This is a genomic window from Pseudomonas sp. B6002, from assembly GCF_013385985.1.
GTDB lineage: Bacteria > Pseudomonadota > Gammaproteobacteria > Pseudomonadales > Pseudomonadaceae > Aquipseudomonas.
Map to the genome: position 1 here is coordinate 32,548 of NZ_JACAOY010000018.1, position 46,055 is coordinate 78,602.

General features: G+C 60.5%; 37 protein-coding genes and 1 pseudogene. 14 read left to right on the plus strand and 24 right to left on the minus strand.

All coding sequences use genetic code 11. The annotated features are described in order from the left end of the window. Positions 1-167: 167 nt before the first annotated feature. The 3 genes from HX792_RS22430 to HX792_RS22440 form a co-directional block, all read right to left on the minus strand. Positions 168-521 carry an MmcQ/YjbR family DNA-binding protein gene (locus HX792_RS22430; RefSeq protein ID WP_176998143.1) on the minus strand — a complete coding sequence of 118 codons (354 nt, stop codon included), beginning with the start codon at positions 519-521 and terminating at the stop codon, positions 168-170. After that, entirely contained in the window at positions 518-1,426 is a 909-nt protein-coding gene (locus HX792_RS22435) for a LysR substrate-binding domain-containing protein (RefSeq protein WP_176998144.1), read from the minus strand. The genes HX792_RS22430 and HX792_RS22435 overlap by 4 nt, the downstream gene beginning before the upstream one ends. Positions 1,427-1,489: 63 nt before the next feature. Next, positions 1,490-2,863: an NAD-dependent succinate-semialdehyde dehydrogenase gene (locus tag HX792_RS22440; protein ID WP_176998145.1), complete on the minus strand. Its 1,374-nt coding sequence runs from the start codon at positions 2,861-2,863 to the stop codon at positions 1,490-1,492. A gap of 187 nt (positions 2,864-3,050) precedes the next feature. Between HX792_RS22440 and HX792_RS22445 the strand changes: the two genes are divergently transcribed. Continuing rightward, positions 3,051-3,947: an AraC family transcriptional regulator gene (locus tag HX792_RS22445; RefSeq protein WP_176998177.1), complete on the plus strand. Its 897-nt coding sequence runs from the start codon at positions 3,051-3,053 to the stop codon at positions 3,945-3,947. On the opposite strand, the gene HX792_RS22450 is transcribed toward HX792_RS22445, so the two are convergent. Beyond that, positions 3,913-5,103 carry an MFS transporter gene (locus HX792_RS22450; protein ID WP_176998146.1) on the minus strand — a complete coding sequence of 397 codons (1,191 nt, stop codon included), beginning with the start codon at positions 5,101-5,103 and terminating at the stop codon, positions 3,913-3,915. The two genes, HX792_RS22445 and HX792_RS22450, sit on opposite strands and share 35 nt — an antisense overlap. 232 nt (positions 5,104-5,335) lie before the next feature. Here HX792_RS22450 and HX792_RS22455 point away from each other — a divergent pair, with 232 nt between their 5' ends. Next, positions 5,336-5,947: an FMN-dependent NADH-azoreductase gene (locus HX792_RS22455; RefSeq protein WP_176998147.1), complete on the plus strand. Its 612-nt coding sequence runs from the start codon at positions 5,336-5,338 to the stop codon at positions 5,945-5,947. 229 nt (positions 5,948-6,176) lie between these two features. After that, positions 6,177-7,214: a dienelactone hydrolase gene (locus HX792_RS22460; RefSeq protein WP_176998148.1), complete on the plus strand. Its 1,038-nt coding sequence runs from the start codon at positions 6,177-6,179 to the stop codon at positions 7,212-7,214. Here HX792_RS22460 and HX792_RS22465 read toward each other — a convergent pair. Continuing rightward, on the minus strand, positions 7,208-8,383 hold the full coding sequence (locus HX792_RS22465) for an MFS transporter (RefSeq protein WP_176998149.1): 1,176 nt from the start codon (positions 8,381-8,383) through the stop codon (positions 7,208-7,210). The two genes, HX792_RS22460 and HX792_RS22465, sit on opposite strands and share 7 nt — an antisense overlap. 104 nt (positions 8,384-8,487) lie before the next feature. Continuing rightward, positions 8,488-11,829, minus strand: coding sequence for an AAA family ATPase (locus HX792_RS22470; RefSeq protein ID WP_176998150.1), 3,342 nt, complete (start codon positions 11,827-11,829; stop codon positions 8,488-8,490). Between the two features lie 302 nt (positions 11,830-12,131). Here HX792_RS22470 and HX792_RS22475 point away from each other — a divergent pair, with 302 nt between their 5' ends. Beyond that, on the plus strand, positions 12,132-12,983 hold the full coding sequence (locus HX792_RS22475; protein ID WP_176998151.1) for a hypothetical protein: 852 nt from the start codon (positions 12,132-12,134) through the stop codon (positions 12,981-12,983). Positions 12,984-13,071: 88 nt separating this feature from the next. Here HX792_RS22475 and HX792_RS22480 read toward each other — a convergent pair whose 3' ends face one another. Together HX792_RS22480 and HX792_RS22485 are read right to left on the minus strand one after the other, a co-directional pair. After that, the gene (locus tag HX792_RS22480) at positions 13,072-14,658 is read right to left on the minus strand and encodes an ABC-F family ATPase (RefSeq protein WP_026083083.1); all 1,587 of its coding nucleotides are present in this window, start codon (positions 14,656-14,658) and stop codon (positions 13,072-13,074) included. 142 nt (positions 14,659-14,800) lie between these two features. After that, positions 14,801-16,039, minus strand: coding sequence for an MFS transporter (locus HX792_RS22485; protein ID WP_176998178.1), 1,239 nt, complete (start codon positions 16,037-16,039; stop codon positions 14,801-14,803). Between the two features lie 154 nt (positions 16,040-16,193). On the opposite strand from HX792_RS22485, the gene HX792_RS22490 reads away from it, so the two are divergent. Continuing rightward, positions 16,194-17,006: a bifunctional 2-polyprenyl-6-hydroxyphenol methylase/3-demethylubiquinol 3-O-methyltransferase UbiG gene (locus tag HX792_RS22490; RefSeq protein ID WP_176998152.1), complete on the plus strand. Its 813-nt coding sequence runs from the start codon at positions 16,194-16,196 to the stop codon at positions 17,004-17,006. Positions 17,007-17,082: 76 nt separating this feature from the next. Here the strand turns inward: HX792_RS22490 and HX792_RS22495 are convergent, their stop codons facing one another. Then, on the minus strand, positions 17,083-17,529 hold the full coding sequence (locus HX792_RS22495) for a TIGR03067 domain-containing protein (RefSeq protein WP_176998153.1): 447 nt from the start codon (positions 17,527-17,529) through the stop codon (positions 17,083-17,085). Between the two features lie 289 nt (positions 17,530-17,818). Between HX792_RS22495 and lpxO the strand changes: the two genes are divergently transcribed. Then, positions 17,819-18,718 (plus strand): lipid A hydroxylase LpxO, encoded by a 900-nt coding sequence (gene lpxO, locus HX792_RS22500; protein ID WP_176998154.1) that lies wholly within the window; start codon positions 17,819-17,821, stop codon positions 18,716-18,718. Between the two features lie 18 nt (positions 18,719-18,736). Here the strand turns inward: lpxO and ligD are convergent, their stop codons facing one another. Next, positions 18,737-21,208 carry a DNA ligase D gene (ligD, locus tag HX792_RS22505; protein WP_176998155.1) on the minus strand — a complete coding sequence of 824 codons (2,472 nt, stop codon included), beginning with the start codon at positions 21,206-21,208 and terminating at the stop codon, positions 18,737-18,739. A gap of 15 nt (positions 21,209-21,223) precedes the next feature. Next, positions 21,224-22,057, minus strand: a complete 834-nt coding sequence (locus HX792_RS22510; RefSeq protein WP_176998156.1) for a Ku protein — start codon at positions 22,055-22,057, stop codon at positions 21,224-21,226. Positions 22,058-22,241: 184 nt separating this feature from the next. Between HX792_RS22510 and HX792_RS22515 the strand changes: the two genes are divergently transcribed. Together HX792_RS22515 and HX792_RS22520 are read left to right on the plus strand one after the other, a co-directional pair. Beyond that, positions 22,242-22,559 carry a hypothetical protein gene (locus HX792_RS22515; RefSeq protein WP_176998157.1) on the plus strand — a complete coding sequence of 106 codons (318 nt, stop codon included), beginning with the start codon at positions 22,242-22,244 and terminating at the stop codon, positions 22,557-22,559. Between the two features lie 22 nt (positions 22,560-22,581). Further along, positions 22,582-23,739: a PQQ-dependent sugar dehydrogenase gene (locus HX792_RS22520; protein ID WP_176998158.1), complete on the plus strand. Its 1,158-nt coding sequence runs from the start codon at positions 22,582-22,584 to the stop codon at positions 23,737-23,739. Positions 23,740-23,769: 30 nt separating this feature from the next. Here the strand turns inward: HX792_RS22520 and HX792_RS22525 are convergent, their stop codons facing one another. Continuing rightward, positions 23,770-24,249 (minus strand): nuclear transport factor 2 family protein, encoded by a 480-nt coding sequence (locus HX792_RS22525; RefSeq protein ID WP_176998159.1) that lies wholly within the window; start codon positions 24,247-24,249, stop codon positions 23,770-23,772. A 54-nt stretch (positions 24,250-24,303) separates the two neighbouring features. After that, entirely contained in the window at positions 24,304-24,867 is a 564-nt protein-coding gene (locus HX792_RS22530; protein ID WP_176998160.1) for a TetR/AcrR family transcriptional regulator, read from the minus strand. A gap of 125 nt (positions 24,868-24,992) precedes the next feature. Between HX792_RS22530 and pssA the strand changes: the two genes are divergently transcribed. Then, a complete protein-coding gene (gene pssA, locus HX792_RS22535; protein WP_176998161.1) occupies positions 24,993-26,336 on the plus strand; it encodes a CDP-diacylglycerol--serine O-phosphatidyltransferase in 1,344 nt (447 codons plus the stop codon). Between the two features lie 62 nt (positions 26,337-26,398). Here the strand turns inward: pssA and efeO (HX792_RS22540) are convergent, their stop codons facing one another. From efeO (HX792_RS22540) to efeU, 4 genes are read right to left on the minus strand one after another with little or no spacing between them, the layout of a single operon-like run. Continuing rightward, positions 26,399-27,217 carry an iron uptake system protein EfeO gene (gene efeO / locus HX792_RS22540; RefSeq protein WP_176998162.1) on the minus strand — a complete coding sequence of 273 codons (819 nt, stop codon included), beginning with the start codon at positions 27,215-27,217 and terminating at the stop codon, positions 26,399-26,401. A gap of 26 nt (positions 27,218-27,243) precedes the next feature. Further along, complete coding sequence (efeB, locus tag HX792_RS22545) at positions 27,244-28,548, minus strand: iron uptake transporter deferrochelatase/peroxidase subunit (RefSeq protein ID WP_176998163.1); 1,305 nt, start codon at positions 28,546-28,548, stop codon at positions 27,244-27,246. A 14-nt stretch (positions 28,549-28,562) separates the two neighbouring features. After that, positions 28,563-29,765 (minus strand): iron uptake system protein EfeO, encoded by a 1,203-nt coding sequence (gene efeO, locus HX792_RS22550; RefSeq protein WP_176998164.1) that lies wholly within the window; start codon positions 29,763-29,765, stop codon positions 28,563-28,565. 10 nt (positions 29,766-29,775) lie between these two features. Then, positions 29,776-30,621 (minus strand): iron uptake transporter permease EfeU, encoded by an 846-nt coding sequence (efeU, locus tag HX792_RS22555; protein WP_176998165.1) that lies wholly within the window; start codon positions 30,619-30,621, stop codon positions 29,776-29,778. Between the two features lie 219 nt (positions 30,622-30,840). Here efeU and HX792_RS22560 point away from each other — a divergent pair, with 219 nt between their 5' ends. Further along, a complete protein-coding gene (locus HX792_RS22560; RefSeq protein ID WP_176998166.1) occupies positions 30,841-31,857 on the plus strand; it encodes an AraC family transcriptional regulator in 1,017 nt (338 codons plus the stop codon). Between the two features lie 95 nt (positions 31,858-31,952). Beyond that, positions 31,953-35,210 (plus strand): hypothetical protein, encoded by a 3,258-nt coding sequence (locus HX792_RS22565; RefSeq protein WP_176998167.1) that lies wholly within the window; start codon positions 31,953-31,955, stop codon positions 35,208-35,210. A 247-nt stretch (positions 35,211-35,457) separates the two neighbouring features. On the opposite strand, the pseudogene HX792_RS22570 reads toward HX792_RS22565, so the two are convergent. Then, positions 35,458-35,824 (minus strand): annotated as a pseudogene (locus tag HX792_RS22570) (TolC family protein); the annotation flags it as partial. A gap of 41 nt (positions 35,825-35,865) precedes the next feature. Here HX792_RS22570 and HX792_RS22575 point away from each other — a divergent pair. Next, positions 35,866-36,174, plus strand: a complete 309-nt coding sequence (locus HX792_RS22575; protein WP_176998168.1) for a hypothetical protein — start codon at positions 35,866-35,868, stop codon at positions 36,172-36,174. Between the two features lie 38 nt (positions 36,175-36,212). On the opposite strand, the gene HX792_RS22580 is transcribed toward HX792_RS22575, so the two are convergent. The 5 genes from HX792_RS22580 to HX792_RS22600 form a co-directional block, all read right to left on the minus strand. Next, positions 36,213-36,374: a hypothetical protein gene (locus HX792_RS22580; protein ID WP_176998169.1), complete on the minus strand. Its 162-nt coding sequence runs from the start codon at positions 36,372-36,374 to the stop codon at positions 36,213-36,215. Between the two features lie 282 nt (positions 36,375-36,656). Next, positions 36,657-38,072 (minus strand): efflux transporter outer membrane subunit, encoded by a 1,416-nt coding sequence (locus tag HX792_RS22585; protein WP_176998170.1) that lies wholly within the window; start codon positions 38,070-38,072, stop codon positions 36,657-36,659. Next, positions 38,069-41,248: an efflux RND transporter permease subunit gene (locus HX792_RS22590; protein ID WP_176998171.1), complete on the minus strand. Its 3,180-nt coding sequence runs from the start codon at positions 41,246-41,248 to the stop codon at positions 38,069-38,071. Before HX792_RS22590 ends, HX792_RS22585 begins: the two co-directional genes overlap by 4 nt. Before the next feature lie 15 nt (positions 41,249-41,263). Further along, entirely contained in the window at positions 41,264-42,505 is a 1,242-nt protein-coding gene (gene mexE / locus HX792_RS22595; protein ID WP_176998172.1) for a multidrug efflux RND transporter periplasmic adaptor subunit MexE, read from the minus strand. A 239-nt stretch (positions 42,506-42,744) separates the two neighbouring features. Continuing rightward, entirely contained in the window at positions 42,745-43,281 is a 537-nt protein-coding gene (locus tag HX792_RS22600; RefSeq protein WP_176998173.1) for a sterol desaturase family protein, read from the minus strand. A 379-nt stretch (positions 43,282-43,660) separates the two neighbouring features. Between HX792_RS22600 and HX792_RS22605 the strand changes: the two genes are divergently transcribed. Next, complete coding sequence (locus HX792_RS22605) at positions 43,661-43,978, plus strand: hypothetical protein (RefSeq protein ID WP_176998179.1); 318 nt, start codon at positions 43,661-43,663, stop codon at positions 43,976-43,978. 69 nt (positions 43,979-44,047) lie between these two features. Here the strand turns inward: HX792_RS22605 and HX792_RS22610 are convergent, their stop codons facing one another. Beyond that, positions 44,048-44,938: an EcsC family protein gene (locus HX792_RS22610; RefSeq protein ID WP_176998174.1), complete on the minus strand. Its 891-nt coding sequence runs from the start codon at positions 44,936-44,938 to the stop codon at positions 44,048-44,050. Between the two features lie 274 nt (positions 44,939-45,212). Between HX792_RS22610 and HX792_RS22615 the strand changes: the two genes are divergently transcribed. Further along, a partial coding sequence (locus HX792_RS22615; protein WP_176998175.1) for a ShlB/FhaC/HecB family hemolysin secretion/activation protein occupies positions 45,213-46,055 on the plus strand: 843 nt, incomplete at its 3' end.

Genomic DNA, 46,055 nt, shown 5'->3' on the forward strand with positions numbered 1-46,055 from the left:
CGTTTTGCTTACTTTTGCGCTCCATCAAAAGTGAGCCGCTGTAAGAGCGGAACCATAAGCCGCCGTTACCCAAGAAATGGATATGTACCCCGTGAGGCCGCCATCGCAGGCAAGCCAGCTCCCACATTTTTGATCGCAGGGCAACAGTTGGAAAGCTGTCAGCCCTCTTACTCCAGACGCAACCCCACCTGCGCCCGCTTGGGCAACTTACCCACCACCAACTGGTGAGACCGCTGCAACAGCCCCCGCAACTCCTCAGCCCCCAGCGGATACGGCGTATTCATAATCACCCACTGCGCCCGCGCCAAATAAGGCGCCGGATGAATCCCCGGCCGGTCGACATGCCCAAGAAACAACGCCTTGTCGACCTTGAACGCCAACGACTCCCCCCGCAGATTCTGCAAGGCAAACATCTTGTTGCCCGCAATCGAAAACACCCGCACACCGCCCCATTTATAGTCCTCCCGCGCACCGGGCAGGCTCAGGCAGAACGCCGCGACCTGGGCTTCAGTCATCTTCATAACAAGCGATCTCCACAGCCCTTGAAGGCCTCTTCCAGGTAATCGATCCACGCGCGAATGGCCGGCAGCACGCCACGGCGATGCGGGTACACCGCCTGCAACCAGCCGCCCGGCGACGACCATTCGGGCAGCAGTTGCACCAACGCGCCGCTGGCCAATTCGTCTTCGCAGTACATCATCGGCAGCACGGTAAACCCCAGGCCCTTGAGGGCGCAGGCCTTGCGCACGATAAAGTCGTCGATGCCCAGGCGCGCCTCCATCGACAAGTCCTCGGCATTGCCTTGGGGGTCGATCAGGCGCAGGTGGACCAGGCGATCGGCCTCCAGTGCACCGAGCACCGGCAGTTGCTTGAGGTCTTCCAACGTGTTGATCTTTCGCCCCTGTAGAAACGCGGGGCTGGCGACCAGCAGGGTCTGAGCCTGGCGCAGGCGCTTGGTCACCAACAGCGGGTCTTCATCGCCCAGCTCACGCACGCGCAGGGCCACGTCGATGCCTTCGGCAACCAGGTCGACACGGCGGTTGACCAGGGTCATTTCCAGCTGCACCAGCGGGTGGGCGGCGAGAAAACCCGCGACCATCTCCGGCAACATGTGCTGGGCCATGCCCACCGGGCAGCTGACCCGCAGCCGCCCACGGGGCTCGCTGGACATGCTGGCCACGGCCTCGTCGGCCATCTCCGCTTCCAGCAACATCGCCTGGCAGTGACGCAAATAACGTTCGCCGACGGCGGTGAGGGTGAGTTGACGGGTGGTACGTTGCAGCAGGCGGGCGCCGAGGCGGTCTTCCAGCTCGGCAATGCGCCGCGACAGCCGCGACTTGGGAATGCCCAGCAGCCGGCCGGCAGCGGCGAAGCCACCGGCTTCCACGACTTTGGCGAAATAGTAGAGGTCGTTGAGGTCTTGCATGGTCAACCTATTGTCCTGTCAATGGGACGAACTATCCGCGTGTGGCGTGGGCAAATCCAGCCCCTACATGCCGGCCATCAACACATACTTCACATGCACGTACTCTTCGATCCCGTAATAGCTGCCTTCGCGGCCATACCCGGATTGCTTGATGCCGCCAAACGGAATCGAGGCGGTGCCCACGGAGCCTGAGTTCAGAATCACCATGCCCGCTTCAAGCCGGCGAGACAGTCGCAACGAACGGCCCAGGGCGCTGGTGTAGGCGTAGGCCACCAGGCCGAATTCGGTGCTGTTGGCGCGTTCGATCACTTCTTCTTCATCGTTGAAGACATAGAGGGCGAACACCGGGCCGAAGATCTCCTGGGTGGCCAGCGGCGAGTCATCCCCCAGGCCGGTGAGGATAGTCGGCGCGTAGAACAGGCCACCCTTGGCGTGAGGCTTGCCGCCCATGAGTACGGTTGCGCCGGCAGCCCTGGCGTCTTCCACCAGGCGCACCACCTTGTCAAAACCCAGCTGATTGACCAGAGGCCCGACCACAAAACCTTCGCGCAGGCCCTGATCCACTTCAATTGCGGCAACCGCCTGCTTCAGGCGCTCGGTGAACGCCTCAAGGATGCTCTGCTGCACAAAGATGCGGTTGGGTGAGATGCACACCTGGCCAGAGTTACGCAGCTTGGCGCTCACCAAGCCTTGTACGGCGGCGTCCAGGTTGGCGTCCTCGAACACGATAAACGGCGCGTTACCGCCCAGTTCCAGGGTCATCTTCTTCACGTTGGCGGCGCATTGCGCGGCGAGCAATTTGCCCACGGCGGTGGAGCCGGTGAAGGTGATCTTGCGGATACGCGGGTCGCCGGTGAGGATCGGGCCGATTTCCTTGGGGTCGCCCACTACCACTTCCAATACGCCTTCGCCGATGCCGGCGTTGCGCGCGTATTCCAGCAGCTTGAGGGCGGTCAGCGGCGTGTCTTCAGCCGGCTTGATCACCATGGTGCAACCGGCGGCCAAGGCGGTGGCGACCTTGCGGGTGATCATCATGAACGGGAAGTTCCATGGGGTGATGGCCGCCACCGGGCCGACCGCTTCCTTGGTGACCATCACCTGGGCGTTACGGTCGTGGGTGGGAATCGTGTCGCCGTAGACGCGCTTGGCTTCTTCGGCGTACCACTCGATGAAACCCAGGCCGTAGTCGATCTCGCCACGGGCTTCGGTCAGGCATTTGCCGTTTTCGCGGCACAGCAGTTCGGCGAAGGCTTCCTTGTCGGCCTTCACGCTGTCGTGCCAGCGGCGCAGGATGTCGCTGCGCTCCTTGGCGAGTTTGCCGGACCAGTCGGGGAAGGCGGCGCAGGTGCGGTCGACGGCGGCCTTGACCTCGGTCGCAGAGTGTTTGGCTACGCGGCCGATTTCTTCACCGTTTGCAGGGTTGTAGACGATAAGCATGGGGAATCTCCGAGGGCTGAATGTGTTGTTTCAGGCTACGGAAAAGCGCTGTTTGGGCGAATATCCATTCCAATGTGCTGATTGCCTATTCCTATGAGTGCGTAGCGCCAGCCACCTCTGGCGCAGTACTGTGTGGCTTTGCAGAGGAGCCGATGCCGTGGGCCGTACACAGAGAATTGTCGAGCTGATGAGCGCCCTGGCGCCTGTTGAAGGCTATAACCTGACCGTATTGGATGACGTGCGTTTCCTGCGTTCCAACCGGCCACTGCACCGCGTGCCCGTGCTGTACGACCCGGGCATCGTGATCGTGTGCCAGGGCCGCAAGAGCGGCTACCTGGGCGAAGAGATCTATCGCTACGACGCCCAGCATTACCTGGTGGTGTCGGTGCCGGTACCGTTCACCATGGAAACCGAGGCCAGCGAAGCGGAACCGATGCTGGCGGTGTACCTGCGGCTGGACTTCAGCCTGGCGGCCGAGTTGATGGTGGCGCTGGATGACTTCCCCGATCTCCCGCAGGCCAAGCCCCGGGGCATGTATTCCTCGCCCATGGATGAGCGGCTCAGCGAGTCATTGCTGCGCTTTCTGGAGGCGATGAGCGTGCCGATGGAGGCGCAGATATTGGGGCCGACCTTAATGCGCGAAATCTACTACCGGATTTTTACCGGGGAGCAGGGCGGCTCAATGCGAGCCGCGCTCAATCGCCAGGGGCAGTTCGGCAAGGTGGCGCGGGCGATTCGCAAGATCCACGCGTGCTATCACCAACCCTTGGACGTGGAGGCGCTGGCGGGCGAGGCGATGATGAGTGTGCCGAGCTTTCACGCGCATTTTCGCACAGTCACCGACACGTCGCCGATGCAGTACCTCAAGTCCACGCGCCTGCACCAGGCGCGTCTGTTGATGCTGCGCAACGACATCACCGCCGCCACTGCCTGTGCCAAGGTCGGTTATGAAAGCGCCTCGCAGTTCAGTCGCGAGTTCAAGCGCTTCTTCGGGCGCACGCCCCAGGACGAGATCCAGTGGATGAAGCGCACCTACGCATTGCCGGCGCCTACGACGTCGTCGATTTACGTGTCATCCCACTGAGCAGGGTGATCAGTAGGGCCAGCCCGGCAAACCCGGCGCCGGTGAGCGCCTGGCCCTGCCAGCCGTAATGCTGTGAAGCAAACGCGCCGGCCGCAGAGCCCAGGGCGCCGCCGATGAAGTAGACCACCATGAACACAGTGTTCAGGCGGCTGGTGGCCGAAGGTTCCAGCGCCAGCACACGGGTCTGGTTGGCCAGTTGGTTGATCCGGTTACCGAGGTCGAGGAAGGTCGCCGCGATGAGGATCGGCCACCACCAGCCGCTCGGGCCGAAGGCGTAGATCAGGACAAAGGCCACCAGCACGGTGCCGATGCCGACCCATTCCAGCAGTTGGCTGTGGCGGCGGGTCTGTTGGCCGATGGTGGTGGCAAGGAGGATGCCGACGATCGCCGACAGCCCCAACAAGCCCGCCTGCGCACTGGAGAAACCATAGGGCGGCAAGGCCAGCAACGCCGCCATCGAGCCCCAGAACACGTTCAATGCGCCAAACACCAGGCCGGCCTTGAGGGCGGACAGGCGCAGGGTAGGGTGCTGCCGGGCCAGGCCCCACAGCGATTTGAGCAAGGCGCCGTAGGCCAGCTTGCTGGTAGAGATGGACACCGGCATGCGCGTCAGGATCGCGATAAACAGCAGCACATCCAAGGCTGCCGCCAGGGCGAACATGCCGCGCCAGCCCAGCCAGCCACTGACCACGCCGCTGACGGTCCGGGCCAGCAGGCCACCGGCAGACAGGCCGCTGACCATCAAGCCGAGGACCGCGCCTTTTTGCGCTGGCTCGCTGAGGTCGGACGCGGCAGGGATGATCACTTGGGCGCTGATCCCCGACAGGCCCAGCAGCCCGCTCGCCACCAGCAGCCAGGTAAACGAGGGCGCCGAGGCCGAGGCCAGCAGGCTGATGAAGTTCAGGCACAGCACGGCCAGGATCAGCGTGCGCCGGCTGATGCGGTCGCCCAGCGGCACAAACAGCAAAAGGCCGCAGGCGTAGCCGAGCTGGGTGAGCATTGCGATCTGGCCGACATGGGCGGTGGTCACGTCGAAGCTGGTGGCGATCAGCGGCAGCATCGCCTGGTTGTAGTAGATGGTCGCGACCGAAAACCCGCAGCAGATGGCGAGCAGCAGGGTCAGGCCCTTGGTCAGGACGGGGGAGTTCGCGTGCATGGCAGGCCCGGTGGCTGGCGGATTTGCGGCGAGAATGCCGCGTGGCGCGGGTGAAATCCAGCACCACAGAGGATTGGGCAATAAACCTGGGGGATTGGATCAGGGCGGAAATGGGATTGTCCTGCTGGCAGGACAAACAGTCGCATTTGAGCTGTCTAATCGTTTATTGGGTTCATGTGTAGGATCAACCTCAATTGATCGCCCAGTGGCGATCCTCACTTGGAGATCACCCATGAAACTGTTGCACATCGATTCCAGCATCCTCGGCGACAACTCGGCTTCCCGCCAGCTCAGCGCAGGCGTGGTCAAGGCCTGGCAAGCCGCAGAGCCAGGTGTGAGCGTGACTTACCGTGACCTGGCAAACGAAGGTATCAGCCACTTTTCCGGCCTGACCCTGGGCGCCCTGGGCACTGCTGCCGAACTGCGCGATGCCGTGCAAAAGCACGAGGCTGAACTGAGCGCTTCGTCCCTGGCCGAATTCATCGCCGCTGACGCCGTGGTGATCGGCGCACCGATGTACAACTTCTCGGTGCCTTCGCAACTCAAGGCCTGGATCGACCGCATCGCGGTGGCCGGCCAGACCTTCCGCTACACCGAAGCTGGCCCTGAAGGCTTGTGCGGTGGCAAGAAGCTGATCATCGTGTCCACCGCCGGTGGCCTGCACGCTGGCCAGCCGAGCAACGTCGGCCATGAAGAGTACTTGAAGCTGGTGTTTGGTTTCCTGGGCATCACCGACATCGAATTCGTCCGCGCCCAAGGCCTGGCCTACGGTGATGAAGTGCGCAGCAAAGCCCTGAGCGACGCCAACGTACTCATCAGCGAACAATTGTTCGCCGCCGCGTAAGGCTTGTGTAAATTTCGCCTTTCCTCGGTTTCAATCTGAAGCCGGGCGCCTAAACTCTGTATTCTGGTCACCTGAACACGACCGGAGTACGGAGTTTTTTCGTTTACCCGCTGTCTCTACTTTGGCCCAGGTTATGCAGTCATGGGTTTACCACCCGGTACGAGCACCTTGAACCATGGACTTTTCAAACAGACATGCCGGTTTTAATGCAGCAAAGGTGGACATCCTCATGATGCGTCTTTGTGCTGTTTTGGTACTTTCCCTGCTCGGTGGCCTGATTTCAGTGCACGCCGCCCCAGCGCCGCACCCGCATTGGAGTGTGGGCTTCCACCGCATGACGTTCCTTGATCCGCTGGACTTGCAGCCGATGAAGGCCATCGCGTTCTATCCGTCCACCGACGATCAACACTCCACCCAACTGGGTCCTTATCACGTCGCGGCTACCGAAGACTCCAAGGTCGCCATCGGGCGCTTCCCGATGCTGATGCTGTCCCATGGCAATACCGGTACACCGCTGGCCCTGCATGACCTGGCCACGTCCCTGGCGCGAAAAGGGTTTGTGGTGGTGGCGGTACTGCATCCCGGCGACAACTACAAGGACCACAGCCGCCTGGGTACGGTAAGCAACCTGTACGGGCGGCCGATCCAGATTTCCGAAGCCATCACCGCCACCTTGGGCGACCCGATGCTGTCGCCGTTCGTCAATGTGGATCAGGTGGGGGTGATCGGCTATTCGGCCGGTGGCGAAACCGCGCTGATCCTGGCGGGGGCCAAGCCCGATTTCGATCGCCTGCGCCGCTATTGCCAGGAACGCCCGGAAGACCGCGATGCCTGCACCACCAAAGGCGAATTGGTGGTCGACCGCGACGACCTGCAACCCCAAGCCGACCCGCGCATTCACGCACTGATGCTGATGGCCCCGCTGAGCCTGATGTTCGGCCGCCACACCCTGGCCGATGTGCACGTTCCGGTGCTGCTCTACAGCGGCGACGGCGACAAGCTGGTGGCCGTGGACAAAAACGCCGCTGCCCTGGCGCGCAAACTGCCGGAACCTCCAGATTTCAAACTACTGGCCGGGGCAGGGCATTTCGTGTTCATGGCGCCGTGTGACAGCGACCAACTGGCCGCCATGCCGGCGATCTGCACCGATGCCGACGGGGTGGACCGCGAGGGCATTCACCGCGACCTGGTGTCAGAGGCCGGGCGCTTCTTCATTCACACCCTGGGTCAATCGACCCGCGCCGGGTTGCAGACCGCAGATCAGTAAGCGCGGCGCTTGAGCAGCACGGTCACGGCCAATGCCGTGACCGACAGCAGCGCAGCGCAGAAGAAGATCCAGCCGTAACCCAGGTTCAACGCCACAAACCCCATCAACGGCCCGGCAATCGCGAGGGCCAGGTCAAAGAACACTGCATACGCGCTCAATCCCGCGCCCCGGCTGCTGTTTGGCACTTGCTTGATGGCTTCCACGCCCAGCGCCGGGTACACCAGCGACAAACCAAAGCCTGTCAGCCCGGCGCCGATCAGCGCGACGCCGGTGGACGGCGCCAGCCACAGCAAGGTCAAGCCCAGGGTTTCGATGGTCATGCAGGCAATCGCCGCCCTGAACCCGCCAAAGCGGCTGATGGCCGAGATAAACACCAGACGCGACAGGATAAAACACACGCCAAACACCGTGAGGCAGTACGCCGCACCGGCCCAGCCACGGTTGAGGTAGTACAGCGTGATAAACGTGGTGAGGGTGCCGTAGCCGATGGAGGCCAGGCACAGGCTGGCCCCGAAGGGCGCAATACGCCCGAACACGGCCCAGAACGGCAACCGCTCCCCACGCACCACCGGCACTGACGGTTTGGTGCGGATCAGCAAAAGGCCCAATGCGGCCAACACCGACAGCGCGATGCCAAGGCTGGTGTAGCCGTACTCGGCCACCATCACCACGCCTAGCGGCGCACCAATGGCGATGGCGCCGTAGGAGGCGATGCCATTCCAGGAAATCGAGCGCGCGGTGTGTTCGGCGCCGACCGCGCCCATGCACCAACTGATGGTGCCCACGCCGATCAGCCCTTGGGCCACGCCGAGCAACAGTCGCGCGACGATCAGAATGCCCAGGCTCAATGACGGCGTGCTTTGCACCAGTGTTGCGAGGAACGTCAGCACGCCGCTGGCCAGAATGCCGGCCAGGCCCAGCACGATGGCGCGCTTGGTGCCAACGTTGTCGGACATGCGCCCGGCCATCGGGCGGCTGAGCAGGGTGGCCAGGTATTGCGAGCCGATGGTGATCCCGGCGACTACGGCGCTGAAACCCAGTTGCTCATGGACATAGCCCGGGATCACCGCAATCGGCAGGCCGATGCAGATAAAGGCGATGAAGGTGTAGAAGACGATGGAGACGATCTGCAGGGTGATCGACAGGGAGCTGGGGGCGGCGGCAGGCATGGGGACTCGTTCGCGGGCGGGCGGTGAGGGCATGATGGCAAGGGCATGACGGAAAAGGAAGCAGGCTAACTACTTTGTTGAGCGTACGGGCCGACCGATCCCCTCTAGTCCGCGTCGCTCAAGCTTTGCATCACACGTGGCATGGTTGCCACGAACCCTAGGCGCTCCGATTCGCGCTGCAATACCTTCAAGTCTTCGGTGCTTGAACTGTCGCGACGCTGCAAACATTGGCCCGCCACCTCGATCAAGCGCACATGATGGCGGATCCAGGCACAAGGTGCAGTCTGGGCAAGGGCCTCCAGGCCTTGGGCATGCCGGCCGGCCTGCTCGAAATCGCCACTGAGCAGGCACGTTTCGGCCGCCGCCACCCTGAAACGAAGGGCGTTATGCGCCAGGCAATCCTGCGTAAGCAGGGCTTCGCCCAGCACCAGCATCTGGCGGCTGAGTCGCGCGTCGTCGAGAATCAAGGCAAGGCTGCCGTAGACCCAGGGGCCGATGTAACGCTGCAACGCATAGCGCTCCACCAAACTCACGGCCTCGTAGATCAGTGTTTGCGCCCGATCGCGTTGATTCTGGCGCAAGGCTAAACGGGCCTGGCCTTCCAGCAGAATGGCCTCGAAGCGACTGGCGCCTATCTCACGGGCCAGTGCCAGGGCATTCGTCAGTTCCTGCTCGGCTTGCTCGTCCTGCCCCGTCGCCACCAGCACCCAGGCGGCGGTCAATCGGGAAAAGACTTCCGCGCGGCGGTTACCGACCTGACGGCTGGACACGGCAGCATCCATGGCGTCACGCAGGGCCAGCACCGGCCGCCCCAAGTAAATTAGCGCCGAGCCGCGAGCACTGCGATTGCCCGCTTCGACATGGGGCAGCCCGTGCTGTTCGCACAACCGCACGCACTGGTCGAAGACCTCATACGCGGTCTGCATCCGTCCTTGGGCGTAGTAGGAATCACCGATTCCGCCCAGAGCCTTGGCCTCGGTTTCCAAGTTCGCCGCGATACGCGAGAACGACAGTGATTCCTCATGCAGGCGACGGCACTCGGCGTAGTCGCCTCGCGGAAAGTAAATATCCCCGCGCAGTTGATACAAGCGGGCCAGTGCCGTGTTCGCCTGCAACGCTCGGGCGCTGGGGAGTATGGCTTCGATCAGCTGTTCCTCGTCCTCCAGGCAATCGAGCGTATTGAGCACCGGCGCCAGCCCCAAGGCCGCCTCAATCCGCTCTTGCGGCTGAGCGGCGAGGGCCAGGGCGCTCTGGAAACAGTCCCGCGCGCGAGCTATTTGCCCCAGGCCCCAATGAGCCTGGCCACAGCGCAGTGCGAGGGTAAAACTGCCGGCGGCGCGTTCGACGAAATCTGTTCCCTGTAGCCCCAGCGCAAGCACGCTGTCGTACTGGCAGGCCTGGAGTTTCTCGTCCATGGCGACCAGCAACGCATCGAAAGCCGTGGGGTCCCTGGCCAGCAACAAGTGCTGTGCATACAGGCTGCGATCACGCTCGCGATATAACTTCGCCACTTCGCCATGCAACTGTTCGCGCAGGGCGTTGGGTATCGCATCGTAGAGGCAGTGCATGACCAGGTCATGGACGAACAAGTAGCGACCCGGTTCAATTTCCCGTAGCAAACCCTCGCGCATATCTGTGCTCGGCAGATAATCCGGCTGCCCCAGCGCCTCGCGCCAAAGGTTCAACTCGCAACGGTTGCCGAAAATCGCGGCGTAACGCAAGGCATGTCGCTGCTCGGGCTGCAGGCGGTCGGAACGGGTCTGGATCAGGTGGCGCAAACTGTCTGGGAATACACCTTCGCGACTCGACAGCAGTTGCGTCAGGTACAGCGGGCTGCCTTGGGCACGCTTGACGCAGTCGGCCCGGTAGGCCGGGTCGACCTCGCTGAACTGGTCGGCCAGCAGGCTGGCCTCGCGCGCTCGGATCGGAGCGATATCCAGCAGGCTCATGGGGGTACTGAAATACGGGCGCAGGGCGCTTTCCAGCGGATCGCCTTCATGGCGCGAGGTCAACAGCCAAACCAAGGGCGCCTCGTTCGTCGCTTCGAGCAGCTTGCCCAGCAGGCTGCACAATGCGACCTCGGCCCAGTGAAGGTCTTCGATGCAGATCAACAATGGCTTGTGCACCGCCAGCCGCAGCAGCAACTGTAAAAGCGCCGAAAGCAAGCCCTGGCTGCGCACTTCACTGCTCATCGCCGCGTACTGCGTGAGGGAATGCCCGGGAGGCTCGTCAACCCGGTGTAAGCCCGTCAGCACTCGCAGGAACAGTTGGTGTTCGTCTTTCAGCTTCAAGCGCAGCATCGCGCTTTCCAGTTCTGGAGCGCCGTCTTGTCGGTGCATGTCGAGGTCAAGCAGGCTGCGTACCAGTTGGCCCAATGGCCATAGGGCGTTGTCCATGCCGAAATCCAGCACGTCACTGCGATGGCAGGCAAAACCGCCTTGGCGGGCCATCTCGAAGAACTCGGTGATCAGGCGTGTCTTGCCGATACCGGCCATGCCACGCACATACACCACATGCCCGTCCTGATAGGCCTGAGTGGCTTCGATGACACCCTTGAACTGCAGCACTTCGACGGTACGCCCCACCAAGGGGCGCGAGGCATTCTCGTCAAGATTGCGCAAGCGCAGGCATAAGCGATAAGCGGGGAACGGCTCATCGGCCGGGGAAAACTCGAAACGCGTGCGAAGCTGTTCCACCAGGCCTTGGGCGACATTCACCGGTGCATTGCCATGCGGTTCGCGCGGGGTGTGGCCGCGCAACTGGCGCAGTACTTCACCCATCGTGGCGTCCTCGACGTCCTGGCGAACCAGTTGCAGCACAATCCCGAAACCAGGTTTGGCTAACTGTTCGCGGCTCAACGCTAGCGCACACAGCAGCGCTCGCTCGCTGTCGCTGCGGTACGCTTGCGGCGCGCCGAACCGGGCGACCACGATGTCGTCCGCACGCACCATCGGCACACCGCCGAACTGGCGGATCAGCCGCTCGATCTCTGCCACTCGCGAGGCTTGTTGTTCCGGGCGGGAGCGTTCACCCGACACCGGCGTTTCAAAGCTCAGTTGCAACACATAGCGGATCACATCGTCATCGATCTGGCGCAATGACTGCGTTGCCAGGACCGAATTGTGCAACTCGGTCACTGACTGTTCGATTTCCGCCAGGGCGCGTGTGACGGAGTGCCCGAGTAACGCTTCGACGTCGATCTGGAACGCTGTCGCCAGGTGGCGGGCCGTCCGATAGAGCACTGGCTTGCCGGTCTCGGCACGCTTGATGGAGGCAATGGACACACACAAGTGAAGGTTCAAGCAGGCCTCGGCCAGGGTTTCCTGGCTCAGGCCGCGCTGTTTGCGCAACCCTTTCAACAACCCGGCGTCCAGCAGCACGCGCCCGTCGGAAATCGCCGGGGCCTGCAGGGGGGGAACAGCCAACGTGCTCTGTTTGAAATCCATGTCGATTGTCTCGGCGGCGCCTGGGCAGCCGATGGAGTGTACTCCACATCTGATACCAAACTGATACCAGACTGACACTGCTCTGAACTGTCTCGATGGCGCCACGCTTCGGATACTAGCGCACGACGCCTGACCTACACTGGTTGCGCGAGCAGCATGTACCGTACCGCTCAGATGACAGTGCGGCGAAGTCAAGGAAACGCATCGCCGATTCGGTCTGAACGCTGGGTCGGCGACATTCAACGGGCGGCAGGCCATCGCCGTCTCTGCTGTCTCACCCGAACCCTGGTGGTGCAATCACGATGCAAACCTTCAACTGTGTGCCTTTTATCGGCGATGGCGACGAGGTCGATCTCGACACCCGTAGCTTCCCGTTCCTGTACAACGACCACGGCTTGGCTCGCCTCAAGCCCGCTGCAGAAGGCCGGCTGATCCAGCCGGCGCCGCAGAATCCCGAACTTGCACTCGGCGCTCTTTACACAGGTGTCACTTGGGAACCGAGGGAAATCCCCACTGCCAGCGGCTCCTACACCATCAAGTCATTCGACTTCCACGCCCGGGAAGTCCGTTATGAACCGATGTGGGCCACTGAAGAAACAGCGCAGGCTTTCGGCATGACCTTGCTGCGCAGTGGTGAGTGCATCCACTTCGACCATGCGCAACTGATCCTTGGCCAATACACCTATGGCAAATGGGCCGGGCACCAATCGCCCTACCTGGGGCCGGCTCGCCAGCGCGAACTGCTGACCTACAACCCGACAGACTTGGAGTACCACGCTTTTCCCCACGCCTTCTTTTCCCGCCATGGCCGGCTGCCGCTGGTGATCAGCGTGGCGCGCTGGCGGCCCTTCGTCGAAGAAATCCGCCTGGCCGACCTCTGGGTTCGACCCGGAGACGCGCTGGTGCTGCCACCCCAGTACTTTCCCGAGGCCCTATTGCTCGGCGCGCCCGCTGAGCAAAAGCGCTTGAAGGTCGTTGATATGCACGGTAATCGAAACTCGGCGCTCGCTTGTTGGTTCAAGGGGGGCGACGACGCGCTGTTGACGGAAACCATCCTGGCCAATGCTGACTTGATGAAGTCAGAAGCCGGCAGGCCGCACTATCATGAGGAGCGAGCCCCGACCCGGCATGAAACACCAGAAGGTTTTCTCTAAAACTGCCTGAGCGATGGATTGGCCAATAAAAAAGCGCCAACGTTGCCGTTGGCGCTTTGCAAATGCGTTGCCTTGAAACGGGCGGTATTTAGAACACCACGCCTTGGCTGCGCAGGTAGTCGTCGTAGGTGCCGCTGAAGTCGATCACGCCGGTGGCGCTCAACTCGATGATGCGGGTGGCCAGGGACGATACGAACTCACGGTCGTGGCTGACGAAGATCAGCGTGCCCGGGTAGTTCTCCAGCGCCAGGTTCAGCGCTTCGATGGATTCCATGTCCAAGTGGTTGGTCGGTTCGTCCATGATCAGCACGTTCGGCTTTTGCAGGATCAGCTTGCCGAACAGCATGCGGCCTTGCTCACCACCGGAAATCACCTTCACCGACTTCTGGATCTCGTCGTTGGAGAACAGCATGCGACCCAGGGTGCCACGGATCATCTGCTCGCCTTGGGTCCATTGGCCCATCCAGTCGAACAGGGTCACGTCGTCTTCGAAGTCATGGGCATGGTCCTGGGCGTAGTAGCCCAGTTCCGCGGCGTCGGTCCACTTGACGCTACCGGCATCCGGGGTCAGTTCGTTGACCAGGGTGCGCAGAAGGGTGGTCTTGCCGATACCGTTCGGGCCGATGATCGCCACGCGCTCGCCAGCTTCAACCTGGAAGCTGAAGTCCTTGAACAGCGGCTTGCCGTCGAAGCCCTTGGCCATTTTTTCGACCATGACGGCCTGGCGGTGCAGCTTTTTGTTCTGCTCGAAACGGATGAACGGGCTCACACGGCTCGAAGGCTTGACCTCAGCCAGCTGGATCTTGTCGATCGCCTTGGCGCGGGAGGTGGCCTGCTTGGCTTTCGAGGCGTTGGCCGAGAAGCGGCTGACGAAGGATTGCAGCTCGGAGATCTGCGCCTTCTTCTTGGCGTTGTCCGACAGCAGTTGCTCGCGGGACTGGGTCGCCACGGTCATGTACTCGTCGTAGTTGCCCGGGAACAGGCGCAGCTCGCCGTAGTCCAGGTCAGCCATGTGGGTGCACACGCTGTTCAGGAAGTGACGGTCGTGAGAGATGATGATCATCAGGCTGGAGCGCTGGGTCAGGATGTTTTCCAGCCAGCGGATGGTGTTGATGTCCAGGTGGTTGGTCGGTTCGTCGAGCAACAGCACTTCCGGGTCGGAGAACAGCGCCTGGGCCAGCAATACGCGCAGTTTCCAGCCTGGGGACACTTCGCTCATCGGGCCAAAGTGCTGTTCCAGCGGGATACCCAGGCCCAGCAGCAGCTCACCGGCACGGGATTCGGCGGTGTAGCCGTCCATTTCGGCGAATTCGGTTTCCAGCTCGGCCACGGCCATGCCGTCTTCTTCGCTCATTTCTGGCAGCGAGTAGATTCGGTCGCGCTCAGCCTTGACCTTCCACAGCTCTTCGTGACCCATGATCACGGTGTCGAGTACGGTGAATTCTTCGTAGGCGAACTGGTCCTGGCGCAGTTTACCCAGGCGTACATTGGGCTCCAGCATGACCTGGCCGCCGGACGGGTCGAGGTCGCCGCCGAGGATTTTCATGAAGGTCGACTTGCCGCAACCGTTGGCACCGATCAAACCATAACGGTTGCCGGCGCCGAACTTGACCGAGACGTTCTCGAAGAGCGGCTTGGCGCCGAACTGCATGGTGATGTTAGCTGTGGAGATCAATTACTTTACCTATCAATGGGTTGCGAGCGTGGCGGCAGGAGCCTTCAGGCATGCGTCAACAGCGACATCAAGGCGCGAAACCCGGTCGCTGAGCAGAAGATTTTGGATGTGTGTTGGAATTTGGCGCGCATTGTCGCATATGTCAGGCGACAGTTGTATGGCAGGCGAACGATGGTTTCGCCAAGGTCTCTGGCATGGCCAGCCATAACAGCGCCAGGGCGACGGTGGCCACGCCGGCCAGGGTCAGGAAAGCCGCGTTGTAGCCCGCCAACTGCACGACAAAACCCGCCAGGCTGCTGCTCAAGGCCGCGCCGAGGCCAAATACCGTCGAAAGCGCACCCAGGCTGACATTGAAGCGCCCGGTGCCTTGGGTCAGGTCCTTGACGATCACCGGGAACAGCGCGCCGAAGATCCCGGCGCCGATGCCGTCGAGCATCTGCACCGCCACCAGCCAGTACGGGTCGCTGGACAGCGTATACAGCACGCCGCGCAACGGCAGGATCAGGAAACCGGCGATCAATAACGGCTTGCGCCCCCACACATCGGCCCGGGCGCCCACCAGCCACGCCATTGGCACCATCACCAGTTGCGCGGCGACGATGCATGCCGAGGTCAGTGGTGTGGCCATTTGCAGGTTGATCTGCGCCAGCTTCTGGCTGACCAGCGGCAGCATCGCCGCATTGGCCAGGTGGAAGAGGGCGCAGCACACGGCGAAGAGCAGCAGGGGGCGGTTGCCCAGCAATACCTTCATACCGGAGGGCTGCTCGTGATCCTGGGCATGGGCTGGGTCGAAGCCCCGGGCGACTTCATGGTCAATGGCCGCTGCCGACACGCAACTGACCGCCATGACACTGGCCACTGCCATGAACGCCATCAGGTAAAACACCACCACCGGGCCGTACAGGTACGCCAGGCCACCGGCCAGCAAGGCGGCCACGGCATTGCCGGCATGGTTGAAGGTTTCGTTGCGCCCGGTGCGGCGTGTGAAGGCGCGTGGCCCGGTGATCCCCAGGGAAATGGCGGAAATCGCCGGTGCGAACACCGACGCGGCCACCGCACTGGCGGCCTGGGTCAACGCCACCCAACTGAATGCGCTGACAAACGGCAGCACCAGGCAACTGAGCGTCACCAGGATTGCGGCAATCGCGATCACTGCGCGCTTGCTGCGGGTGCGGTCGATCAGCGCGCCGGCAGGCCCCTGGGTGATCAATGCGGCAATGCCGGCCAGGGTCATGACCACGCCGATGCTGGCCGGGTCCCACTTGTGTACTGCCAACAGGTAGATCGCCAGATAAGGCCCGAGGCCGTCACGTACATCCGCCAGGAAAAAATTCAGGCTGTCGAGGGACAAGGTGGTACGCAGGTCGGAGTGATGGGCCACGGCGAGGTCTTCAAGGGCAGCGCTCAGGGGCTGAACGCTCATTGGCTTAGTGACCTGTAGGCTCGGGGATTAGTTTCGCCATGCATAAGGGTTTTATCTGGCAGGCAATTGGCTTACTTTCCGAACCCCGCTTTATTCAAATCCTGGAGTCGCAATGGACATGCCCTCAGCCCAGCAGGCTATCACCCGCAACAAGGACGCCTGGGACGCTTCGGCCGAGCTGCACAAAGGCACCGCCACCTGGAACGCGCTGGTGGCGTCGGTCGCCCAGCCGGGGTTTTCGTGCCTGGACCCGACCATCACTGCATTGCTGCACGATGTCGGCGTTGCCGGCAAGGACGTGGTGCAACTGTGCTGCAACAACGGCCGTGAAAGCCTTTCGCTGTTCGGGCTAGGCGCCCGTTCCGTGGTGGGCGTGGATCAATCCCGAGCCTTTCTTCAGCAGGCGCAGGAACTCGCGGACGTTTCGCCCCATGCCCCCGAGTTCATCGAGACCGATATCCACCACTTGCCTGAGCGTTTGTTCGGCCGATTCGATGTCGCCCTGGTGACCATCGGCGTACTGGGCTGGATGCCCGACGTGGCGCTGTTCATGCGCCATGCGGCCAGCACCTTAAAGCCGGGCGGCACATTGGTGATCTACGAGACCCATCCGTTTTTGGAAGTGTTCGACCCTCGAGCTGACAACCCGCTGTTGCCTGCCAGTTCGTACTTCCAGCGCGATCCTTTTGTGCTGCAGGAGTCGATTGTCTACGAAGGCACCGCCGAGAAGGCCGGGCCGACGTCCTATTGGTATGTGCATACGCTGGGGAGCATCGTCAGCGGCGCGGTTGCGGCGCAGTTGCAGATCAGCCACTTGCAGGAGTACCCGCACTCCAATCGTGAAGAACTCTACGATCAGTACGAGCACCAGAGCGCGCAACTGCCACTGTGCTTCACCCTGACCGCCACTAAACGGTCCGTGTAATTCACTGGCGTGCAGGCAAAAAAAGGCCCGCGAGAGTGGCGGGCCAAGGGATTCACTGGAGTAGGTAGGTTTCACCCTATAGGTGGGAACGTGAAGGCCTTGTGAAAAGGGTGTCGCATATTCGGATGTGTATGGGGCACCGGCGACGTACGAAGGTTCGCATGGTCTGACCCGGCCCGGTGCTGAATTCGGCCGGCCTGGGCATGCCTTCATCGGCGGCAATGAATACGAAGTCATCGCCTTCAAGGCGGTAACTGGCGGGCAGTTGTTTGCCGGCGTCTTCGCCGATGGCGTCCACCCAGGTAATGCTTTTAGGGGTGGTGCTGCTGTCCAGGGAAAAGTGGCCGGCCAACAACACTTCGCCTGCGGTGGTCCGCACTTCGAAGCTGTCACCGCTGATGATCGTCACGGCACCAGGCGCGCTATGGGCGTCGACCGGGTTCAGCACACCACTGTCTTCAAGAGCGGTCTGTTCCCAGGTGCCCTGCAGGGCTTGAAAATCCAGGTCGGTGCGGGATGACATACAAATTCCTTTTTGCAGTAAGGGGTTGCGGACAGTGCCGTATCGCGGCATTGCAAGGCAAGCGTTGGCATTGATCCAGCACATTGAATGGACAGGTTTTCACAATTCTTAGTTAACCTTTGGTTACAAACTGTGGCTAAATAACTGCCAATGGTGATGAACCGGTGCTCAATTAGCCGGTCGTGCCGCATAAATGTGAATTGTGATTTCAGGTGCTGCTTATTCAATCCTCGGCCGTCGTGGGCACGCAGGAGCAGCCTGTTCTCTCTACTGACGTGTGACGAATCCCTTGAAACTCATCATTGTTGCTCTCTACGTTGCCTCCATTGCGTATGTACACCTGCGTGGCCGGGTGCGACACAAGCTGGGTCGCCAGCTTAGCGATCACTCGACGTTCCTGGCGCCGATCAACTGCTTTCTCTACCTCTTCTCCAAGCAACCCAGCCGGCCGTACCTGTCGCCGAGCGACTTTCCCGACCTGGCACCGTTGCAGGAACACTGGGAAGAGATTCGCCAGGAAGGCCAGAACCTGATGCAGGCGGGGGCGATCAAGCGCTCCGACCAGTACAACGACGTGGGTTTCAACTCCTTCTTCAAGTCGGGCTGGAAGCGCTTCTACCTCAAGTGGTACGGCGACAGCCACCCGTCGGCCATGAAGCTGTGCCCGCGCACCACCGAGCTGGTGCAGAGCATCGGTTCGATCAAGGCTGCGATGTTTGCCGAGTTGCCACCGGGCTCCAAGCTGGTACGCCACCGCGACCCGTATGCCGGTTCCTACCGTTACCACCTGGGCCTGGACACGCCGAACGATCCGGGCTGCTACATCAATGTGGATGGCGAAAGCTACTACTGGCGCGACGGCGAGCCGGTGATGTTTGACGAGACCTACATCCACTACGCCGAAAACACCACCGAGCAAAACCGCATCATCCTGTTCTGCGATATCGAGCGGCCGATGAAGTACCGCTGGGCGGCGGCGTTCAACCGCTGGTTCAGCCGCAATGTGATGGCAGCAGCCGGTTCGCCGAACGATGATGGCGACAAGACCGGTGGCTTGAACCGTGCGTTTACCCGCCTGTACAAGATTCGTCTACGCGGCAAGGAACTGAAGAAACGCAACCGTGCGCGCTACTACCTGGAAAAATGGGCGATTTTCGCCGGCTTGGCGCTGATCTTCATCCTGATCTAAAGCGCGATCGGGCGCCGCTCACTCGGGTGGGTGCGCGCCCAGCTTGTCCCACATTTTTTTGCTGAGCTTTTGCCTGTTGGCATACCCGGACCACGGGTCGGCTTTCAAACCTTTCAAACGCTCCTGCAGGTTGGCAACCGTCCACTGCTGGGCACCGCGCAACGTTTTCAACTCCTCGCGACTCACCGGCACTGACACGGGAAGGCCCGGCCGTGCCCGCACCGAATAGGCCGCCACCGTGCTCGCGCCACGGGCGTTGCGCAGGTAATCGATAAAGATCTTGCCGACACGGTTTTTCGGCCCGGACGTGGCAGTGAAGCGCTCGGGCAACTGCTGCGCCATGAACTGCGCGATGGCCTTGGCGAAGGCTTTCACCGTGTCCCAGCCATCTCGGCGCGCCAGCGGCACAACTAGGTGCAAGCCCTTGCCGCCGCTGGTCTTGACAAACGCGTCCAACCCCAACTCATCGAGTACCGAGAGCGTGAGTTGCGCCGCCTCCAGCATGGTCTTCCACGGCAGCGCAGGGTCGGGGTCCAGGTCGAGTACAAACAGGTCTGGCGTTTCGATCTTGTCCGAGGTGGCGCCCCAGGTATGCAGCTCTATGGCGCCCATCTGCACGGCGCCGACCAGGGCGTTCGCGCTGTCGATTTCCATCAGGCGTGCATGGCCAGGGTCGAGCGCCGGGTCCAACTGCTTGATGTGAGGAATGGCGAGTCGCTCGGCATGTTTTTGGAAGAACTGCTCACCGTCGATGCCTTCCGGAGCACGCAGCAGTGACACGGGCCGATGGCGCAGAAAGGGCAGCAGCCAATCACTGACCCCCTCGTAAAAGGCTGCCAACTGCTGTTTTTGCGTACCGCTTTGTGGATCGATGACGCGATCGGGGTGGGTGATTTTCACACCCGCGTCAGTTTTTTTGGCGTTGGAGGCTTTCAGCGACTTCGCTGCGCGCGGTTGCTCATGAATAATCTGTGACGCCGGCTTGTCGGTGCGCAATGCCACAAATGCGGCTTGGCGCACGATGCCTTCGCGCGTCCATTCGGTGAAGTGCACCTCGCCGACCAGCGCAGGTTCCACCCAATGCACGCCGCGTGCTTGAGTGCTGTTCAGCGGCGTTGCCAGTGGCGAGGCCTTGCACTCAAGCGATGTGAGCTGCGCGTAGATGGCTTTTAGCGAGGCCTGATCGAATCCGGTGCCGACGCGCCCGGCATACACCAGGCCCGTCGCGTCGTTCACCGCCAGCAGCAGGGCGCCGAACCCGGTGCGCGAGCCTTTGGGGCGCGTGTAGCCGACGATGACGAACTCCTGGCGCAAGCGGCATTTGAGCTTGATCCAGTCCGTGTTGCGGCTGGACACATACGGGCTGCCCAGGCGTTTGCCGATGACGCCTTCCAGGGCCAGGTCGCAGGCGCTTTCAATGATGTCGCGCTGGTTGGCGACAAAGGCTTCGGAAAACCGCAGCAGCTTGCTGCGACTCGCGCTGAGTGCGGATTTCAGCGCCGCTCGACGCTCCTCGACGGGCGCCTTGCGCTGGTCCACTCCGCCCAGGAATGGTGCATCGAACAGGTAGTACACGATGTCCAGGCTGCGACCGATATCAAAGGCGTTTTGCAATGCCTGGAAATCCGGCAGGCCATCACCGTTGAGGCTGACGACTTCACCATCGAGCCAACTGTCCTTGAGCTTGAGGGCTTGCAACGCCTTGAGCTGACGCGGCAGGCGCTCGGTCCAGTCGTGGCCGTTGCGGGTGAACAGGCGCACTTCGCCGTCAAGGATGCGCGCAAGCATGCGATAGCCGTCGAATTTGATTTCGTACTGCCAGTCACCGTCCGGCGCGCGATCGACCAGGGTGGCCAATTGCGGCGTGAATTGTTCGGGGAGGGTGATTGGCTTTTTTTCGCGCTTGGCCCGGGTTTTGGGTTTGCCGACAGTGGCGTCGCTGAGCACGCTTTTGGGCATGGCCTGGACGATGTCGTAATCAGCGGCAGGGCGTGCCTGCGGGTCTTTTTCCTTGATCAGCAGCCATTGCTCTTTGTCGCCACTGCCTTTGAGACGGGTGCGCACCAAGGCCCAATCGCCGGAGAGTTTCTCGCCGATCAGGGTGAATTTGAGCTTGCCCGCCGCGTAAGCCTTGTGCGGATCTTCATGGGGTTGCCACACGCCACGGTCCCAGACGATGACGTCCCCCGCGCCGTATTGGCCGGGGGCAATGGTGCCTTCGAAGCCGCCATAACTTAAGGGATGGTCTTCGACGTGCACCGCCAGGCGTTTCTGGCTGGGGTCCAGGCTCGGCCCTTTGGGCACCGCCCAGCTTTTGAGCACACCATCGAGTTCCAGGCGAAAGTCGTAGTGCAGGTTGCGTGCGTCGTGTTTCTGGATCACGAATGACAGGGCCGACGTTTTGCGCTGGCGAGTGGGCGCGTTGCCCGCCGGTTCTGCCGTGATCTTGAAGTCGCGCTTGCGGTTGTACTCGCTCAAGGGCTTTGGCATGGGAGGTTCCGTGGCTCAGGAGGCTTTGGTGGCTTTCTTCGCGGCAGGCTTCTTGGCAGGTTTGCCGGCCAGGCTGCGCTTGAGCAGCTCGGTCAGGTCGATCACATCCGCCGATTTGCGCTCGTCGCTGCCTTGAGTGGTTTCCACGTCTTCGATCTTGCCGGCTTTGGCCTTTTTCGCCACCAACGCCAGGATCTTCTCCTGAAAGCTGTCGCGGTAGTCGTCGGGTTGCCAGTCGGCGCTCATGTCCTCTACCAGGCGCTTGGCCATGTCCAATTCGCCTTTTGCCAGCTTCGGCTTGGTGACGTCGCTGCCCAGTTCCAACTCATCCAGGCTGCGCACTTCGGCGGGCCAGCGCAACATCACCAGCACCAGGGCTGAATCCAGCGGCATCAGCGCGGCCAGGTGCTGCTTGGTGTGCAGCACCACATTGGCCAGCGCCACCTTGCGGGTTTTCTTCAAGGTCTCGCGCAGCAGGGCGTAGACCTTGCCGCCACGCTTGTCCGGGGCGAGGAAGTAGGGGGTGTCGATGTTCTGCAAGGGGATCTGGTCGCTGGCGACAAAGGCGATGATCTCGATGGTCTGGGTCGACTTGGGGTGCGCGGAGCGAATTTCCTCTTCGCTGAGCACCACATAGCGGCCTTTTTCGAAAGCCACGCCCTTGACGATGTTGTCTTTGGTGACCTCTTTGCCGGTGGTTTTGTTGATGCGCTTGTAGCCCACCGGGTCCATGCTGCGCTTGTCGAGCCAGTCAAAATCAACGCCCTGAGCGGACGTTGCCGACACCAGCGACACCGGTATATGGACCAAGCCGAAACTGATGGCGCCTTTCCAGATTGCCCGTGGCATGGCTGCGGTTCCTTGAACAGAGTGAGTGTTCAGGTGACCGGCAGGCGCCGGCAAAAGTTTCGGCGGGCAGATATGCGGACAGATCGTGTAACACCTAATGAGAAACTATTTAGTTACGAAAGCCGAACCCAAGGCGTAGCGTGTTATCGAAAGCACGTACTACTCGCCCCAGAGAGGCTTTGTCATGAACAGCTGTGTGCGTCATCTCGCAGTGCTGGCGTTGGGTATGGCACTCACGTCACTGGCCCAGGCGCAAAGCCTGCCCGGCAGCACCGATTCCAACAACAGCCCGATTCACCGGGCCAACCCCAACAGCATGCAGGGCACCCAGCCCAATGCGCCGGCCACGCGGGGCGTTCAAATTGGCCCGACCAGCCCCAGGCCCACCGTCGAGAACGGCGGTATCGGCAACCGTTATCCCAAGCGTGATGCCGCCCCCAGTCGCCCCGCGACCGAAACCAAAGCTCCCACTTTTGACGCCAACGGCAATCGCCGGCCTTGAGTGCCGGTAAGGACTTCGCCTTATGTTTCTACGCAAAACCCTTCTCGCCGCCGTGTGCGCAACAGCACTGTTGCCTTTGACGGCAGCGTTTGCCGCCGATGCCCAGCAATTCCCCAGTGAGCAAGGCAGCCTTTCTGTCACGCCCATCGCCAAGGGCCTTGACCATCCGTGGGCCGTCGCGTTTCTGCCCGACAAACAAGGTTTCCTGGTGACCGAACGCCCGGGCCATCTGCGTTTTGTCAGCCCGGACGGCAAGTTGTCTGCGCCCCTGGGCGGCGTGCCGCAGGTGTGGGCCAAAGGGCAGGGCGGTTTGCTGGACGTGGTGCTGTCGCCCGACTTCAAGGAAGACCGCATGGTCTACCTCTCTTACGCCGAAGGCGGTGGCAAGGGCGGCACGGCGGGCACTGCTGTCGGGCGCGGTCGTTTGGCCGATGACCTGAGCGGCTTGAAGGATTTCAAAGTGATCCTGCGTCAGGAGCCCAAGCTGTCGACCGGCAACCACTTCGGCTCACGGTTGGCGTTTGACCGCGATGGCTACTTGTTCGTGACCTTGGGTGAGAACAACGACCGCCCCACGGCGCAGGACCTCGACAAGCTGCAAGGCAAGGTGGTGCGGATCTTCCCCGACGGTCGCGTACCAGAAGACAACCCGTTTGTTGGCCAGCAGGGCGTGCGCCCGGAAATCTGGTCCTATGGCCAACGCAACCCGCAGGGCCTGGCGCTGAACCCTTGGAGTGGCACGATCTGGGAAAACGAGCACGGGCCACGCGGTGGCGATGAAATCAACATCATCGAGCGTGGCAAGAACTACGGTTGGCCGCTGGCGACCCATGGCATCAACTATTCGCTGACACCGATTCCTGAAGCCCAGGGCAAGGAAGTGGAGGGCACCGTGCCGCCCCATCATGTCTGGGAAAAATCCCCGGGCATCAGCGGCATGGCGTTTTATGACGCCGACCGCTTCAAGCCGTGGCAGCACAACGTGTTTATCGGGGCGTTGGCCAGCCAGGAACTGATTCGGTTGCAGTTCGACGGTGACAAGGTGATTCATGAGGAGCGCCTGCTCGGTGGCTTGAAAGCGCGGATTCGAGACGTGCGCCAGGGGCCGGACGGTTACCTGTACGTGCTCACCGATGAAGACAACGGCGTGCTGTATCGCGTCGGTCTTAATCAGGACTGAAAGAAGGGGCCGCAATGCGGCCCCTTCTTTTTACAACCCCAGGTCGGACAGGCCCGGATGATCATCCGGGCGCCGGCCCAGCGGCCAGTGGAACTTGCGCTCGCTTTCCTTGATCGGCAGGTCGTTGATGCAGGCAAAGCGGTTGGCCATCAGGCCGTTCTCATCGAACTCCCAGTTCTCGTTGCCGTAAGAGCGGAACCAGTTGCCGGAGTCGTCGTGCCATTCGTAGGCGTAACGCACGGCGATACGGTTGTCGGTGAACGCCCACAATTCCTTGATCAGCCGGTAATCCAGTTCCTTGGCCCATTTGCGGGTCAGAAAGCCTTTGGCTTCTTCGCGGTTGGTGACGAATTCGGCGCGATTGCGCCAGTGGGTGTCCAGCGTGTAGGCCAGGGACACGCGCTGCGGGTCACGGGAGTTCCAGCCGTCTTCGGCCAGGCGCACTTTTTCGATGGCCGAGGCGTGGGTGAACGGCGGCAGCGGCGGGCGTGTTTCAGCGGTAGAGGACATCGGGCAGCTCCTGAAAACAATAACGGATTATCGAAAGTTGCTTGGCGTGCGGTTTCAAAGTCCCAATAACGTTCGCGCCATGCATTGCGCATCATCGGCAGCTGTTGAATCACCCATCACCAGGGCAACGGTAATGGCACCATCGATCAGGATCAGCAGTTGCGCGGCCTGCCGTTTCGGGTCGGGGGTGCCATGTGCTTGGCACAGTTCGAGTGCGTACTCGAACAGTTTCTGTTTGTGGGCCTTGGCCAACAGGCGCACCGGGTTGTGCGGGTCGCCGGTTTCGCCGCTGGTGTTGATAAAGGCGCAGCCGCGAAAATCCGCCGAGCCGAACCAGGCCTTGAGGGCGCTGAACACCGCCAACAGGCGCTCGCCAGTGCCTTCGCTGTGTTCCACCTCGCCACGCAACCACTGCATCCAGCGCTCGTCGCGACGTTGCAGGGCGGCAATTACCAACTCGTCTTTATTGGCGAAGTAACGGTAAATACTTTTGCGCGAGACACCGGCGGTTTTCACCAGAAAGTCCATGCCGGTGGCGGCGATGCCATGGCGATAGATCAACTTTTCGGTGACGTCGAGGATGATGTCGCGGGTTTCGTTGCCTGTCATATCGTTCATATGGCGTACAGTAGAATGATCGTTCTTCTTGGTCAATTAACTTTTTTCCATGCGCTGCTGCGAGACCTGAGCACCCCCATGGTGTAAGCTCGGGGCCTCTTCGGATTCGACCCATTGCGAGCCTTATGCCGTCGTTCTTCAAACGCTCCCTGTTGCCCAAACTGCGCGGTTTCCCACTTTCCAGCGATGCCATCGAGGTGCTGTCCGGCGCCGATGCGTTCCGCCGTTGCCTGTTGGAGAAGATCCCTCAGGCCACCCGGCGCATCTACATCGTGGCGTTGTACTTGCAGCAGGACGAAGCGGGGCAGGAGATCTACGACGCCCTGCACGCGGCCAAGGCAGCACGGCCGGAGCTGGACATCGTGGTGGTGGTCGACTGGTTGCGTGCCCAGCGCGGGCTCATCGGCGCCGGCAAGCAGCCGGGCAACAGCGCCTGGTACCAGACGATGACCGCGTCCCACGCAAGCCAGGTGCCGGTGTACGGCGTGCCGGTGCAAACCCGCGAGCTGTTCGGCGTGCTGCACCTCAAGGGTTTCGTGATCGACGACAGCGTGCTGTACAGCGGCGCCAGCCTGAACAACGTGTACCTGCACAAATTCGAAAAATACCGCTTCGACCGTTACCACCTGATCCACAGTCAACCGCTGGCAGACTCCATGCAGCATTTGGTGGAGCACGGCCTGGTGGCCTCCAAGGCGGTCAATCGCCTGGATTTGCCCAACCCTCCCACTACCCGCAGCCTGCGCAACGATATTGGCGACTTGCGCAGCCGCCTCAAGCACGCGGCCTACGACACCACGGCGGGGCAATTGCCCAATGGCCACCTGTCGGTCAGCCCGTTGTTGGGGGTGGGCAAGAACAACCCACTGAACCGCGTGGTGCTGGAGCTGATCGCCAGCGCCCAGCACCAGCTCACCATCTGCACGCCGTACTTCAACCTGCCGTTGCCGGTGACACGAGAGATCAACCGGGCGTTGGCGCGAGGCGTGAAGATCGACATCATCGTCGGCGACAAGACCGCCAACGATTTCTACATCCCGCCGAGCGAGCCGTTCAAGGTGATCGCGGCGCTGCCCTACCTCTACGAAATCAGCCTGCGTCGCTTCGCCAAGCGCCATCAGCCGATGATCGACAGCGGCCAGTTGAACCTGCACCTGTGGCGCGACGGCGATAACACCTACCACCTCAAGGGCATGTGGGTTGACCAGCGCTACACCTTGCTCACCGGCAACAACCTCAACCCCCGGGCGTTCCGCCTGGACCTGGAAAACGCCTTGCTCATCGATGACCCGCAGGGTGAGTGGCTGGCACCTCGGCGCATGGAGCTGACGCAGATTTACCAGCACACCACGCGCATCGAAGGCTACCAGCAGCTGCAAACCCTGTTGGACTACCCGGAAGCGGTGGGCAAGTTCCTGCGCCGGGTCAGCCGCGTACGCATTGAGCGCTTGCTGTACCGGATTCTCTGATTAGCGGGCAAAAAAAGACCCGGGCCCTGTCGAGGGGCCCGGGTCTTTTTTTGCGCGGCTGCTTAGTTCAAGCCGAGCTTGCCACGCAGGGTGGACAGGTCTTCAGCCAGGGTGTTGACCGGGCCAACCAGGGCTTTACGGTCGTTTTCCTTGACCTTGTCATAGGTCTCGAAACCACCGTCCTTGGTCTTGTACTTGGCCAGGATCTTGTCCACGGTGGCGAAGTTCTTGTCGACCTTGGCCAGGAAGGCCTTGTCTTGCTTCTCGATCTGGCCACGGAACAGGTCGACGATTTTCTTCGCGCCGTCGATGTTGCCCTGGAAGTCATACAGGTCGGTGTGGCTGTAACGGTCTTCTTCGCCGGAGATCTTGGTCGCGGCGACTTCTTCGAGCAGGGCTGCGGCGCCGCCCACGACTTTTTCAGGCGGGAAGGTCAGGCCATCAACACGGGTCTTGAGGTCGTTGACGTCGGTGTTGAGCTTGGCGGTCAGCGTTTCCAGACCTTTGGTGGTGTTTTGCGAGAACAGCACGTATTCGATGCGGTGGAAGCCGGTGAAGTCTTCAGCGGTCACGCCCTTTTCGTGGTCATCAACACGGGAGTCGATGGACGCGTCGAGGTCGCTGAACAGCTCGGCGATCGGCTCGATGGACTCGTAGTGCACGCGGGTCGGTGCGTAGAGCTTCTTGGCGGTGGCCAGGTCGCCCTTGTTGATGGCGTCGGTGAAGGCTTTGGTCTGGGTGACCAGCTCGCCGATTTCTTCGGTCACGTAGATCTTGTAGTCCGAGACCGGGCCTACCAGGTCCAGCGGCGCGGTGGCGGCGAAGGCTGCCAGCGGCGAAAGGGACAGCAACAACGACAACGCAATAGTCGACTTCTTCATGGGACAGTTTCCGCTCTGGGTTTATTTTAGGTGTTGGCAGTGGTTTGAGGGTGCGTTGCAGCGAGCAGCGTGCGCCCAAGGAAATCCTTGGGCCCCGTGACGCCCGGCAAGGTGAAGAAATACCCGCCGCCCACCGGCTTGAGGTATTCCTCCAGAGGCTCGCCGTTGAGCCGGGTTTGTACGCTGATGAAGCCTTTCTCCAGGTCAGCCTGGTAGCAGATGAACAACAGCCCCATGTCCAGCTGACCGTTTTTATTGACGCCGTTGGAGTAGTTGAACGGCCGACGCAGGATCAGGTTGGCCTGGGTCTGCGGGGTGCGCGGGTTGGCCAGGCGGATGTGGGCATCGAGCTTGGTCAACTTGCCTTCCGGGTCCTTGCTGTAGTCAGGCACCTGGGTTTCCTTGTCGCCATCCATAGGCGCGCCGGTTGGTTTGACGCGGCCGATGATGCTTTCCTGTTCTTGCAGGGGCGTGCGGTCCCAGCGCTCGACGAAGTTACGGATGATCCGCACCGCCTGGTAGCTGCCATGGGCAGCCCAGGCCGGTTCGTCGCTGGTCGGTTGAACCCAGACGATCTGGTCCATGGCCTTGTCGTCGGTGGAGTTCGGGTTGGCCGAACCGTCACGGAAACCGAGGAAGTTACGTGCGCTTTGCGCAGGCTCGCCCGGTTTTGCGGGGGCCTGGGGCGGCACGCTGCCTTCCTGTTTCCAGCGCACCAGCAGCAGGTCCGGCAGGTTCTTCACGATGTCACGCAGGGCGTGAATGTTGGTGTCCGGGGTATTGGAGCTGAACTGCAGGCTCAGGTCGCCGTGGCACTGCGCAGGCTCCAGCGCGTCGTTGGGGAAACCGACCATGCGGCTCAGGCGCTTGGGTTTGACGGCGGTGAGGCCAAAGCGCTCATCGAACAGCGATTCGCCGACCGATACGGTGATGGTCAGGTTGTCCGGGGTGACCACCGGGCCGAGAATGCCCGAATCGGTCGGCGGCAGTTTCGGGTCGACCTGGGGCACGGTGCCGCCGGTCATCAGGAAGCTGATGCGCTCGTTCAGGGTGCGGAACAGGCGCTCCAGGTCTTCCCGGTCGCTGGCCAGCACGTCAAACGCCACGACCATGCCGCAGGCCGGGCGCGGCGTGACGATGCCGCTCTGGTGTTTGCCGAAGAAGTCGTGGTGGTCCTGGGTCTTGTCACTGCGCGGTGCGGTGGTGACTTGCTCGGCAGCAGCGGCCATGGCCGGGCAGGTCAGGGTGCTGCCGGCAATCGCCGCGCCGGTGGCGGCCATGCCCAGCAGGACACGGCGGCGCTGGAGGTTAAGCTGTTCTGAATCACTCATCTGTGCGGTCGTCTTCACTGCAGGCCGGAAAGGCCAAGGGCGGGGTCGATTCCATCGAGTGCAACGGCCAGAGCCTTGGCCTTGTCGGCGATCTGCTTGCGCTGATCGGCGGTAACGCTGTCGTACGCGCTGTAACGGTTATTGACTTTGAAACCCGCGAGTTCGCCATCGAACGCGCTGAGGGCGCTGTCGATTTTCGGCAACAGGTCGGCGGCGGATTTGGTCAGCAACGGACGCATCAGCTCGACCACTTTATGGGCGGCCTCAAGATTGGCGGCAAAGCCGTTCAGGTCGATATGGCTGTAGCGTTCTTCTTCACCGCTGACGGCGCGCACATCGGCCAGGCTATTGAGGTTGCGCACCACAATGCTCACCAGTTGCTCGGGCGGCAGGGACTGGGCCAACAGCTGTTGCTTGAGGCTGGTCACGTCGGTGACCAGGCGTTGTGCAACCGGCGCCAGGCCGTCGAGGCTGCGCTGCTGGAACAGGCTGTATTCGAGGCGGTGGAAGCCGCTGAACGCCGGGTCCTGCTCGCGTTTTTCAAAGTAGTCGGCGCGGGCGTTGATCGCGTTGTCCAGCTCTGCCAGGCGTTGGGACGCCGGGGCCAGGCGCTGGTAGGCCTCGCGGGCCGGCACGTACAAGGCTTGCGCCTGGGCCAGGTCGCCGGCGTCGATGGCTTGCTGCAGGGCCGTGGCGGCCTTGACCAATGCGCTGCCTTGGCCGCTCAGGTACACGCGGAATTCCGACAACGGGCCAATGAAGGCCACCATCGACGGTTTGGCCTTGGCCTGGGCGTCGGATTCTGCCGTCGGTGTCACGTGCAACGTGCCCCGTGGGTTGCTCAACAAGCCACAGGTGATGGCGTAGTCGCCAGGCAACAGGTTGGCGTTGATCACCTGGCTGAGGCCCGGGGCGATGTTTTCCCGTTCTTCGATCACCAGCACGCCGTCGAGGATTTCCCACTCCACGGCCCGGTCGGAGCGGTTGATGATGCGAAAGCTCGCACGCCCGGCGGGCACGGTCAGCTCGTTGGGCTCGCAGGCGTGGCCGTGGATGGTCACGGCGATTTCGTTGTGGTTGGTCTGGCGTTTGGCGGCGGCCAGCTGTGAGGCGTAGTAGAACAGGCCACCGGCGGCGATCATCACGACCACCGAGCCGGCCACCGCCCAGCGCAAGGCGCGAGGGGGCGAGGCCGGTTGAGGGGTTGGGTTGGACAAGAGACGGTCCTTACTGGCTGGAAACGGAAGTCGGTTTGGCGACAGGCTTGGCGGGAGCCGAGGGCAGGAAAAACATCACAAGGGCCACCACCAGATAAATCAGATAAGCACCCAGAGTGCTGACGGTCGGTGCCTCTTGATAGCCGAACATGCCGGCCAGCACCGAGCCCAGCGGGCTGTCCATGGGCAGCGCAGCGCTGAAGTCGAACAGCACGGTTTGCAGGTGGTTCCACACCCCGGCTTCGTGCAGGGCCTGGACCGAATTGGCCAAGATGCCGGCGGCGACCACGAGGATGAACAAACCGGTCCAGCGGAAGAACGCGCCGAGGTTCAAGCGCATGCTGCCCGAATAGATCAGGAAACCGACCACAATCGCCAGGATCAGGCCGAGCAGGGCGCCGATGGGCGCGCCGGGGCCTTCGCTCTGCTGGAACACGGCCAGCAGGAAGAACACCGTTTCCAGCCCTTCGCGGGCCACGGCGAAAAACACCATGGCAATCAGCGCGATCACCTGGTGCTTGGAACCCGCCAGAGCGTGGTCAAGGGATTCGTGCAGGGCATGCTTGATGGAGCGCGCCACCTTGCGCATCCAGAACACCATGGAGCTGAGAATGCCCACGGCGACCAGGCCGACGACGCCTTCGAACAGTTCCTGTTGTTTCTGCGGGAACTCGGCGCTGACCAGCTCCAGGCCCCCACCTACCAGCAAGGCCAGCGCGGCGGCGAGGAAGACGCCGATCCACACGGCAGGCATCCACTGGCCGCGGCCGGTCTGCTGCAGGTAACTGGCGATGATGCCGACGATCAATGCGGCTTCAATGCCTTCGCGCAGCATGATTAGAAAGGGAACAAGCATTCGGCACCGCATCGAGACTGGATAGGATGCTAATTTGTAACATAATGATACTCATTACTAAACAAGCAATCTTGACCTTTACTGAACGTTGACTGAACGGCCCGCCAAACGGCCGTCGCGCGGCATGCGTCACAGGGCGACGGGGTTACGCCTACTTTTTTGTGAGCCGAGTGCCTAAGATGGCGACTCTCCACGCTACACAGGGCCCGGAACGCGCCAATGTCCGAAAAAGACACCATCTCCATTCACCTTGTCCGCGAGGCGTTGCTGCAAAGCTGTGCGCCCGGCTTGGCGACCACCGAAGTGCTGAACAAGGTGGGTATCGACCCCGCCTGGCTTGACCTGCCCGACGCCCGCGTACCGGCAACGGCGTATGCGCGCCTGTGGCGTTTGCTGGCCCGGCGCCTGGACGATGAATTCTTCGGCATGGACCCGCGCAAGCTCAAATCCGGCAGCCTGGAGTTCCTGTGCCGTGCCGCCATGGCTCAACCGACCCTGGCGCAGGGGCTTGAGGCGGGCCTGGGGTTTTTGTCGTTGATGCTGGATCACCTGCCGGCCCAGTTGGTGCGCCAGCAGAGCCTGGCCGAGATTGTCTTGCTTGAACCCGAGCCACAGCCCAAGCGCGCGTTTACCTACTTTGCCTATTGGATGATTGTCCACGGCGTGGCGTGCTGGCTGGCGGGGCGGCGCATTCCGATCCTGGCCATCGAGCTGCGCAGCCCTCAGCCGGATTTTTGTGATGACTACCAGGTGATGTTCTCTGACAACCTGCGGTTTGATCGGCCACGCACCCGCATGATTTTTTCTGCCGACTGCCTCGACCTGCCGATCAAGCGCAATGCTGAAGAACTCAAACGTTTCCTTGCCCACGCACCCGCCAACATCCTCGTCAAATACCGCGATCCCGAAAGCCTCGCCACCCGCATCAAGCACAACCTGCGCCATATGCCCCCCGACACTTGGCCTGAAACCGAGGGCTTGGCGGCTACCCATTGCATCTCGGCCTCCACTCTGCGCCGCCGCCTGGCGGAGGAGGGGCAGACTTATCAGGGCCTTAAGGACAGCGTGCGCAAAGAGTTGGCGATTGTGTGGCTGGCGGAACCACAGATCAGCTTTGCCGAGATAGCGGCGCGATTGGGGTTTGCCGATATCAGTTCTTTTTATAAGGCGTTTCGTAAATGGGTTGGCTCCAACCCAGGGCACTATCGAAGCCTGATCTTGAGTGAAGCTGATTGATCGTTGTGTATGACCCCTCGCAGAGATTTTTCCGATAGAGCATTTGTAAATTGTACTTCAGGCTGTGGAGATCTTTCCTCGTGTGAGAACGTCAAATGCCGCTGTCGACATATACCCAGCTACGCGCCCCCGGCACCTCAATTCCCGGCAATACCCCACAGGCTCCTGTCACCGCGAAATCCACTCCAGTGCCTCCTGGGGAGGGCAGCAACTTCGGTTTGAGCGACGAAAGCGTGCAGCGTTCCAAACTTAAGACACGCTATCCGGCGCCCACCCAGGAGGAGTTGAACGCGCAGTCGAGCAGTGGGAGAGTGAAGCGTGCCGAGGTCCAGAAGACTCCGGAGGAAACTCTTTACGAATCACAGTTGGTCGCCAAGATCGACGAAGTGCTCGCGCAGATGAGCAAGTGGGTCGATACGATTTACGCGCCGATTCTGAACCCTTCGAGCGTGGTGGATGAGGTCATCAAGCAACGTATTCGTGAATATGAAAAGAAGACCGATGACGAAGAGGGAATGACGCCAGATACCAAGTTGACCGTGACTTACGTGGAGAAGCAGCCGGCCAACCCGAATCTGCATTTTACGGCTCCCGTTAGAAAGGAAAAGGTCTACACCCTCAGGGAAATCGTCACGGGCACCTATTTGAACGACATCAGATTAATGCGCGACAAGTATGGGCAACTCTTCAAGGTCGTGGAAGTTGAACAGCAGGCGCTGGTTGATTTCATTCGCAAAGGGAACCCTATACAGAAGCGCCTGGATGACGACTTCGCCGCCTACAAAGCGCGGCCCGGTATCAAGGAAGCATCCGTCGCCTACTATGAAAGCAGAGTGCGTAGCGCGGCCCTGAATTATCTAGAGAGAACACCCGTCACAGACCCTGGTTACAAGTTGATGAGTGCCTTCCTGAGCGGTGATCTCAAGACGTCGCAGGTTAAGTTCCATGGAACAGTGGTCAATGGCGTATTTGCGGTCACACTAGGCGAAAAAGCGGTCCTGTGCAGCGTAGATGATGACATTTCCTTTTATATTGGCGAGCGAAATAATCGCTATTGGAAGTTTGGTGCTCCCCAAAGTGAACCTGAACCGACGTATCCAACAGACCCTGAATTCAAGGAATGGATCACCCAGAAATTACCAATTATCGAACAGCTGAAAACGCAGAGAAATACGCAGGCATTCGATGTCCTCAAAGACAAAGACTCCACGAATGCGCACATCGGAATTTCGAGGACGGTCGGGCAGATCAATAAGAAGCCTTTTAGCTTCGAAGCTCAAGACAGTACAAAAAAACTCGCCGGGGCGTTATACGAAGGGAATATCGCGCGTGTCGGTTCGGATATTGACTCGTTGATCTATACCAAATGGGAGGATTTCGGGCTGGAAGCTTTGAGCGTGATAGCGCAAATGTTAAATACCTTCAGCCATTTGGCGACGTTGGCCAGTGCTGGAACGGGGATGTTTATGCTCAAGGTGGTCAGCTTTGCTGCGCTCGGCGCCGCCAACGCCGGGGTGAATGCCTTGCGGGGTGCGATCACCGATGACCCCACTGTACGAGATGGCGCCAATCGAGCGGCGTTTATCTCATTGCTGACGACTGCCATTCAATCGACGCTGTCGGGCTTTTTTTTCGCTGGTGGCAAGGCGATCGACGCAGGAAGGACCGTGAATAAATTTGCTTCGCCAATTGGCTATCAACGATTTGCCAAGCAGTACATTAACGCCAACTTGCCGCGTATCGTTCGTGAGTACTTGGGCAAACGCGTGGGCAGCAAGGTAGTTCAGCCCACTCAGAACTTGAAATTGCCGATTGAGAGCAAGCCTGGCACTTCCCCTGCTCCTGCTCCTGCTCCTGCTCCCGCTCCTGCCCCAACGGCGGGGCCCGGCTTTGGAGGCGTGAATGTCCCTTGGAACAAAATGAACGATGCTCAAAAGATCGAGCACGTGCAATTTAAAGCGACCACCTCAGCCACCGGGTTGCAACTGATTGGGCAAACCAGCAAGCACGCGGTCAAAGCGTCGATCGCCAATAACCTGCTACCGCACGGCTCAGACCTGCAGGTGCCACGTACTTGGAGCAGCGGTGCTACCGAGACCAAGTTTGCCATAGTGAAGTTGCAAACCGAGTTAAAGCGTCTGAAGGCAATCAATGAGTTTTTGGGTGGGCTGCGTACTAATACTCCTGCGCTGGAAGTGACTCCGACGATGGGCCAGCCGATCAATGCGGCAGCTGCATGGGTAGCAGCATCCAGCAGCGTGAAGCTCCCCCAGGAACAGGTACGCAAGCTGATTGAACAGTTTCAAGACGCAGATTTGACCGATATGCGTGTGATTGAGGACATTCAACGGTCGTTGTCAGGCACGTCGACCGATTTTCGCGCCACAGGTACCAGCAACCTGCTGGGCACTGATATAGCCCATGCGGCCTTCGAGGCGCGCCTCAAGCCGCTTGATGCTCCTGCTGGGCTGTCGCGCGCGAGTTGGTTGTTTGCGCTGACCAAGAGTTACCAACCGTTCGGAAAAAACAATGACCCATTGGCCAGGGTGCTGTACGCCCTGGCGGACCTTCAAGACTCGAACAACAACGGGTTCAAGGCGATCACAAAAACCACCGAACTGAAATTGTCGCGGCCTGAGCCAGTGCAGGCCCCCATCCCCAGCAACAGGCGCCAAATAAGCACTGCGCCGCCCGTCGTCGATTCCAGGGTGCAGCCATTTCGACAGATTGAAGCCAACCCTAGCAGTGAGTTGCCCGCTGAAATGCAGGGTTTCATGAACACGCTCCGCAATGATCCCAAATTATCCACGGCGTTTACGAATCCTGCAGGGGAGTGCGCCAGATGCGCGGAAATTGTCGCCGATTTCATGCGGCGCAATGGATTTAAAAACATCAAGTACCGAACCCTGCTTATATGGCCTACGCGTAACCCGAACAGCGTGCAAAATCACTTTTTCCCTATCGGCGATTTCAACGGCAAGACGTACGCCTTTGACCTGACGGCGCCCCAGTTCGCTAATAAAGGCATGCCTTCGTTGTCTGAGCCGATGATCCTGCCGGAACCGGCACTGATGAGAAAGTATCAAACGGCAAATGAAAAAATGCTGATCAAATACAAGGACTTCTCTAACCTGAGGTCGGCGGAAACCGAACTTTCTACCTTGTCTACTCCTGGGCCAAATGAGTTCATTGAAGGTGGATACACGCTCAATCAAGGCTGGAACACTTCTCCGGCCACACCACCTGCCGCTCCTAAGGAACGTGGCCCGGGCAGGATCACTTTGGATGACATCACGCGCTTTTTCAGGAATCGAGCGCCAGCTGCGGATCGGCGGAGGAACCCTTCTGGCTGACATCTACAAGCCAGCCTCGGGGCAGGCATATCACTACGGGCGCTCTAGCAGTGATCGGGTAAGTTGCCACTGGCTGACGGTCTGTTTGCGGCCGCGGTCCGCTTCAAGGCATTGACACCCGCAGGAGAAGATGATCTGAACCCTCAGGTAATAACGTTGAAACAAACAGGCCCTGTGGTCGAATGATCCACGGGGCTAAAAATTGGCTGGATGCGGCCAACCAAAGGAGCTCTTTACCTCACTTGCTGCTGGCTTCCACCGCCGCCAGGCGCTCGTCGGCACATTCAACGTCCAGCTGATTACCTACGCCGGCATCACGCAGGCTGACGGTGATGGTGCGCGAGTCCTGCTGGTTCTTCAGGTTGTCCAGGGCGATACGTTCACGCAGTTGGCCGTAGGCATCCACCGTTGACGGGCTTGGTGGTCTGCCCGGGAATCTGGCCCTTGCCCACGTCGTTGCTGGCGCGGGGAGTAACCACCGGTATGATGTCGTTGGCCGCATCATCACGGATGGCGCGTGCCGCCCGCAGGCGGGCGAAGGGCATGCGCAAATCACGGTTGCCGCTCAGGGGCTGGGTCACCAACTGGTTGGGGGTCGGATCGTCGAACTGCTGCAATGCTTTTTTCTGCTTAGGTGTCTGCCTTGTGTCTGTATATGACTGATAGCTATGGCGGGCTTTTGCAGCCAGGTGTGGAAACGGCAATTTATGGTCCGTTCACAATAACGTCGGCTAATGGGTGTGCCGGTGCGACCATTGATGTCACGGCGTCCACGGGAGGTGGGAGGGCGCCGCAGTTGATTATTCAACAGCAGTTGGGAGCTTCTTGGCAGCCTGTTGCGACAAGCTATGGGAGCAGCGCTTCATATTCAGGATCGGTTGCCGCCGGCGAGAATTGCGAACGCCTGCATATCTATCATTTGATTTTCAAATCATCGTCGCGCTACTTTTCTGAGTTCATCTGAGCTTATAGCTGTCATATCAAAGTTCTTTAGGTAATCCTTCAGATCAGTGATTTTTTTGTTTCGTCAAGGTTGAGTGTGGCAGCTGCTACCGACTCCCGAGTTACCGTGAATGCATTCGTTATTTGCTCAGCGTTTTTAATAACGTAAGCATTGGTTGCCTTGGTATACCGCATCTGTTCAGCAGTCAACAAGATAGCCATGTCGCCTTCCTCCATTAGTAATAAGTGACACTTCGTTGTCGACACGTGTGCGTATTGCTTTAATGGCGCGTGGCGTCTGAAATGTGAGTTGGTTGTGAGGCATTAAAGCCGGGCGGCGAGGTACAGAGCGGGACTAGGATATTACCTACGAAGGCCTTCTAATCTGACTTACAGAAGTCACTTTCAACATTTTAGGAAGTCCTGACAAAAAAAGCCCCACGACCGAATAGGGCATGGGGCTAAAAATTGGCTGGATGCGACCAACCAAAGGAGCTCTTTACATCACTTGGCGCTGGCGACCACCGTGTCCGGCTGCCAGCCACCCCCCAAGGCCTTGTAGATCGCGACGATGCCGCGGTACAGGTCCACTTCGGCCTGGGCCTGGGAGTCTTCGGCGGCCAGGCGTTCGCGCTGGGCGTCGAGCAGTACCAGGAAGTCCACGGTGCCTTCGCGATAACGAATCGCGGCGAGGTCAGCGGCGGCGCGGCTCGACTCACTCTGACGAATCAGCGAAACCAGACGCTGCTGGCGCTTGCCGTAATCACTGAAGGCATTTTCCGACTCTTCCAATGCCAGCAACACTTGCTGCTCATACGTCGCCAGTGCGCCATCGGCCTCGGCATTCGCGCCGCGCAAACGTGCACGCACGCTGCCCAGGTCAAACGCTGCCCAGGTAATGCTTGGGCCCAGGGACCAGGCATTCGCGGCAGCCGAACCGATCTGCGAACCACGCCCTGCGGTAAAGCCGAGGAACCCGCTGAGGCTGACCCGTGGGAACAAGTCGGCCTTGGCCACGCCGATACGCGCGGTGGCGGCGGCCAGTTTGCGCTCGGCACTGAGAATGTCCGGCCGACGTTGCAGCAGTTGCCCCGGGTCGCCAATCGGCAACGCCTTGGCAATTGCCGGCAGGTCTTTGGGGCTCAGGTCCACGGTCAGCTTGTCCGGGCGCTGGCCGAGGAGGGTGGCGATGCGGTTACGCTCGCGCACTTGCTCGGCTTGCAGTTGCGGGACGCTGGCTTCAACGGCGGCCAGGCGCGCATCGGCGCGTTCCACGTCGAGCTGATCACCCACGCCAGCGTCACGCAGGCTGACGGTGATGGTGCGCGATTCCTGCTGGTTCTTCAGGTTGTCCAGGGCGATGCGTTCGCGCAGTTGAGCGCCGCGCAGTTGACCGTAAGCGTCCACCAGTTCAGCAATCATGGTGACTTGCAGTTGGTACAGGTCGGCTTCGGCGACCTGTTGGTCAGCGTCGCTGGCCTCCAGGTTGCGGCGGATACGGCCGAACAAGTCGACTTCCCAGGCCATGTCCAGGCCCAGGTCATAACGCTCGCTGTTCACACGCTTGGTGGTCTGGCCCGGGATCTGGCCCTTGCCCACATCGCTGCTGGCGCGAGTGGTGACCACCGGCATGATGTCGGTCGCCACGTCATCACGGATGGCCCGTGCCGCTCGCAGGCGGGCAAAGGCCACGCGCAGGTCGCGGTTACCGCTCAACGACTGGGTGACCAGTTGGTTGAGGGTCGGGTCGTCGAATTGCTGCCACCAGATGCCTTCGTACTTGGCGTGGTCGTAGCTCTTGGTGTCGGCGGCGGCCGTGATGTTGGCCGCCTCCAGCTTCTCGGTCTTGTAGTCCGGGCCCACGGCACAGGCGCTCAGCGCCAGTACCAACAAGCTCGGCAGGAATACTTTTACGCTCATTGCTGTGTCTCCAGCTTCAAGGCCTTGGCCGCTTTGCGTGCTTCGCTGCGCTCGACATAGCGACGAATCAATACGTAGAACACTGGCGTCAGCAACAGACCGAAGAAGGTCACACCGATCATCCCGGAGAACACCGCCACGCCCATGGCATGACGCATCTCGGCACCGGCACCGCTGGACAACACCAGAGGCACCACACCCATGATGAAGGCGAAGGAGGTCATCAGGATCGGCCGCAGACGCAGACGGCAGGCTTCCAGTACCGCTGCGAGCGGGTCGAGGCCTTCCTGCTGTTTGTCCTTGGCAAACTCGACGATCAGAATCGCGTTCTTGCACGCCAGGCCCACCAGTACGATCAAGCCGATCTGGGTGAAGATGTTGTTGTCGCCGCCCGAGATGATCACCCCGGTGATGGCCGACAGCAGCGTCATCGGTACGATCAGGATCACCGCCAGTGGCAGGCTCCAGCTTTCGTATTGGGCGGCCAGTACCAGGAACGCCAGCAGTACGCAGAGCGGGAACACGAACAGCGCGGTGTTGCCCGAGAGGATTTGCTGATAGGTCAGGTCGGTCCACTCGTAGGTCATGCCGTTGGGCAGTTCTTCTTTGAGCAGCTTTTCAATCGCGGCCTGGGCCTGGCCGGAGCTGTAGCCCGGTGCGGCGTTGCCGTTGATTTCAGCGGTGATAAAGCCGTTGTAGTGCATCACGCGGTCCGGGCCCGAGGTGTCGCTGACCTTGATAAAGGTCGCCAACGGGATCATCTCGCCTTTGTTGTTGCGTACTTTCAGCTGGCCGATCTGGTCTTCATCCAGGCGGAACTGCTGCTCAGCCTGCACGTTGACCTGGTAAGTACGGCCAAAGCGGTTGAAGTCGTTGGCATACAGCGAACCCAGGTAGATCTGCAGGGTGTCGAAGATGTCGCTGATCGCCACGCCGTGGGTCTTGGCCTTTTCGCGGTCGATGGCAGCATCGACCTGAGGCACGTTGACCGTGTAGCTGGTGAACAGGCCGAACAGCTCCGGCGTGGTACGGCTCTTGGTGATGATGTTCTGGGTTTCTTTGTACAGCTCGTCATATCCCAGGTTGCCACGGTCTTCGATCTGCAGGCGGAAACCACCAATCGTACCCAGGCCCTGTACCGGCGGCGGTGGGAAGATCGCCATGTAGGCTTCCTGGATGCTGCTGTATTTGCCGTTGAGTGCACCGGCAATCGCACCGGCGGACATGCTCGGGTCTTTACGCTCGTCGAACGGCTTCAAGGTCACGAACACGATGCCGCTGTTCGGGCTGTTGGTGAAACCGTTGATCGACAGGCCCGGGAACGCTACGGCGCTTTCCACGCCTGGTTGTTTCAGCGCGATGTCGGACATGCGCTTGATCACGTCTTCGGTGCGGTCCAGGCTCGCGGCGTCCGGCAGTTGGGCGAAGGCCACCAGGTATTGCTTGTCCTGGGCCGGTACGAAACCGGTTGGCGTGTGGGCAAAGCCCAGCCAGGTCAGGACCATCAGGCCGGCGTACAGGAACAGCGCGATACCACTGCCGCGAATCACTCGGCGAACAGTGCCGACGTAACCGTGGCTGGCTTTCTCGAAGAAGCGGTTGAATGGACGGAACAACCAGCCACCCAGCAGCTTGTCGAGGAACTTGGAGAACGCGTCTTTCGGTGCATCGTGACCCTTGAGCAACACGGCCGCGAGGGCAGGGGACAAGGTCAGCGAGTTGAAGGCCGAAATCACCGTCGAGATCGCAATGGTCAAGGCGAACTGTTTGTAGAACTGCCCGGTCAAGCCGCTGATGAACGCCGCCGGGATGAACACCGCACACAGCACCAGGGCCGTGGCAATGATCGGGCCGGTCACTTCGCTCATGGCTTTTTCAGTGGCCGGGAACGGTTCCAGGCCCAGTTCGATGTTCCGTTCGACGTTCTCCACCACCACGATGGCGTCGTCCACCACGATACCGATCGCCAGTACCAGGCCGAACAGCGACAGCGCGTTGAGCGAGAAGCCAAACAGGTGCATCACCGCAAACGTACCGATCAACGATACCGGCACCGCCACCAACGGAATGATCGAGGCGCGCCAGGTTTGCAGGAACAGGATCACGACCAATACAACGAGGATCAGCGCTTCGAACAGGGTGTGAACCACTGCCTCGATGGAGCCACGCACGAAGATGGTGGGGTCATAGACGATGCTGAAGTCCATGCCTTCCGGGAAGCTCTTCTTCAGCTCCGCCATCTTGTCGCGCACTTCGTTGGAGATCTCGATCGCGTTGGAACCCGGGCGTTGGAAGATCGGGATCGCCACGGCCGGCTGGTTGTTGAGCAACGAACGCAAGGCGTACTGGCTGGAGCCCAGCTCTACCCGTGCAATGTCTTTGAGGCGCGTGATTTCACCATTGTCGCCAGAGCGAATGATGATGTTCTCGAACTCTTCCTCAGTCACCAGACGGCCCTGAGTGTTGATCGACAACTGGAAGCTGGTGGCATTCGGCGCAGGTTGTGCACCCAGGGCACCGGCGGCTACTTGACGGTTCTGCTCGCGGATCGCGGTCACCACATCCGTGGCGGTCAGGTTGCGCGAAGCGGTCTTGTTCGGGTCCAGCCATACACGCAGGGAGTAGTCGCCCATGCCGAACAGTTGCACGTCACCCACACCACCCAAACGGGCCAGCTCGTCTTTGACGTTGAGCAAGGCATAGTTGGACAGGTAGAGCATGTCGTAACGCTTGTCCGGGGAGGTCAAGTGCACAACCATGGTCAGGTCGGGGGAGGCCTTGTCCACGGTGATACCGATGCGCGTCACTTCCTCAGGCAGCTTTGGCTGAGTCCGGGTCACACGGTTTTGCACCTGCACCTGCGCGTTGTCCAGGTCAGTGCCCAGGGCGAAGGTGATCGTCAGGGTCAGCTTGCCATCCGCGGTCGACTGCGACGACATGTACAACATGTTTTCGACGCCGGTGATGGCTTGCTCCAAAGGGGCCGCAACGGTTTCACCGATGACTTTGGGGTTGGCGCCGGGGAAGTTGGCACGTACCACCACGGTCGGCGGTACCACTTCCGGGTATTCGCTGATCGGCAGCTTGAACAGCGAGATCGCACCGGCGATCAGGATCAGCAGCGAGAGCACCGCTGCGAAGATCGGCCGCGAAATGAAGAACTTGGAAAAATTCATCTTGAGTTGTGTCCCTTAACCGCGTGGAGTCGCGACGGCTGCGAGCTTGGGCGCGGCTTTATCCGGCGCCACTTGCTCCAGGTTGCTGGCTTCAAGCGCTTGTCGTTGTTGTGCCAAGGCGGCGAGGGTTTCCTTGCTGGCCATCGGGATAGTTTCCGGTGCAACCGGCGATCCCGGGCGAATGCGCTGCAAGCCCTTCACGACGATGGTGTCGTCCTTGTTCAAACCGCTGCGCACGATGCGCAGGCCTTCGATCTTCGGCCCCAGTTCCACGGCGCGGTAGGCCGGCTTGTCGCCGTCCATCACCAGCACGAACTTCTTGCCAAGGTCGGTGCCCACGGCTTCGTCATTGATCAGCACGGCGGAGTAGGTGCCGCTGCCAACCAATTTGAGACGGGCGTACAGGCCAGGGGTGTATTCGCCCTTGCTGTTATCAAACACAGCGCGACCGCGGATAGTGCCGGTGGCCGGGTTGACCTGGTTGTCGACGAAGTTCATCTGGCCCAGGTGCGGGTTGCCGGTTTCGTTGGACAGGCCCAGGTACACCGGGGTGGTTGCGCCACGGCGGCCTTCACGGGCCAGTTCGGTGTACTTGAGGTACACGCGCTCATCGGCGTCGAAGTAGGCGTAGACCTTGTCGGTGGAGACCACGCTGGTCAGCGGGGTGGTATCGGCGGTCACCAGGTTGCCGGCGGTGATTTCGGCACGGCTGACGCGGCCACTGATCGGCGACGTCACGCGGGTGAAGCTCAGGTTCAGCTTGGCCAGGTCCAGCTGCGCCTGGATACCGGCGACGGCTGCGCGGGCTTCCTGGGCTGCGGTGGTACGCGAATCGGCCAGCTCGGCGGAGATCGCGTTGCTCTGACGCAGGCGTTCGCCACGTTGCGCTTCGTTATCACTGCGAGTAGCAGCAGCTTTCGTTTGGGCAAGCTGGGCTTCGAGGCGGCGCACTTCAGACTGGAACGGACGCGGGTCGATCTGGAACAGCAGGTCGCCTTTTTTCACCAGGGCGCCTTCGGTGAAGGCCACCTGGTCGATCTGGCCCGACACGCGCGGACGGATCTGTACGGTTTCCGGGGCTTCCAGACGGCCGGTGAATTCATCCCACTCGTTGACCGGTTGTTCCAGCACCTTGGCCACGCTGACTTTTGCAGGGGGCATGGCGGCCGCTTGTTCCGGGGCTTTACCGCATGCGCTCATCACCACCACGGCCAAAATCGCCAAGGGGAAGCGCATATGTTTGAGTGACTGTTCCATGAGGTGCATCCGCCAATGTATTTGAGATGGGCGGATCATGCGCGGCGATGTGCTATGTCACGAATCGAATGAAACAAAGGTAACTATCATTCGGAATGATATAAGCGCGAGGTCAGCCCTCTAGCATGGGGGTTTCGTTAGGGGGCTATCAATGAGCGTGATGACAAAAGACTGTTGCCCGGGGTGCAAGGAACCTCGGGCAAGGTACAAGGTCCCGGCTGCCTGAGCTATTCAAGGCTTCACGCCCGTTCTTGATTTCCATCGAGCGCGTGAGCCCGAACGTAGGTGCGAAACACGTGATCCCATAACGGCGAGGACACCCCGAAGTTCTTCTCCACACCCTTGCGGTGATGCAGGTCATGGTTGGCCACCAACCGGGGAATCAGCGGGTACGCCCAATGCTCGGGACGATGCATCACGTAATGCACCGAGATATAGAAGAAGTATCCCGCAATCGCTCCGGCAAACATCGACGTCAATCCGACGTACCCCGCACACAGCAACAGCACGGCAAAGGTGGAGCTGGTCCTCCAGCTGGATACGCCGATGTAAGCCAGCACATCCACATGATGGGTCCAGTGCTCGCGGCGGTACAGCGAGTGAAACAGGAAGCGGTGCGCCGAATATTCCACCAGTGTCCAGGCCAGCAGGCCTGCGACGATTTGCACGGGGTCAATGGGGGCGAGGTACAGCGCCAGGACGATAAACAGGGGGACGGTGAAGAAGTCGAGGTAATACGCGACAGATGACATCAGCCATTTGTTTGAAGCGGCCATGGGCAGAAAATCCTTGTAGTGCTCAAGGGTTGAGTGAAGTGCCCGGCTCTCCAGGCAGGAAGACTATCCCGCGGGAATGATGCTACAGGCTGTAGGAAATTTCCCAGCGCAATAGGTGTCCGGGATCACACTCTGGTGTTTACGTCGCTGAAGCGTTCGTGCCAGTCTCTCGGCAGGCGGCAAGGGGCCGCCTCGTACACCAGGAGATTGACGTGGCTAAGTACTTCGATAATTCAGGGCTGTTCAAGATGAGTTCGTATCGCGGCATCCGCTCCACACGCAGCGCCATCACGGGCTGGGAGCTGAAAAACCTGTCCCTGAATACGAAGGAATTTTTGACATGTCCAAAGAACTACTCGGAGTTTCTGCTCTAGGCCTGATGGTATTGGGTGAGTTTTGTGCAATCTACAGCGAGGTAGCCACCGCCCGGCTTGCGCAAGTGGATAACGGCGCGTGGTCGGCCTTTGTCGTGCCGGTCCTGCTGATGTGCTTTGCAGGGTTGTGCCTGCTGGGGGCGTATTGGCTTGGTTATGTGGCGGTAGGTGACATTTGGGTGGTCACCGTGGTTTCCGTCACGTCGTTGTTGCTGCTTGAGCCGCTGGTGGTGTGGTGTCTGTTCCAGGAGATGCCGGGGCGCGGCGCGCTGATCGGGTTTGTCCTGGGGGCGTTGGGGATGCTGGCGACTGTGCTCCTGTAGTTGCACGCAGACTGGCTCGACTGTTAATGGTCGAGCCGGTTGCTACCGTTTCCAGCAGCGCTAAAGCGCTTAAGCCTCGGCTTCAGCGAAGTGGGGATGATAATCGGTGGCTGGTTTTACGGTCACCTCAATCACCTCTGGGCCATACTTCTGCGCCAGGAAGCGTTCTCGATACAGGTAGAAGGCTGCATCGCAGACCCTCATGGTGAAGTAGGCGTTGAAACCACCGCCCACAGCGGCTCCTACGACGGGAATTGTTTGTGCGAGTTTTGCTTTTGTGAGGCGTATCCCGAGGGCCTTGGCGATTTCTTGGATGATCTTGACGAAGACGCTTTTCTCCAACTCCTTCCAGGCCACTTTCTTGGCGGCATCCTGAGAGATCTTGATCAATTGAGCCATGGCGAGTGCCTTGGAGGCGTCTGTGGGCGAGGAGGCCAGGCCAAGCACGTTGAAGGCGAATAGCCGCTCCTCCTGGCGCGTGGTATCAAAACCATAATAGGCGGCGTATTCGCCAATTGCCCGAAGGTTAAGCGTGATCAATGTCGGGATATCGACTGCAAGACCCGCTATACCCGCCATCCCGGCGCCAGCGCCTTCCACTAAAGCGATGCCTTTGTATTTGGCTCCGAGGAATCCAACGACTTTGTCAATCTGCTCTAGATCCAGGTCGTGGATGTCTTTGTGCGCGTTAACCGTGCTGTGCCCATCATCACGAAATTCTTCGAAAATGGCCTCTGGCCTGACACTCCACTGGGCCGCGTCGTGGCATACACTGGTTAAGCCTTCGATGGCACCTTGGATCGCGGGGCCGACGCCAGGCGTCTTGAGCAGGTAGTCGCCTGCTAGATCCAGTGGTTGGTTTATCACCTTCAGAGCTTGGCCGAACCAGCCAATGTCAGGCTCTTTCCAGTTGTGAATTTCCTTGAGTGCGTGTTTCTCGTATTTGCTCAGCTTTGACATGCCGCGTCCTTTTGGAATGAATCAATCTTCAGTGATTTCAAAGTGCCATTATGTCGTGAGTGGTCGAATTTGTGTTGTCGAATTTTCAGGTGCATCGCCCTGCAAAAACGGCTGATCCAGTTAAGTGATTGATGCAAAACGATTAAATTTCTCGGTGTCAACTACAAATGTTTCGACTCTGAAACAATTTCGTACATTTTATTGACGCCATCAAAACGCCACCATAAGATCGCCGAAAACAATAGTGGCGTAAGGCTACTTAGAGGGATCTAAGATGTGGCGTTCGGTACGTCGGACCAGGCTCGGCCTGCTGTCCGCTTTTTTTTGCCTGGGCACAGCCAGTTTGGCTCAAGGCGCCACTCCACCGAACACACCAGGCGTCACCGACCTGATCCGCGACCGCCAGGACCGCCTGCTCGAAGATCAGCAACGCCGCCTCGAAGAACTCAAAGACCTGCCCGGAAAAAGTGCCGCGCCAGCCAAGCCGGCAGCGCCTGCCGACACCCGCTGCTTCACCATCAACACCATCGAACTCACCGGCGCCGACGCGTTATCCGAAAGCGAGCGCAACAGCCTGCTCAAACCCTACATCGGCCAATGCCTCGGCGTGCCGCAGCTCAACGAGTTGCTCAAGGTCATCACCGACCATTACCTGAGCAAAGGCCTGGTCACCAGCCGCGCCTACCTGCCGCAACAGGACCTCTCCAGTGGCAACCTGAAGGTGCAGGTGATCGAAGGCCGCCTGGAAGGAATGAAGGGCGAAGAGGGCAGCGGTATCAGCGATCGCCAACTGGCCATGACCTTCTCCGGCAAACCCGGCGACCTGCTCAACCTGCGTGAAATCGAGCAGATGGTCGACCAGTTGAACCGCCTGCCGTCGAACCAGGCGCAGATGGAACTGGCCCCCGGCAAGGCCGTTGGTGGCAGCGACGTGTTGGTGAAGAACGTCCCACAGAAACCCTGGCGCGTCGGCCTGTCACGCCACAACGGTGGTCAGCGCAGCACCGGCGAACAGCAGTGGGGCGCGAGCCTGGACTGGGACAACCCACTCGGCCTAGCCGATCAACTCTCCCTGCGTGGCGGCCATGATGCGGTCAGCGACCACCAGAAAACCTCG

What these genes read in the sequence shown, in the direction of transcription:
- HX792_RS22430 (WP_176998143.1), bottom strand. Translation starts at nt 521, where the DNA reads ATGAAGATGACTGAAGCCCAGGTCGCGGCGTTCTGCCTGAGCCTGCCC.
- HX792_RS22435 (WP_176998144.1), bottom strand. Translation starts at nt 1,426, where the DNA reads ATGCAAGACCTCAACGACCTCTACTATTTCGCCAAAGTCGTGGAAGCC.
- HX792_RS22440 (WP_176998145.1), bottom strand. Translation starts at nt 2,863, where the DNA reads ATGCTTATCGTCTACAACCCTGCAAACGGTGAAGAAATCGGCCGCGTA.
- HX792_RS22445 (WP_176998177.1), top strand. Translation starts at nt 3,051, where the DNA reads ATGAGCGCCCTGGCGCCTGTTGAAGGCTATAACCTGACCGTATTGGAT.
- HX792_RS22450 (WP_176998146.1), bottom strand. Translation starts at nt 5,103, where the DNA reads ATGCACGCGAACTCCCCCGTCCTGACCAAGGGCCTGACCCTGCTGCTC.
- HX792_RS22455 (WP_176998147.1), top strand. Translation starts at nt 5,336, where the DNA reads ATGAAACTGTTGCACATCGATTCCAGCATCCTCGGCGACAACTCGGCT.
- HX792_RS22460 (WP_176998148.1), top strand. Translation starts at nt 6,177, where the DNA reads ATGATGCGTCTTTGTGCTGTTTTGGTACTTTCCCTGCTCGGTGGCCTG.
- HX792_RS22465 (WP_176998149.1), bottom strand. Translation starts at nt 8,383, where the DNA reads ATGCCTGCCGCCGCCCCCAGCTCCCTGTCGATCACCCTGCAGATCGTC.
- HX792_RS22470 (WP_176998150.1), bottom strand. Translation starts at nt 11,829, where the DNA reads ATGGATTTCAAACAGAGCACGTTGGCTGTTCCCCCCCTGCAGGCCCCG.
- HX792_RS22475 (WP_176998151.1), top strand. Translation starts at nt 12,132, where the DNA reads ATGCAAACCTTCAACTGTGTGCCTTTTATCGGCGATGGCGACGAGGTC.
- HX792_RS22490 (WP_176998152.1), top strand. Translation starts at nt 16,194, where the DNA reads ATGGACATGCCCTCAGCCCAGCAGGCTATCACCCGCAACAAGGACGCC.
- HX792_RS22495 (WP_176998153.1), bottom strand. Translation starts at nt 17,529, where the DNA reads ATGTCATCCCGCACCGACCTGGATTTTCAAGCCCTGCAGGGCACCTGG.
- ligD (WP_176998155.1), bottom strand. Translation starts at nt 21,208, where the DNA reads ATGCCAAAGCCCTTGAGCGAGTACAACCGCAAGCGCGACTTCAAGATC.
- HX792_RS22510 (WP_176998156.1), bottom strand. Translation starts at nt 22,057, where the DNA reads ATGCCACGGGCAATCTGGAAAGGCGCCATCAGTTTCGGCTTGGTCCAT.
- HX792_RS22515 (WP_176998157.1), top strand. Translation starts at nt 22,242, where the DNA reads ATGAACAGCTGTGTGCGTCATCTCGCAGTGCTGGCGTTGGGTATGGCA.
- HX792_RS22520 (WP_176998158.1), top strand. Translation starts at nt 22,582, where the DNA reads ATGTTTCTACGCAAAACCCTTCTCGCCGCCGTGTGCGCAACAGCACTG.
- HX792_RS22525 (WP_176998159.1), bottom strand. Translation starts at nt 24,249, where the DNA reads ATGTCCTCTACCGCTGAAACACGCCCGCCGCTGCCGCCGTTCACCCAC.
- HX792_RS22530 (WP_176998160.1), bottom strand. Translation starts at nt 24,867, where the DNA reads ATGAACGATATGACAGGCAACGAAACCCGCGACATCATCCTCGACGTC.
- pssA (WP_176998161.1), top strand. Translation starts at nt 24,993, where the DNA reads ATGCCGTCGTTCTTCAAACGCTCCCTGTTGCCCAAACTGCGCGGTTTC.
- efeO (WP_176998162.1), bottom strand. Translation starts at nt 27,217, where the DNA reads ATGAAGAAGTCGACTATTGCGTTGTCGTTGTTGCTGTCCCTTTCGCCG.
- efeB (WP_176998163.1), bottom strand. Translation starts at nt 28,548, where the DNA reads ATGAGTGATTCAGAACAGCTTAACCTCCAGCGCCGCCGTGTCCTGCTG.
- efeU (WP_176998165.1), bottom strand. Translation starts at nt 30,621, where the DNA reads ATGCTTGTTCCCTTTCTAATCATGCTGCGCGAAGGCATTGAAGCCGCA.
- HX792_RS22560 (WP_176998166.1), top strand. Translation starts at nt 30,841, where the DNA reads ATGTCCGAAAAAGACACCATCTCCATTCACCTTGTCCGCGAGGCGTTG.
- HX792_RS22565 (WP_176998167.1), top strand. Translation starts at nt 31,953, where the DNA reads ATGCCGCTGTCGACATATACCCAGCTACGCGCCCCCGGCACCTCAATT.
- HX792_RS22575 (WP_176998168.1), top strand. Translation starts at nt 35,866, where the DNA reads ATGACTGATAGCTATGGCGGGCTTTTGCAGCCAGGTGTGGAAACGGCA.
- HX792_RS22580 (WP_176998169.1), bottom strand. Translation starts at nt 36,374, where the DNA reads ATGGCTATCTTGTTGACTGCTGAACAGATGCGGTATACCAAGGCAACC.
- HX792_RS22585 (WP_176998170.1), bottom strand. Translation starts at nt 38,072, where the DNA reads ATGAGCGTAAAAGTATTCCTGCCGAGCTTGTTGGTACTGGCGCTGAGC.
- HX792_RS22590 (WP_176998171.1), bottom strand. Translation starts at nt 41,248, where the DNA reads ATGAATTTTTCCAAGTTCTTCATTTCGCGGCCGATCTTCGCAGCGGTG.
- mexE (WP_176998172.1), bottom strand. Translation starts at nt 42,505, where the DNA reads ATGGAACAGTCACTCAAACATATGCGCTTCCCCTTGGCGATTTTGGCC.
- HX792_RS22600 (WP_176998173.1), bottom strand. Translation starts at nt 43,281, where the DNA reads ATGGCCGCTTCAAACAAATGGCTGATGTCATCTGTCGCGTATTACCTC.
- HX792_RS22605 (WP_176998179.1), top strand. Translation starts at nt 43,661, where the DNA reads ATGGTATTGGGTGAGTTTTGTGCAATCTACAGCGAGGTAGCCACCGCC.
- HX792_RS22610 (WP_176998174.1), bottom strand. Translation starts at nt 44,938, where the DNA reads ATGTCAAAGCTGAGCAAATACGAGAAACACGCACTCAAGGAAATTCAC.